Raw genomic sequence first — 57,671 nt, 5'->3', positions numbered from 1 at the left:
ACGAACACGTTCTGTCAAGGTATTGCTATTGTCATCATACCCTACATAACCAGCTGTTGTACCAATCAGCTTAGATACAGCTGTGCGGTCACTGTATTCAGACATATCCAAACGAATGATAGCATCCTTGGTTCCAAACATATCGAGTGCCAATTGCTTAGCCAGCTCGGTCTTACCAACCCCAGTTGGGCCTACAAAGAGGAAGCTACCGATTGGGCGATTGCCTTCATCAAAACCAGCACGGTTACGACGGATAGCACGAGCCACTGCTTCTACTGCCTTATCTTGACCGATAACCTTGTGTTCCAAACGATGAGCCATATCCTTGAGACGTTCGATGTCTGACGCTCCCATTTGTGATACTGGAATACCTGTCATTCGTTCCACAGATTCAGCCACATCATTGACAGTGGCAGTCACTTTCATATCTTCTGTGTGGTTTTCGACTTTTTTCTCCAATTCTGCAATGCGAGTTTTGGCATTGAGAGCTGCTTCAAAGTCTTCTGCCTCAACTGCTTTTTCTTGCTTGTCTTTTTCTGCCTCAATTTCACGTTCAACAGCATGAACATCTGTTACTGGATGTTGAGCCGCCAAGTGAGCCGCTGTTACATCGACAAGGTCGATAGCCTTATCAGGCAAGCTACGTTGAGGAATGTATTGGACAGAATAATCCACTGCTGCCTTCAAGACTTCGTCTGGCAAGATGACATTGTGGTGTTGTTGATAGAGGTCACGAATTCCTTGAAGGATTTTAAAGGTATCCTCTGCTGAAGGAGCATTGACCTTCACTTCGTTGAAACGACGAGCAAGAGCTGCATTTTTCAAGATGGTGTTACGGTATTCATCTTGAGTCGTTGCCCCAATCACTGTCAACTCACCACGAGAGAGAGCTGGCTTGAGAATGTCCGCAAGACCTTTAGAACCACTGTCTCCACCTGTACTACCAGCACCGAGAATTTGGTGAATTTCATCAAAGAAGAGAATAATATTTCCTGCTTTTTTCACTTCGCTAACAAGATTTTGAATGTTTTCTTCAAAACTACCACGGTATTGAGTACCCGCCTCAAGACCTGAAATATCAATCGAAATGATTTCCTTGTTCTTGATGGCAGCCGGAACATCTCCATTCACAATGGCTTGCGCTAAACCTTCGACAACTGCGGTCTTACCAACACCTGCATCTCCGACCAAAACAGGATTGTTTTTGGTACGACGTGAGAGGATTTCAGATGTTTCTTGAATTTCCTTGTTTCGTCCGATAACAGGATCCAGCTTACCCTCACGAGCTTCCGCTGTCAAGTTACGACCTAGTTTAGCAAGGACGCCGTCTTGTTTCATACCTGAAGCATGTGGTTGCATTTGCGCATCAGATTCTGCGCTTCCTGGTAATTGTCCCGTTGCACGATAATGAGCAAATTCCTCAGGTGTCACTTCGCGTCCATTAATCAAGTAGCGACGGTTTTCAGAACTGTATCCTCGCATACCACCCATCAATTGGTTAAACAAGTCATCCATGTTGTTAAAGTTATTAAAGTTGTTGTTCATATTTTTTACCTCGTGTATTATTTATTATTTGCGATCTCTGATATTGACTATCTTTGACCTTTGTTTCAAAAAATTTAGACTAGCTAACTAGCTACCCTACGTATAATTTCTGGTTTTTCTTTTTTAAATAAGCCTTTTATCATCTTCTTTTCAAAGTCTGTTAGATTTAACATAGGCCTCACCCCTTCCTTGGGATTCTATACCTCATTCTCAAAGAATAATTCGTTGAAAATAAGTTTTTTAAGGAATTCATTTTCCTTATGTTTCTACTATATCACATTGGTCAGTAAAAGTCAATAACTTTTTGACCAAATTTGACTATTTTTAAAAAATTTTTTGAAGCACAAAAAAGCCAGTCATATCGACTAGCTTTCTTTCCATTCTAATTGAATCTTAGCTCAATGCGTCATCCATTGAAAGAACTTCGTGGAAGACACGTTGTGTCAATTCAGTTTTTTGTTCTGGTGTAAGATATTTAGTATTTACACAGTATCCAGAGATACGAACGATAACGTCTTCACCTGACATAATCTTTTCGTAAACATCGTTCAAGTCCATAACGTTCAAGTTAACGTGTTGTCCACCGTTTTCGAAGTAACCATCAAGGATTGTTACCAAGTTATCCACTTGTTCGTCACGAGTCTTACCAAGAGCACGTGGAGAAACTTGAGTTGTCAATGAGATACCGTCAGCTGCGTAACCAAAGTCTAGGCTAGCAAGTGAGTTCAAGTTTTGCAACCATCCGCCTTTAGCTTTGTTAGATGGGTTCGCACCTGGTGAGAAGAATTCAAGTTTAGACAAGTTCACTGAACCATCTTCGTTGAGGTATACACCTTTGTGGACTGGTGAGTTACCAGTTTGTTTAGAGTATGCAACGTTAGATGTGATTGTCAAAAGTGATACTGTAGCTTCTGCGTCTTTGTAAAGTTTGTGGCTACGTAGACGAGTTGTGTAAGCTTCGATCAACCATTCTGCCAATTCGTTTGAACGTGGGTCATCTTCACCCCAACGTGGGTATTCACCGATTGTTTCGTAATCGTAGATGTAGCCATCTTCGTCACGGATTGGTTTAACGGTAGCGTATTTAATAGCTGACAATGTATCAACAGTGTTGGCAAATCCACAGATACCGAATCCCATGTTGGCACGTTGTTTAGTTGGCAAGAAGGCCATTTGAACAGCTTCGTAGTTGTACTTATCAGTCATGTAGTGGATGATGTTCAAAGCATCCACGTAAGTGTCAGTCAACCAGTCAAGAGATTTTTCGAAGTTGGCTTTAACTGATTCAAATTCAAGAACTTCGTCACGGATAGGATCAATGTCAAATACCTTGTAGTCTTTGTGAACATCGTCGTAACCACCGTTCAAACCAGTAAGGAGGGCTTTCAATACGTTTACACGAGCACCGAAGTACTGGATGTTGTGGCGTTGATCTTCATTTTCTGGGTCAAGTGGTGACACACAGCATGAGATACAGCTCATTTCTCCGTATCCGTCTTTAGCCATTGTTGTTACACCTTCGTATTGGATAGAAGAGTGTTTGTGGCTCATATGCATACAGTAGCGACGGAAGTTGTATGGCAATTTGTCAGTCCAAAGAACTGTCAAGTTTGGTTCTGGTGAGTTACCGATATTATCAAGAGTGTTCAAGAAACGGTAGTCCATCTTAGTAACACGGTGACGACCATCGTTACCCATACCAGCCATAGAAGTTGTGATGAAAGTTGGGTCACCTGAGTACAATTGGTCATAAGCTTTTGTACGAGCAAATTTAACTGTACGAAGTTTCATAACGAAATCATCAACGAATTCTTGGATTTCTGATTCAGTAAATGTACCACGAGCAAGGTCACGTTCTGCAAAGATGTCCAATACGATTGGTACACGTCCGAGAGATGTAGCAGCACCGTTGATAACACGGCAGACAGCCATGAAGGCGATGTTAACCCATTGGATCGCTTCTTTAACGTTCATCGCTGGTTTGCGAACATCAACTCCGTAAAGGTCACCCAAGCGAACAACTTGTTGCAATGCTTGGTATTGAAGGTTTACTTCTTCACGAAGACGAATTGTTTCTTCATCAATTTCTTTAATTGCATTCCAGTCGTTTACTTTTTCTTGCATCAAGTAGTCTGCACCGTAAAGAGCAAGACGTGCGTAAACACCGATGATACGTCCACGTGAGTAGGCATCTGGAAGACCAGTTACAGTGTGTGCGTGACGAGCACGACGAATATTTGAAGTGTAGGCACGGAAGATACCGTCGTTAACTGTTGTTACATATTTAGTGAAGATTTCGTGAACAGCTGGATCTGGTTCGTATCCATTTTCTTTCAAAGTAGTTTCAGCCATACGGATACCACCTTTTGGCATGAAGTTCAATTTGAAGAGTTCATCATTTTGGATACCGAAGATCAATTCGTTTTCTTTGTCGATAAATCCGGCAGGAATATCAGCAATAGATGTTGGACGAGTGTCCATTGGGAAACGAGTTTCTTCGTAGTGAGCCTTAGTTTCTTCTACAATCTTTTTGATGTGAAGTGAACGTTCTGTTGGGCCAGCAAGGAAACTTTCATCACCATCATAAGGTGTGTAGTTAGCTTGAACGAAGCGAGAAATACTTGCTTTTTCTTTCCAATCTACGCCTTTGAAGCCTTCCCAAGCTTTGTCAAAAATGTCTTGTGCTTCAACAACTGTCTTAACAACCATGTTAATGTCCTCATTTTTCTTTCTAGCAACAGTCATCTGTTACATTCATGAGACCAGTATACCATACAGTAACCGATTTCAACAAGTGATATACGGCTTTTTTGTTGCTTTCTTTTCTAATACAGTCTGTTTTTTTGACACAATCTGTATTATATATTTGAAAGTGAAATTACTCTTTTCCATTTTTTCAGAAAAAAAGGTATAATGAATAAAAAATGACATTAGAAAGGAAGCTAAATGCTCATATTTCCATTGATTAATGATTTGTCAAGAAAAATCATCCATATCGACATGGATGCCTTTTTTGCCGCGGTGGAAATACGAGACAATCCTCAGTTAAAAGAAAAACCTGTCATCATTGGAAGCGACCCTAGACAAACAGGCGGACGGGGAGTTGTTTCTACTTGTAGCTACGAGGCACGGGCCTTTGGTATTCACTCTGCCATGAGTTCTAAAGAAGCTTATGAGCGTTGTCCCCAAGCCGTCTTTATCTCCGGAAATTATGAAAAGTATAAGGCAGTGGGACTTCAGATTCGAGCTATTTTTAAACGTTACACCGATCTGATTGAACCTATGAGCATTGACGAAGCCTATTTGGATGTGACGGAAAATAAACTCGGCATCAAGTCAGCTGTCAAAATAGCCCAATTGATTCAACAAGATATCTGGCAGGAACTACACCTGACTGCTTCTGCTGGCATTTCTTACAATAAATTCCTAGCTAAAATGGCCAGTGATTATCAAAAGCCACATGGTTTGACAGTCATCCTCCCTGACCAAGCCCAAGACTTTCTCAAACAAATGGACATTGCTAAATTTCACGGTGTGGGCAAAAAAACAGTTGAACGCCTTCATGAAATGGGCATTTATACTGGTGCAGACTTATTGGACGTCTCAGAAGTCACTTTAATCGATCGATTTGGTAGACTCGGTTTTGACCTTTATAGAAAGGCTCGTGGTATTCACAACTCCCCAGTCAAGTCCAATCGCATTCGTAAGTCTATTGGCAAGGAAAAAACCTACGGAAAGATTCTGCAAGTAGAAGAAGACATCAAAAAAGAGCTGACTCTTCTCTCTGAAAAAGTAGCTCTCAATCTCAGTAAACAAGACAAAGCTGGAAAAATCATTATCCTAAAGATTCGCTATACTGACTTCTCCACTCTGACTAGACGAAAAAGCCTCCCACAAGCAATACAGGACGCTAGTCAGATTTCTCAAACTGCCCTTCAACTTTACGAAGAGCTAGCTGAAAAAGATAAAGGCATCCGTTTACTAGGAATCACAGTGACAGGATTTTAAACCCTTGAGGGGAGTTTCATTAGTTTGAATCAAATGAGCTTGGAACAACGGTGTTTCAGCCTCATTCTGTTTTAGAAATAATATCAGAGAGTGATAGCTAATCACTAAAATAGTTCGAGGAACTATCTTAAATCGCTGGCCAGCATTCAACAGGCTGTGCCAGCCTTATTCACATTTTAGACTCGAAAAAATCCTAATTCAAGAAAACTTCTTTCTCTTAGTTCCCAGTCTCTCTTGCTAGAAAACTGATTGTTTTTGGGAAATATAGTTTAGTTTGAATTCCTACCGCATTTGTACTAGGATAAATTCTATAATTTTAGAGAAGGAACATTCTCACATACATACTTGGACTATGCTGTTTTTTTACAATTTATTTAATAAAAAAGCGTACTTGATTTTAATTAAGTATTAATTACAGCACTTAAACAAAAACGGTGAGATCGATTTTAAATAGTTCATAGTAAAAAAACTCTTTTTTCCGCAAGTGTTAGAATTTGACACCTTCATTTATATTTGTTAAACTAAAAATACCGTCTGGTCGGTTTTTTTAAAAGAAAGGGCTTAACATGAAAAAATCTATGCTAGAAAAAACAATTGATTATATTGCAAAACAAGATCAACGAGTACATCAACAACAAATACGTCATCACGAAGCCATTAAAAAGCAAAGAATCCAGCAAAAAGAACTGTTTTATCGATTAACACAAGGAGAGAGCGGTATCCGACATTCTCGTTTGGGAGTGAAATGTGGGTTTGCTACAATCACTGGTGGGCTCATCACTACTTTGTTTAGCCCTTGGAATGGGTTAGGAATAATGACCATCGGTGGTATTACAGTTCTTTCAAACTTGTATCACATCAAATGTATAGAAGCAAAGTTAAAAAAGTAGAGTGGGTTTTTTAAGAATGAAACTTGTTCGACTGCTCGAATATTACCTCTTCTTCTTTTTTTGATAAAATAAATTTAATAAAACAGGGAGAAGGAACTTAATGGTCGCAAAAACAGAAAAATCTCAAGCAATGATTGAAAAAATTTTATCAACAGCTTCACAGCTTTTTATTCACAATGGCTATGAAAAAACAAGTGTACAGAACATAGCGCGAACAGCTAGCGTTTCAAAAGGAGCCATTTATCACCATTTTCAATCAAAAGATGAAATTTTTTTTGCAGTTTTAAAACAGCGTTATCAATTGATGGAAAAGGAATTGCTAGACTGGCTTGAATCCACCAGTCATTTAACTGGAAGAGAACAGCTAAAAGAAACCTTTCAGTTTAGTTTAAAAAGTCAGAAAACTAACTACGAAATGTTGAATCACGCGCCTCTTGATGCGGAGTTCATGCTGACTATTATCCGTTACAATCTGCGTATAGGAACTCCCCTTATTGCAGATATTATAAAAAAAGGAATAGAAGATCAGTCCATCCAACCCATCCCCTTCCCTAATGAAGCGGCCGAGACAATCTTGCTTTTGACTAACTTTTGGGTTGAAGGGAGTATTTTTGAAAATTCTTCCGAAAAAATTGTCGATCGGATTTATTTTTTACAATTTATGCTTCAATCTATCGGACTGGATATTTTTGATGAATCTTTAATCCAAGAAATTTTAAGTCAATCAAATTAAATACAATCTTTTAGTTTACTTTTAAAACCCTGGTCAAACAGAGGGCAAGGTGACATAATAACGTAATAAAAAATAAACTAAACAATTATAAAAATAGGATAGTTCCCCCAAATGTTTTTTTGGCGAACTATCCTATTTTATTCTATTTTCAACTTATACAAATAAACGCACAAAACTATAGAGCAACAAGACACTACCAAGTACGATGCGGTATTTCCCGAAGAGTGTGAAGTCGTGTTTCTTCACATAGCTGGTCAAGAAGCGAATAGCAACCATGCTGACCGCAAAGGCTACTCCCATAGCAACCAAGAGCAAGAATAGTTGACCAAGACTCAAAAGCTGACCTGCTTTAATAAATTTGAAAATCTTTAAAGCGCTGGCTCCGAACATAACGGGAATCCCAAGATAGAAGGTAAACTCCGTTACAACAGAGCGGCTTGTACCATTCAACAAACCACCGACAATCGTCGCACCAGAACGGCTTGTGCCTGGGAAGAGGGCGAGGACTTGGAAGAGTCCGATGTAAAGAGCTGTTTTATAAGGCAACTTGTCTAGCTCTGTCACTGTTGGTTCAATAGCTTGCGCCTTATTTCTTTTTTCAAGATAGATAAAGGCAACCCCAAAGATAATCAACATGATTGCAACTGAAACCATGTTGTGGAAGTTGGCATCAAACCAATCATCCAACTTAAAGACCAATAGCAAAGGTAAGGTCGCAACGAAAACTTTTAACCATAATTGCCAAGTTCGACGAACTTCGACCTTGGTTTTACCAGGTTTGAAAGGATTGAGCTTGTTAAAGTAGATTACCACAACTGCTAAAATAGCACCGAGCTGAATGACAACATTAAACATGGACATGAAGGCTTCATTTTGGTCTTTAAACTGGATAAACTCTTGCGCTAGGATTAAGTGGCCAGTACTTGAAATTGGCAACCATTCTGTAATTCCTTCAACAATCCCAAAAAAGATGGACTTCAAAATTTCAATAAAATACATAGATTACTCCTTTTTCTGTCCTCTATTATATCACAATTTCGGATATTGCGATAGATTTTTTAGAAGGCGCCGATGCTACCACCGCCTCCGCCTCCTGAGAATCCTCCACCTGAAGAACCACTTCCAGAAGATACAGAGTAGGTACTTGCTGTGTTTGCAATACTAGCATAGTGGCTCATTTGAGCAGTTGAATGATAAAACAAACTGTGCCAGCCATAAGCTACGTAAAGATTGATATCTGGATTCTCAACTTGAATCTGATAAGATTTCATCAAATGACTCACCTTGTCCGCATAACCAAATAAAGTAGCATAGACAAGGAGGCGATTCCAAAGAACAATACTCTCTAATTCTGCCTTGTCTAGGTGAGCGATATCGCGAAGCATGTTTTCAAAACTAGTCCAGAGATAGTATGCTTCTAGTCCTTCTTCGTTTAAAACACCATCACGAGTATCAAATCGGGTCATCCAATAATAGACGCTAGCTAACATCAAGCTCACAAACCCAAGGATAGGAAGTGGCAGAGAAAGGTACCCGTGAGCATCCAAACTATACAAGAACCAGCCAAAACCAACGAAAGCAGGTAGAAGCGTAGAGACGCCTATCATCAATCGCAAGATTTTTTCTCCATTACTCAGTGGACGATAATAATCTGGAAGTTGCAAAGAGGAAATTCGCTTTCTCACCCCATCCTGCATCTGCTTCAGCGCTTGCTCGAAAGACGACTTAAGCTTACGTCCCGTTTTCTGAATCCGTTTTTCATCAGCTGCTTTTGCACCTTGGTAAAGACTTGTTGACACTTGGTAATCTGCAAACAAATCTGAAACAAGCACTTCTTCTCGTCCTGAAAAGGCCAAATTAAGGCAATCTTTTTCAAAACTTGCCAATCCTTTTTCTTTTACGACTTTTAAACGGACCTCATCTCCATTTGAGATGATTGAAACATTTCCACGGTCAATCACATCCAATAAAGTTGCCTGAATGAGTTGGTCAAAGGTGAACTTCCCTCCTCCCTTGGTTAAGGGGCTGACTTCCTCTAAAGAAGTGGAGTAAACAGCTTCCGATAAAACCATCGGTTCTAAGTCCATTGGCGGTTCATAGAGACGGTGATTTTTAGCATATTTCTTCGATGGGGAGGTTTTTCTTCTGTAAATGCAGTATAAAATAACACTAAAGACTAAAGAAAGCGAGAGTAGCAAAGGGATGATCCACGTAATCAGAGCTTTGCTTTGAGCTTTTTCAGCAATAATGGATTCCTCTATTTTTTCAAATTCTGCTAAACGATTGCCCTTCAATCCCTGATCCGAAGCTGTTCCAAAATCTTTTCTAGGCCAATATGCATGCAATTCAACCCCACGCTGACGAGGTAGGTTCTGTAAATGAACACGATAATCACCATCTATCTTCTCTACTTTGCCCTCTGTAAAGAGTTTCCCTGTATGAAGGAATAATTTTTCTGCTCCATTAAAGCCCGTTACTCGAAACTCAAATTTTTCGATAGGTTCTGAACTATCCGTCAGGGGCTGCCAATTAAGTTCCGCGATATCATCATATAGAAATAGGAGATTTTTTAGTTGCCATGTGATTACCACTTCAACGGTATCCCCCTCTTGGCCTGGATTATATACTTTTACAGTATAACCTTCCGATTCTTCTATCACTTCACTATTGACATTTTCAATGGCAGTAGCATTCTTCCATACCTGAATCTTCGGACTGGAATCTATTTCAAAGCCCTTTGGCATCTTACCAGCATGGCCAAGTCCTACTAGTTGTCCATTAAAGTCTTCATCAAAATAATAGACTACTTTCTCCCTAAATTCTGCTGTATTATCTGCATGAATATACAAATCACCTTGATAAGAGCGAATCTTGAAGTCAACCGCAAAAACAGAAAGTGGTAAAATACAAAACAAGCTAAATAAAAGCAAGAAAAAAGTCTTTTTCACAACACAATCCCCCCTTTTTATCTTTGCTATCATTATATCATTTTTTATAAGTAAAGGCTTACTTGTATTGAAAATCTCACTATTTTTCGATACAATAGAGAGAAGTCATTTTTAGACTAGAAATAGGAGAAAACATGAAAAAATTATGCTTATCTATCCTTGCTAGCCTAGCCCTTACACTAGGACTAGTTAGCCAGGGCCAAGCTGACGAATATTTACGCATCGGGATGGAGGCAGCTTACGCTCCCTTCAATTGGACCCAAGACGATGATAGTAACGGCGCTGTCAAAATTGACGGTACCAATCAATATGCCAATGGCTATGATGTTCAAATCGCTAAAAAGATTGCCAAAGACCTAGGCAAGGAACCTTTGGTCGTTAAAACCAAGTGGGAAGGACTTGTCCCAGCCCTTACTTCTGGCAAAATCGATATGATCATTGCTGGTATGAGCCCAACCGCTGAACGCAAACAAGAAATTGCCTTTTCAAGCAGTTACTATACTAGTGAACCGGTTCTATTGGTCAAAAAGGACTCTGCCTATGCAAATGCCAAATCTTTGGAAGACTTTAACGGAGCAAAAATCACGTCTCAACAAGGTGTTTACCTATATGACTTGATTTCCCAAATTCCTGGTGCCAAAAAAGAAACAGCCATGGGGGATTTTGCTCAGATGCGCCAAGCACTTGAAGCAGGTGTTATCGATGCCTATGTTTCAGAACGCCCTGAAGCCCTGACCGCTGAATCTGCCAACGCTAAGTTCAAAATGATCCAACCCCAACCAGGTTTCAAAACTGGCGAAGAAGATACAGCTATTGCGATTGGTCTTCGCAAGGACGATAGTCGCATCAGTCAAATCAATGCCAGCATCGAAACCATCTCTAAGGACGAACAAGTAGCCCTCATGGATCGGATGATTAAAGAGCAACCAGTGGAGGCGACAACAACGGAGGAAGAAAGTAGCTTCTTTAGCCAAGTCGCTAAAATTCTTTCTGAAAACTGGCAACAACTCCTGCGTGGTGCCGGTATCACACTCTTGATCTCCATTATCGGAACCATCACAGGGCTCATTATCGGACTTGCAATCGGAGTCTTCCGCACAGCCCCTCTATCTGAAAACAAGGCCATCTATGGCTTGCAAAAGCTACTTGGCTGGATCCTCAATGTCTATATTGAAATTTTCCGTGGCACGCCTATGATCGTTCAATCTATGGTTATCTACTATGGTACAGCACAAGCCTTCGGAATCAATCTCGATCGTACACTTGCAGCCATCTTCATCGTTTCAATCAATACAGGTGCCTACATGACGGAAATCGTCCGTGGAGGTATCCTAGCAGTTGACAAGGGACAATTTGAAGCCGCAACTGCTCTTGGTATGACCCATAATCAAACCATGCGTAAGGTTGTCCTCCCTCAGGTCGTTCGTAATATCTTACCTGCTACTGGTAATGAGTTTGTCATCAATATCAAAGATACCTCTGTACTGAATGTTATCTCTGTGGTAGAGCTCTACTTCTCTGGTAATACTGTGGCCACCCAAACTTATCAATACTTCCAGACATTTACAATCATCGCCGTGATTTACTTTGTCCTCACCTTCACAGTGACCCGTATCCTACGCTTCATCGAAAGACGCATGGACATGGATACCTACACTACAGGTGCTAATCAAATGCAAACGGAGGATTTGAAATAATGACACAACCAATCCTTGAAATCAAACACCTCAAAAAATCCTATGGACAAAATGAAGTCTTAAAAGACATCTCTCTGTCAGTCCACAAAGGAGAGGTTATCTCTATCATCGGGAGCTCAGGAAGCGGAAAATCAACCTTCCTACGTTCTATCAACCTACTTGAAACACCTACTGAGGGAGAAATTCTCTACCGAGGAGAAAACGTCCTTGCAAAAGGCTATGACCTTACTCACTATCGTGAAAAGCTCGGTATGGTTTTTCAATCCTTCAACCTCTTTGAAAACCTTGATGTTCTCGAAAACACTATTGTCGCCCAAACGACTGTCCTCAAAAGAGAACGCTCTGAGGCTGAAAAAATTGCCAAAGAAAATCTTGAAAAAGTTGGCATGGGTGAACGCTATTGGCAAGCCAAACCAAAACAACTCTCTGGTGGTCAAAAGCAACGTGTAGCCATCGCTCGCGCCCTCTCCATGAATCCTGATGCCATCCTCTTTGACGAACCAACATCTGCCCTTGACCCTGAAATGGTCGGTGAAGTCCTCAAAATCATGCAAGACCTGGCTCAAGAAGGCCTGACTATGATCGTCGTCACCCACGAAATGGAGTTTGCCCGCGATGTCTCACACCGTGTTATCTTTATGGATAAGGGTATCATTGCTGAAGAAGGCAAGCCAGAAGACCTCTTCACGAACCCTAAAGAAGAACGGACGCGAGAGTTTCTTCAGCGCTATCTCAAATAACAAACAAAGACTGCATAAAATATGTAGTCTTTTTACTAACTCTTTGCCAAACAAAAGGCAGATTCATTTTAAGAATCTGCCTTTAAGCCTAGTTTAATCTTCAAATTTTTCATGATTCTTGTCATAAAAATCAATCAAGCCTAGGGCTGTTTCAAATGAAATATTTTTCACTTTTGCACGACCTTGTGCCAAAGCAATAATTGACATTTCACGTGCATTTGTTTCCTTAGAGATACGGTAACCTGTGATTTTCTTATCACGAACCCAGCCAACAACTGATTCTACTTTTTCAAAATTTGATTTAGCCATGTTTTTCTCCTATTTTGTTCTTTACGATACTGAAATATATCCATTCTTTTAGGATTATCCAAAAAACATCTACTTATTGAAAACAAATAATAAATTGTTATTACTTAGCTTTTAAAGCTGATAATATGCTTGTTCGTATATCTTCAACTCCATCAGGATTTGCTGGTAGGAAGATGGTGTTATTGCCCTTATTGTCTGCGAAATTATTCAAAGTATCCAAATACTGATTTGTTAATAGAATGGACATAATCTGGGCTTCCGTGAGTTCAACATTGGCTCCTTTTAATTCTTGAATAGAATCAGCAAGTCCGTCAACAATAGCCTTACGCTGTTCTGCAATCCCTACACCGTGTAGGCGATCTTTTTCTGCCTCTGCTTCCGCCGCTGTCACGATTTTAATCTTATCTGCTTCTGCAAGTTCTTGCGCAGCGACTCTCTTACGTTGAGCAGCGTTGATTTCATTCATTGATTGTTTCACTTCAGCGTCAGGCTCAACCTTCGTAATCAGTGTTTTTACAATGATGTAACCATATGTAGACATTTCTTCTGCTACTTGTTTTTGAACTTCTAATGCGATTTCATCTTTTTTCTCAAATAGTTCATCCAAGGTCAATTTCGGTACAGACGAACGCAAGGCATCCTCGATATAGGATTTGATTTGAGCTTCTGGTCTCATTAGTTTATAGTAAGCATCTGTGACGTTGTTCTCATTCACTCGATACTGAGTTGCCACATTCATGGTCACAAAGACGTTATCCTGCGTTTTTGTTTCCACGACAATCTCACTTTGCAATAGACGCAACTGCACTCTGGCCGCAATTCTATCAATTCCAAAAGGTGCTCGTACATGAATACCACTATTACTCAACTTTTGGTATTTACCAAAACGCTCGATAATAGCGACAGACTGTTGCCTTACAACATATACGGAGCTGATAATAACCGCCGCTGCAATCAGCACTAGAATAAAGAGAACAAGTAAAACATGTAAAACCATGGGAATCTCCCCCTTTCGTCACCCTCATTATAGCACCATCATATTTATTATGCAAATAATATGATAGCAAATTTATTTTAGACTAGCATATTATATAAAGTCTCATTCCCGTTTAGATTGATATAAGATGGGTCAAACTTCTCCATTCGATGAATCAAACCAGCATAATCATGTTTATCTGCAAGAGCAATTCCAATCAATACTGGGCCTGTCCCCTTGCTTGCTCGTTTGATATATTCAAAACGAGTGATGTCATCATTGGGTCCCAAAATGTCATTTACAAATTCCCGTAGAGCTCCTGGACGCTGTGGGAAGTTCACAACAAAGTAATGCTTGATGCCATCATAAATCAAGGCGCGTTCTTCCATCTCCGGCATGCGGTTGATGTCATTGTTCCCTCCAGAGATGATACAACAAATCGTCTTTCCTTTGATATAGTCTGATAAAACTTCCAAGGCTGCAACACTAGCAGCTCCGGCTGGTTCTGCTACAATGCCTTGCTTGGAATAAAGATCAATCAAAGTTTCAGAAATCAATCCCTCATCCACTGCGATAAGCGTTTCAACATTCTTACGTGTCGCTTCATAGGTCAACTGTCCAACTTTCTGTACAGCTATCCCATCAGCAAACTTATCAATTTCTTTGAGTTTAACTGGTCCTCCAGCTTCAAAGGCTGCCTTCATCGAACGGGCACCATTGGCTTCTACACCAATCACCTCGATAGCAGGTTTGGTTTCTTTGATGTAAGTAGAAACTCCTGCAATCAGTCCGCCACCACCTACTGGCACCAATACTGTATCAAAATCGATTGACTCTTTACGAGCTTCTTCAAGAATTTCGTAGGCCACAGTTCCTTGACCGGCCTGTACATGCGCATCATCAAAAGGATCAATGAAGGTACTGTTTTCTGACAACGTAAACTCTTGCGCTGCCTTAGCAGAAGCATCAAAGGTATCCCCAACCAACTTGATGGTCACGAAATCTCCACCAAAAAAGCGAACTTGCCCAATCTTTTGTTGTGGTGTAGTGATAGGCATAAAGATTGTTGCAGGAATCTTCATCTCATTACAAGTATAGGCAACACCTTGGGCGTGATTTCCCGCAGAGGCACAGACTACCCCACGCTCACGTTCTTCTTTTGTTAGTTGAGAAATGGCATAATAGGCTCCACGAATTTTAAAAGAGCGAACTCGTTGCGCATTCTCCTTTTTTAAATAGATTTTAGCTCCATATTTCTCTGATAAATAATGATCATATTCTAGCGGTGTATTGACTACTACACCACTTAAAACTTTGTGGGCTTTCACCACATCTTTTGCACTTAGCATTGTCTCCTCCTCAAATACTTTTTAAGATAAAAAGCGAGTTAGGTACCCCCAACTCGCCTTCTGTTCTTATTCTCAAGAATTAGTTATAGATTTTGAATGCGTCGTCGTCATTTTTACCAACGAATGGCATTGCTTTACGCAATTCAGCACCAACTTTTTCAATTTCAAGGTTAGCTGCTTGTTCACGGTAAGCAGTCAATTTTGGACGTCCAGCCTTGTAGTCATTTACAAAGTCATTTGCAAATTTACCATTTTGGATATCTGCCAAAACAGCTTTCATATTTTCTTTGACTTGCTCAGTAATCACACGTGGACCTGATACATAGTCACCGTATTCAGCAGTGTTAGAAATTGATTGACGCATTTTCTTGAATCCACCTTCATAGATCAAGTCAACGATCAATTTCATTTCATGAAGAACTTCAAAGTAAGCCAATTCTGGGGCGTATCCTGCTTCTGTCAAGACTTCAAAGCCTGCTTCGATAAGGGCAGTCAAACCACCACAAAGTACGGCTTGTTCACCAAACAAATCTTCTTCAGTTTCTTCTTTATAAGTTGTTTCAAGCAAACCTACACGAGCTGCTCCAACCCCTTTACACCAGTCCATGGCAATATTTTTCGCATTTCCTGTAGCGTCTTGGTAGACTGCATAAAGAGCTGGAACACCAAATCCTTCTTCGTAAGTACGACGTACCAAATGTCCTGGTCCTTTAGGAGCACACATGAAGACATCCACATCTGCAGGTACTTTGATAAATTCAAAGTGGATATTGAAACCATGAGCAAATCCAACTGCATTTCCAGCTTCCAAGTTTGGAGCGATTTCTGCTTCGTACAATTCTTGTTGGATTTCGTCTGGTGCCAAGATCATGATAACGTCAGCCAATTTAGTTGCTTCTGCTACTGTATAAGTGTCAAATCCATCTTCTTTTGCTTTGTCAAAAGATTTACCAGGACGTACACCGATGATGACATCACGACCTGAGTCACGCAAGTTTTGCGCATGCGCATGTCCTTGTGAACCATAACCGATTACGGCGATTTTTTTACCATCAAGCGCTGCTACTTTAACATCTTTTTCGTATTCCATTTGAACTGCCATAGTTTTTCTCTCTTTTCTATTTTTTATTGCCTCATAGGCTGGTTTAACAAATTTAAGTTATTTTTATACTCAATGAAAATCAAAGAGTATTAGTCGCGGGTAAATCCAGTTGCACCCGTACGAGCGATATTTTTAATACCGTATGGTCGAATCACTCGCAATAAAGCTTCACTCTTCTCAGCATTTCCAGTCATCTGAATAGTGATTGAGCTTGGAGCCACATCTACTACCGTTGCACGGAAAGGTTGGATAATGGCCAAGATTTCTGCACGCTTTTCAGCAGGAGCAGATACCTTCACCAAGATAACTTCTCTTTCCAAGTGTGGTTTATCTGTGATATCTCGAATGCGAATCACATCAATCTGACGATTGAGCTGTTTAATGATTTGCTCTACTTCATCATGAGAAGCTACATCAATAATGATGGTGATACGAGATACATTGGGGTTCTCTGTCGCACCAACTGAGATACTCTCAATGTTGACCTGACGACGAGATAGGACACCTGTAAAGCGATTGAGGACTCCCGAACGATTTTGTAGTTTTGCAGTTAACATTCTACGCATGGAACTTCACCCCCAACATCTCATGATTGCTCTTACCAGCTGGTACCATCGGTAAAACCTGTTCCTTACGAGAAATATCCACCTCGATAAACATCGGCACATCCTCCAGAATGACTTCTAGATCCTTCTCTATCGTCTCTGGATTATCAAATTTATAGTTCTTGATGCCGTAAGCCTGTGCCATCAGCTGGAAGTCAGGGAGAGTGTCAAAAACTGACTCTGAAGTTCTACCCTCATAGAAGGATTCTTGCCACTGACGAACCATTCCTAGGGAGTGATTATTCAGCATCACGACCTTAATCGGTACCTTGTAGATGTTTAGGATAGCTAGTTCTTGGTTGGTCATTTGGAAACCACCATCACCGACAAAAAGGATGACCTCTTTTTCTGGATTGGCAATCTTGGCTCCGATAGCCGCAGGAACTCCGAATCCCATGGTCCCCAAGCCACCAGATGTGACCAATTGACGTTCATTCTGATATGGATAATACTGTGCTGTCCACATTTGGTGTTGACCAACGTCTGTGACAACAATGGCATCTCCATTCGTCAACTCACCGATACGTTCAATAACTGCCTGCGGTTGAACCACACGTTCTTTCTTATCATAAGAACGAACACGGTTCTTGTCTTTCGTGACTTTTTCAATCCATTTTTCAGTATTGTTATGAACAGTTGGTTCTTCCAATAGCATCTGCAAAGCTTTCTTAGCATCTCCAACTACTGGAATATCTGCACTGATAATCTTACCAATCTCAGCTGGGTCAATGTCGATATGAGCAACCTTGGCATTTTTAGCAAAAGTCTTAGGATTCCCAGTCAAGCGGTCGTCGAAACGGCAACCAATACTAATCATAAAGTCCGCTTCAGTCATTGCAATGTTGGCTGCGAAAGAACCGTGCATTCCTCCCATCCCTAGGAAGAGTGGATGACTCGTTGCAATGGTACCTTGCCCCAAAAGACTGGTCACTACTGGAATTTGGTAACGTTCAGCAAATTCATTGAGCTCCTTAGAAGCTTCCGCATAGCTGATACCACCGCCTGCTAGCAAAACAGGTTTTTTAGCTTTAGACAATTGCTTCAAGATTTTCTTGATTTGCATGTCATTCGGATCAAGCGTTGGTTGGTAGCTTGGTAAATTTACCTCTGGTGAATAGATGAAGTCTGTCTCTAAGGCAGATACATCCTTTGGCAAGTCGATCACAACTGGCCCTGGACGACCTGTAGTTGCGATATGGACAGCTTCGGTGATGATACGAGGAATGTCAGCTGTCTCACGAACTTGGTAATTGTACTTGGTAATGGGCATGGTAATACCGACAATATCCGCCTCCTGAAAGGCATCCTTCCCAATACCTGCTCGCGCAACCTGACCTGTAAAGACCAAAAGGGGAACGCTATCGCTCATGGCATCTGCAATCCCTGTAATGGCATTTGTTGCTCCTGGTCCACTTGTGACGACTGCGACACCCAACTTTCCAGTTGATTTGGCATAGCCTTCAGCTTCGTGCAAACACCCTTGCTCATGACGACCTAGAATGTGACGAATGCCTTTAAAATTATAAATCGCATCATATAAAGGTAAGACAGCCCCACCAGGATAACCAAATATAGTATCAATCCTTAAATCACGGAGGGTTTCCAAAACCAGGTCCGATCCCGTCTTAGGAGCGTCTAAACTGATTTTCTCCATTGTTCCCCTTTCTCTTCTCTTAAAAATAGCTTGTTACTATCATACCATTTTTTCAAAAATTTTCAAGACAAAAGAATCAATTTTCTGAATTTTCTATCTAAAAGTGTTTTTATGAATGTTTTTCCTATTTTTATAAATATGAATAGGGAATTGACCGATTTTATTACTTCCAAATTTAGTTTAGAGTATATTTTCTAACCTTCTTTGACGTAGAACATAAAAAAGAAGCCACCATAGTGACTTCTTTCTATAGCAAAGATGGATTAGTCTTCACCTTTGTTTTTCTTAATGATCTCTTCTTGTACTGACTTAGGTACATCTTCGTAGTGGTCGAATACCATCATGAAGGTACCACGTCCTTGAGATGCTGAACGAAGAACTGTTGCGTAACCGAACATTTCAGCAAGTGGAACGTAAGCACGAACGATTTGGCTGTTACCATGTGCTTCCATACCATCTACACGTCCACGACGAGCGGTTACGTGACCCATAACATCACCAAGGTTTTCTTCTGGAACAGTGATTGTTACAAGCATCATTGGCTCAAGGATAGCTGGTTGCGCAGTCTTAGCAGCTTCTTTAAGGGCAAGAGATGCAGCGATCTTGAAGGCAGTTTCAGATGAGTCGACATCGTGGTATGAACCATCGTAAAGCTTAGCTTTAACGTCAACCATTGGGTAACCTGCAAGTACACCGTTAGCCATAGATTCTACCAAACCTTTTTCAACCGCTGGGATAAATTCACGAGGAACCACACCACCGACGATTGCGTTTTCGAATTCGAATCCTTTACCTTCTTCGTTTGGAGTAAATTCAATCCATACATCACCAAATTGACCTTTACCACCAGACTGACGTTTGAAGAATCCACGTGCTTGTGTAGAAGCGCGGAATGTTTCACGGTAAGATACTTGAGGAGCACCTACGTTCGCTTCAACTTTGAACTCACGACGCATACGGTCAACAAGGACGTCAAGGTGAAGCTCACCCATACCAGAGATAACTGTTTCACCAGTTTCAACGTTTGTTTCAACGCGGAATGTTGGATCTTCTTCAGCCAATTTTTGAAGGGCGATACCCATCTTGTCTTGGTCTGCTTTAGATTTAGGCTCAACCATCAATTGGATAACTGGTTCTGGAACGTTGATTGACTCAAGGATGATTTTAGCTTTTTCATCTGTCAATGAGTCACCAGTTGTTGTATCTTTCAAACCAACGGCAGCAGCGATATCACCAGAGTAAACAGTGTCGATTTCTTGACGGCTGTTAGCGTGCATTTGAAGGATACGTCCGATACGTTCACGTTTACCTTTAGAAGTGTTCAATACGTAAGAACCTGATTGAAGAACACCTGAGTATACACGGAAGAATGTCAAACGACCTACGAATGGGTCTGTCATGATCTTGAAAGCAAGAGCTGCAAATGGCTCTTCGTCAGATGCTGGACGAGTTTCTTCTTCGTCTGTATCTGGGTTGATACCTTTGATTGCTGGGATATCAAGTGGGCTTGGAAGGTAGTCGATAACCGCATCAAGCATCAATTGAACACCCTTGTTCTTGAAGGCAGAACCACACAATACTGGGAAGAATTCAACGTTGATAGTTGCTTTACGAATAGCAGCTTTCAATTCTTCGTTAGTGATTTCTTCACCCTCAAGGTATTTCATCATCAAGTCTTCATCAGTTTCAGCAACTGCTTCAACCAATTTTTCACGGTATTCTTGAGCTTGGTCAAGGTATTCAGCTGGAATATCTTCTTCAAGGATATCTGTACCAAGGTCGTTAGTATAGATTTCAGCTTTCATCTTGATCAAGTCGATGATACCACGGAAGTCATCTTCAGAACCGATTGGCAATTGGATTGGGTGTGCGTTTGCTTGAAGACGGTCGTGAAGTGTGCTTACTGAGTAAAGGAAGTCAGCACCGATTTTGTCCATTTTGTTGGCAAATACGATACGTGGAACTCCGTACTCAGTTGCTTGACGCCAAACTGTTTCAGTTTGAGGCTCAACACCTGATTGTGAGTCAAGAACAGTAACCGCACCATCCAATACACGAAGAGAACGTTGTACTTCGATTGTGAAGTCCACGTGTCCTGGTGTGTCGATGATGTTTACGCGGTGGTTGTTCCATTGAGCTGTTGTCGCAGCAGATGTGATAGTGATACCACGTTCTTGCTCTTGCTCCATCCAGTCCATTTGTGACGCACCTTCGTGAGTTTCACCGATTTTGTGGATTTTACCAGTGTAGTAAAGAATACGCTCAGTAGTTGTTGTTTTACCAGCATCGACGTGAGCCATGATACCGATATTACGAGTTTTTTCAAGTGAAAATTCGCGTGCCATGAGGTTAGTTTCTCCTATTTATTTTAATTTCTATTCTATTATAACACGATTTTAATAAAAACGGATAGGCAGGACCTACCCGTTCTCAATCTTTTCATGTTTTTGTTGGTTTCAACTTACGAGATGGTAAGTTGAATTGTAGCTAATACTAATCATTTTAGCTAATTTGAACCCGAGCGAGGCTCTGCGCAAAAAAGATAAACTGCTTTGTGTTCTTCGAACACTGCATCAGTTTCCTATTTTTGCCTTGCGCCTTTAGCGCTCTTGGTATCATAATTGAACCCGGGCTAAAAGCTTGGAAAATAGATAAGCTCTCCTAGAATCTTCGATTCTTCGTCAAGCTTACTAATTTTCAGTCGCTTTTCTAACGCCCTTAGTATCTTAATCTTACCAACGGAAGTGTGCGAAGGCACGGTTAGCTTCAGCCATACGGTGAGTGTCTTCACGTTTCTTAACAGCTGCACCAGTGTTGTTCGCAGCATCCAAGATTTCTTTTGCGAGGCGGTCTTGCATTGTGTGTTCACCACGAAGGCGAGCGATTGTTACCAACCAACGAAGGCCAAGTGTTGTACGACGTTCTGGACGAACTTCAACTGGGACTTGGTAGTTAGATCCACCAACACGACGTGCACGTACTTCAAGCACAGGCATGATGTTTTCCATAGCTGTTTCAAATACTTCAAGTGCATCGTTACCAGTAGCTTCTTTGATTTGCTCAAAAGCACCGTAAACGATTGAAGCAGCTGTACCACGTTTACCATCAAGCATAACGCGGTTGATAAGACGAGTAACTAGTTGTGAATTGTAAAGCGGATCTGGCAATACGTCACGTTTTGGAGCTCTATTTTTACGACTCATTTCTCTTTATCCCCTTTCCTTATGCTTTTGGACGTTTAGTACCGTATTTAGAACGGCCTTGTTTACGATCGTTAACACCTGCAGTATCAAGTGCACCACGGACGATATGGTAACGTACCCCTGGAAGGTCTTTTACACGTCCACCGCGAAGAAGCACCACGCTGTGCTCTTGCAAGTTGTGTCCGATACCTGGGATGTAGGCAGTAACTTCGATAAGGTTGCTCAAACGTACACGAGCGAATTTACGAAGGGCAGAGTTAGGTTTCTTAGGTGTCATTGTTCCAACACGAGTTGCAACACCACGTTTTTGTGGTGAAGAAACGTTTGTTTGAACTTTTTTATGACTGTTGTAACCAACGTTCAAAGCTGGTGATTTAGATTTTTCTACTTTTGATTTACGCGGTTTGCGAACCAATTGGTTAATTGTAGGCATCTACATTCTCCTGTGTTTTTTTATTTTTGGTGATGATACACTTGGTGACAGCTACCATCCGTGTGTACTTTTGCAACATTTGTCAGCACGTCCCTGTACACTTTTGAGAGACCAAAAGTAAAAAGTACCGTCTATTATTGTAACACAATTTTTCCTTCATTGTCAAGATATTTTTCATTTTTATTATGATCTTTTAACTCTTTGACACTAGTTTTCACCGCTTTTTTAAACAAAAAACGGAGGCAATCTGCCTCCTACATTCTAGTATAGATTTCCTTCGATTCAAGTTATCGTTTCGGAATTTTTTAACCCTTCTTATCAAAGCCAACCAGATTCTTTTGCAATGTTGGCTGCCTCTGTTCGATTACCAGCATCTAGTTTCGAAAGAATATTGGTGACATAGTTTCGAACGGTTCCATTTGATAGATAAAGCTGGTCTGCGATTTCTTGATTAGACAAACCCTGAGCGATTCCCTTTAGAACAGCGATTTCTTGCTCTGTCAATGGATTGGGATGCGTCATCACCACTTCCATCAATTCAGGCGAATACTCCTTGCGTCCTTCGAGAACCGTGTGCAAGGTTTGCATGAGGTCTGCAATGCTTCTTTCTTTCAAGACATAAGCATCCACTCCAGCCTTGACCGCACGTTCAAAATAACCAGGGCGCTTGAAGGTTGTCACCACAACCACCTTTGTTTCTAGCTTTTCCGCTCGTATCCACTCCAAGACTTCGAGACCTGTCTTAGCAGGCATTTCTACGTCAAGGATAGCAATATCTACAGACTCCTTTTCTAAAAATTGGATTGCTTCTTGCCCATTCTTAGCTTGTAGGACAGACTCCACATCTGGTTGAAAGGCAAGCAACTGGCACATGGCATCTCGCAACATACTTTGATCTTCTGCAACAAGTAGTTTCATCTTAGTTTCTCTCCTTATAAGATAGTCGAACCTGCACTTCAGTCGGCTGCTTCTGACTGTTCACCTTTACCTCTCCCGAAAATGGAAGGACACGATCTCGAACTGTATGGAGCTCATCCCCTTTCATAGAAGCAAAGCCACAGCCATCATCTCTCACTGTTAGAATGAGTTCTTTCTCTGTTCGTTCCAATTTTAAGTAAGCTTTCGACGCTTTGGCATGCTTGATGATATTGGTCGCCAATTCAAGCAAAATCATGGAAGCCGTTGACTCCAATTCCTGAGTTAAACTAGCAGTATCTAATTGGTGATCGATTTGGGCTTCAATTCCTGCAATTTCCAGCATTTTTTTAACAGTCGCAAATTCGGAGGCAAGAGTTCTGGTTTTGAGATTTTCGATAATCGTACGAACTTCATTCATGGATTCCTTACTAATCTGATGAATTTCTTTTAATTCTTTTTCCACTTGAGGATAGGCCTGCATTTGAAGAAGCTGGAGGGCAAGGTCCGTCTTCACACTCAGCATGGCAAAGGTATGACCCAGGCTGTCATGGAGATCCTGACCGATTCGACTGCGTTCATTTTCAGCCAAGAAAAGATTGAGTTTAGCATTTTGCTTTCTCTTTTCTTCTTTTATCTCCTCCGACACTCGAATCCGATAGAGACCAAAGGTAAAAGCATCAGAAAAAACAAAGGTCACCAAGAAAAAGAGTAGCTGCCAGGGACTAACTTGACCAACCATATAGACTCCAGTTAAAATCATCGGTTGTAAGACAATAAAACTGACAAAACGCCAAGAGCGAAAAGAAATCTCATCCAGCTCATAAATGAGGAGATTGGATAAATAAAAGATAAACCATGTGAAGCCCAAATTCAGCCAAACCGATGTATAAAAAATGTAGGCAATCATGACCCACCAAGCTAGCCACTGCACGGTGCGATTCTGACTGATTAAAACCGAATAGAAGGCAAGGACAAATAGCAAGGTCCATAGCAAGGTTAAAAGCGGGTACTCTCCACTTATGACACCCGCTATAGGAAAGATGATAAACACTAATGAAATATGAAACATATAATGAATGTGTTTAATTTTTTCCAACATAGATTTATTTTACCTCGATCCGTTTTTTAAGCTGGATTACCAGTACACTAAAGAACACTGTATAGCCTAGTACAACCAAGGCGGAAAGAACATTCAACTCATGATGCTCCAAATAAGCAGAAACGACTTGCATCAGTTGATAGGTTGGGGTCAGTTTGCCAATAGATTGAAGCCATTCTGGGAAGGAACTCAAGGGGAACCACAGTCCACCTAGGACAGCTAAAGCAATATAGGCAATATTTCCAATAACCGTCATCAGTTGAGCACTGGGAAGCAGGCTCACCAAGACACCCATGCTGATAAAGACCACGCTTCCAATCAGCAAAATAACACCAATCACCAACCAGTCAAGCCAAGGTAGCGTAACCCCACGGACAAAATGACCAACCGAAAAGACAACTATAATTGATAACAAGAAGGTCAGCAGAGTACTGAACAGTTTTGATACATAATATTCTACCATAGAAACTGGAGAATGTTGAATCAATTTTTGCCAGTTGTTTGTCTTGTCAGATTCGAGTGTACTAGGGATACTGAAAAAGGCGCTTGACATGATACTAAAGAGCGTCATAGCAAAAAGATAAGCTTGAAGAGCGATTTCCGGAATGTCTGACCCTGACATCATACCAGAGAAAATAAGGTAAAACACACTTGGAAGTCCGATGGATAGCAAGTAGTAGACGGCTTGCCGTTTCATCAGAATGAGTTCCACTTTCATGAGACTTGTCATATTTTTCATCGTCAATCTCCTTTAGTCTTGAGTCGTTTCGAAGATACTGTCTAAGAGAGTTCGATTGCGAACTTCAATTTCTTCGATCGTGCAAGCCCTGTTCTTGCAAGACTTTCCATACCTGGCTGGCTTCTTTGGTGGTGAAGGAAAGAGCATTTTGCTTGATTTCAATCCCTTGAACCTGCTCCAAAGTGCGGATAAAATCCTGATAGGTTAGAGGAACGGTAAAGTGTTTTTCTTGTTCTTCACCACGCATGGCATAAGGTGTCGTGTCACGAATCAATTCACCCTTGTGGAGCACCAAGATGCGGTCGGCCGTATGTTCCACCTCTTCGATATAATGAGAAGAATAAACAATGGTCACACCATTTTTCTTTAATTGATCGACAATCTCCCAAAAATGCTGACGTGTCGAGGTATCCATAGCCGCAGTTGGTTCATCTAAGAATAGAATTTTCGGACGACCTATTAGTGCCAACACGAAAGAGAACAAACGTTTTTGCCCACCAGATAACTTGCCCGCTAGCTGATTTTTCTGTTTGTCTGAGAATCTCAGCAAATCATCAATTTCTTTGTCTGAAAGACTGTCGGGATAAAGTGACTTGAAAAATGATAGAAGTTCTTTCACTTTCAAGCTTTGGACAACTGCATTTTCTTGAGGCAAGACAGAAATAAGCTGCTTTAATCGAGGATCTATTGGCGCAAATCCTTGAATGGCGACCTGACCTGAGCTCACGAACTTGTCGCCTAAGAGGCAATCAATCAAAGTCGTCTTTCCCGCTCCGTTAGGTCCTATCAAGGCGACACATTCACCATGGTGTATTTCAAAAGAGATGTCTCGCAGGATCTCCTTGTCTTTTATTTTCTTACTCAATTTCTCAACTTTAATCACAGTCATGAGATTCTCCTTTCAACCACTCCATTCCCATAGGGAAAACGACGAAAATCATAAATCCAAAACCCCAAGCACCACGAATAAATTGGCGAAGCAAGGTTTGGTCAAACCAACCTGTAAACATTTCTACTAACCATACCAAGAGTGACAGACTGATAAAGAAATAGATAATTGTTTTTTTCATTCCTCAAACTCCTTTTTCACATCTCTGACTAATTTCAAACCTTCTCTGATAAGCCAAGATATCATTCCAAAGCCAGCAAATAGCTCCCAAGGAAAATGATAGAAACCCTCGTCCAATCCTGAAAACATGAGATAGGTCATAACTCCTGCTGCTACTAAACTCACTGCGACAATCATTTTATTTTTCATTTCTTCTTCCTCCAGCTCCTACTTCAATTATAGTCTTTTGAAGTTAGCTGAGCTAGATGCTTCTGTCACTAGGAAATATGACAAATGTCATATAAAGAGAAACTTCTATATCAAGTATCAATTTCCTAGTTCTAATCACGTGAATATGATTAGAAACCATTTAAAATCTACGAAAGACTTGATCTATCCGTCACCCGCACAAAGGATTCTTACAAATAAAAAGAGGGCAGGATTTATAATCCCTGCCTCTCTCGTTTATTCTTCTTTAAATCCTTGTAATTTTAAACCAGCAATCAGAGCATTCGGCTTCTTAAAGTCTTCTATACTATCCTCAAGTGGTTCAAAGAAATAAGTCTTTTTAACTCTATCCATATCTGCTTTTTCAAGGTCAAGATCGATAACTATTCTCATCTTTTTATTATCGGCGATAAAATATTCAACCTTAACACCTGGTTCGTCCTTGATTTCAAGATACTCTGGAGAGCTTTCCATAACTTCGCGAAAGGCTGCTTGGAATTCTTCCAGAGTAATTTCTGCAGGAATTTCCTCTCCAAATTCTCCCAACATATCCATCTTGTATCGTTTTACAACATCCGTATAAACAACAGTCATGGTGACATCAGATTCGTTCATCTTCCCTTTGAGAACTTTGGTCGTTTCCTTGATTTCTTCTTTTATCTGACGGGACTGACTAGATGAATCAACCGAACTTGCTGTACTACTTGACTCTGTTGTTGCGGTGTTGGTTTGACCACAGCCAGCAAGAGCGAGTAACGCTGCAAAAATCAATCCTAAAACTTTCTTCATAAATCTCCTATTCCACACTGAAAAGATATGGATATACGGGTTGTTGACCTTGGTGAATCTCTACTTCAACATCTTCGAATTCTTCTGCGATTTCTTGGGCAATTTCATTAGCAAGATCTTCGCTTCCGTCTTCGCCGACATAGAAAGTCACGATTTCACTGTCTTCATCCAACATATGCTTCAAAGTTTCAGTCAGAGTTTGGTGCATATCAGGATTTGATACGAGGATCTTACCATCTACCATACCAAGATTGTCATTTTCGTGAATTTCCAAACCATCAATAGTCGTGTCACGAACGGCTGTCGTTACACTACCGCTGACCACATCACCAAGAGCTGCAGTCATGCGTTCTTTGTTTTCTTCGATAGACTTGCTTGGATCAAAGGCTAGAAGACTAGTCAATCCTTGAGGAAGAGTACGAGCTTCTACCACTACTGCTGGTTGTTCCAATACCTCTGCTGCAGACTGAGCCGCCATGAAGATATTTTTGTTATTTGGCAAGAAGATAATGTTGCGAGCATTGACTTGCTCAACAGCCTTGATAAAGTCCTCTGTTGAAGGGTTCATCGTCTGACCACCTTCGATGACATAATCCACACCTTGGGCACGGAAGATATCTGCCAATCCTTGACCTGCTACTACTGCGATAAGGGCATATTCCTTCTCTTCAGCTGGCTTGCTGACTTGTGCTGCTTCTTTTTCAACCTGTGCTTCGTGTTGGTTGCGCATGTTGTCCACTTTAACCTTGACCAAGCTACCATATTTAAGCCCTTCTTGCATAACAAGACCTGGATCTTCTGTATGGACGTGGACTTTGACGATTTCATCATCGTTGACAACAAGTAGAGAATCCCCAAGGTCATTCAAGTAGTTGCGGAATTCATCATAATCAAAATCTTTGGCATAAGTTGGACCTTGTTTGAGAGCAACCATGATCTCCGTACAGTAACCGAAGGTAATATCCTCAGTTGCCACATGTCCAGCAACTGACTTGTGGTGTTCAGCATTGATCATTTCACTCATGTTGGCAGGGGTCGCTACAAAGTCTTCTGAAGCACTGTATTCACCAGTGAGTGCTGAAAGGAAACCTTCATAGATGAATACCAAACCTTGACCACCAGAATCCACGACACCAACCTCTTTCAAGACTGGGAGCATTTCTGGCGTCTTAGCTAGAGCTCTCTTAGCACCTTCCAAGGCCGCACGCATGACCTCAACAGCATCATCTGTCTCCTCAGCTTTTTTCTTGGCACCGATAGCTGCTCCACGAGAAACTGTCAAAATAGTTCCCTCAACTGGTTTCATAACCGCCTTGTAGGCTACTTCGACACCAGATTGGAAAGCAAGAGCCAAGTCTTGACCTGTTAATTCGTCTTTTTCCTTAATAGCTTGGGAAAATCCACGGAAGAGCTGCGAAGTGATAACCCCTGAGTTTCCACGCGCACCCATCAAGAGCCCCTTAGCAAGAATGCTCGCTACTTCTCCAACTGTAGAAGCTGGCTTGTCTGCTACTTCTTTGGCACCATTCTCGATGGTCATTCCCATGTTTGTCCCAGTATCTCCATCTGGAACTGGAAAGACGTTTAATGAATTGACATATTCTGCTTGCTTATTCAAACGAGTTGATGCAGCCTGCACCATCTCTTGAAATAAGCTGGTAGTAATTTTTGACACGATTATTCTCCTACAACTTTGATATTTTGAATGTAGACATTCACAGTCTGAGCAGTGATTCCTAGTTGGTTTTCCAAACTAAAACGAACACGCTCTTGGATGTTTTTTGAGACTTCACTAATCTTTGTTCCGTAGCTCAAGACGGTATAAACATCAACTGCAATGCTGCCATCTTCGGCTGCCTTCACGACAACACCTTTTGCATAATTTTCCTTACCAAGAAGGGCTTGGAAATTATCTTTGAGGGTATTTTTGCTAGCCATACCGACCACACCAAAAATCTCAGTTGCTGCACCGCCTACAACGGTTGCAATCACTTCATCTGTCAGTTCGATTTGACCATCTTTTGTATTAATTTTTACAGTCATTTTTTTTACCTCAACTAGTTGATACTCTATTTTATCATATTTCATTCCAAGTGTAAAAGCAGAATGCTGTATCGGCGGATATTTACTCTATTTTTCAAATGGTTTTATCTATCGAGCAAAAGAAAAAGACCTAAGCGGCCTTTTCATTTTTATTAAACGCGTTCAACTTTACCTGATTTCAAAGCACGAGCTGAAGCCCAAACTTTTTTAGGTTTACCATCGATAAGAACAGTAACTTTTTGAAGGTTTGGTTTTACGGCACGTTTTGTTTGGTTCATCGCGTGTGAACGGTTGTTTCCTGATACAGTCTTACGACCTGTAAAGTAACATACTTTAGCCATTATGTTTTCCTCCTATTAGATCTAATATAGCGGATGTGCTAGCACCACATACCGTACTATGTTATCACACTTTCTTGAATTTATCAAGAGAATTAAAAATTTTTTTATTTGACGTAAACAACACCAAGTTTACCAAAAGCGACTTCTCCACGGATAATCAAGGTTTTGCTTGTTGGCGCTACAGGAGCGTCTGCCTTGGCTGCACCAAAGGATGTTTCTACTTTCAAATCGACACGCCAGTGTTGCGGAACATAGACGGTTGCATTCCCGAAGGCCACTTCAATATTTAAAGTCGCAAAATCACCTAACATCTCTGCGTTATCATAGTAGATTTTGGCATCACCAAAAGCGACTTCCACTTGGTCATCTACGAGATCTTGATCTTGCTTATAGAAGGTCCCACTACCAAAAGCGACTTCCTTATCCGTGATGACTGTTCGCTCACCATTGTACCACCATTTTTTCCCATACCAAAACTTACTTGAGTGAGTGAGATAGCCAACACCTAGCACTGCTAAGATACTAGCCCAAAATAAAGACTGATTTGGGATAGGCAAAATGTTATAAAAATGATTCGCAATCATTAAGGCTACTAGAGCGGTAAAAACTGCTGATGTCAGGTGACGACGAAGCAAAGCTTCAACTGACTGGTAGGCAAAAAAGACAATACCGATCAAAGGCCATATTTTACCATCCAAAGAAGGAATGCCAAAATTCCCTTGCAGCAAGATCCAGGCCGCTAAAACCAATAAAACAATACCAAATGCTTTCTTTTTCATGTTTTTCACCTCATGTTTCTTAGATTTTCTTTTAGGAGGGATTGGTAATGCCGTGAGACATGAACCTCCTTGTGCGTCTGATAAAAGGAAATGGTGCCCGTTCCTGAAAAGGACTTGTCCACTGAGTAAATCTGACGGATATTGGCGATGGTTGACTTGGACACTCGAATAAAATAACGAGGCAAAATGGACTCCAACTCATAAAGTTTGAGACGTACTTCATAGGCTTCCTTCTGGTTATGAGCGTAGATCTTGCTCCCTTCTGTTTCAAAGAAGAGAATTTCTGACAGGTCTAGATAATATTCACCTGTCCCCTTGTAAAAAGTCAATCTCGGAGCCTTCGACTCTTGCAAAAGTCGTTGCAAGTCTGCAATTTCATCTGTCAAAGTGGGTGTCTTGATAACAATTTCAGTTTCTTCTAAATTGCCATCAATCTCAATTCGTAACTTCATCACATCTCCTTTCTGACTCTACTATATCAAAGCTAAGTTAGGAATACAAGGGCAAAAAAGCAAGTGGTCAATCTGAGCCTGTAAGTGGTTGTAGGACTAGCTTAACTTACATATCAGAATAGGAAGAAAAGGAATCCCCACACCAGACCACAAGCATAGCCAACCAAGACATCCTTGGGATAATGAACACCCCCTAAAACCCTCACCAACCCCAGCAAAACTGAAAAGAGCAAGCATGCCAATCCAACAGGTAGACTAGCATGCAGACAAGCCATGGAGATGATAGTTGCCGAAAAGACATGGCGACTGGGCATCGACTGTCCCGAGCTATCTTTTTCAAGCAGGGGACAGATATCCCAAGTTTCGTAGGGGCGTGGGTGATTAATTTTCTTACGAAACAGGGACAAGGTCACAAAACCTGATGCAGGAATAAGCACATAAACCCCAACTTGCTGACCCAGTCCTAGCTGCAGGTAAGTGGTGACTAGCAAGGCCAGATAGACCAGGGGCATAGCTACTGTCATCAACCGATTGAAACTGCGTAATAGAAATAAAAGGATTGGATGACTGGTGAGTCTGGAGCTGATGTTTCGATACCATTCTTGATAATTTTTCATTTACAATTCTCATTAACACTTTATTTTTCCTCTAGGTGAGGCACTTGTCTTCTAGTATAGTGCAGAAAAAGAAGGCCGTCAAGCCTTCTTCTGATTTATTCTTCTGCTTCGTCTTCTGTAAATTGACTGTTGTATAGGTCAGCGTAGAAGCCACCTTGTTCCATCAGTTCCTCGTGATTGCCTTGTTCGATGATATTACCATCTTTCATGACAAGAATCAAATCAGCATTTCGGATGGTTGACAAGCGGTGGGCGATGACAAAGGAAGTTCTTCCTTCCATCAAACGGTCCATAGCTTTTTGGATCAATTCCTCTGTCCGTGTGTCAACAGAAGAAGTCGCCTCATCCAAAATCAAGAGTGGCGCGTCTTTCAACAAAGCACGAGCGATAGTCAAGAGCTGTTTTTGTCCTACAGACAAGGTTACGGTGTCATCCAAAACAGTATCGTAACCGTCTGGTAAGGTCATGATAAAGTGATGGATTCCCACAGCCTTACTAGCTTCCATCATTCGCTCATCACTAATGCCAGTTTGATTATAGATGAGATTCTCTCGAATCGTTCCTTCAAAGAGCCAAGTATCCTGCAAGACCATTGAAAAGGCATCATGAACTTCCAAACGCTTCATGTCCTTAGTGTCCACACCATCGATACGGATACTTCCCTTATCTATCTCATAAAATTTCATCAAAAGATTGACAATAGTTGTCTTACCAGCTCCAGTCGGTCCAACAATGGCGACCTTTTGACCAGCATGAGCTGTCGCAGAGAAGTCATGGATGATGGTGCGCTCTGGTGTATAGCCAAATGAGACATGATCAAAGACTACTTCCCCTTTCATATGGGCCAATTGTCTTTCCTTATGAGATTCATCCTGCATCTCTGCTTCAGCTAGAAATTCTAATACACGAGTCATGGCTGCACTGGCTTGTTGCAAGCTGGTAATCCCTTGGGCAATTTGAGACAAGGGTTGTGAGAAGGTACGAACATAGACCATAAAGGCTACGATAATCCCGATACTGATATGTCCCTCTAGCGCTAATGCGGCTCCAACAATAATGACTAGGACATAACTAAAGTTCCCAACAAAGATCATGGCTGGCATCATAATACCAGAGATAAACTGAGATTTCCAGATACTGTCGTGCAAATTTTGGTTTAAACCTGCGAATGTTTCTTTCGTCGCATCAACGGCATTGTAGCTAGTCACAACATTATGACCAGAGTACATCTCTTCCACATAACCATTGACAGCTGCTAGATTATTTTGTTGGGCTTCAAAGTAGCCCTGCGACTTAGCCATGATTACGGAAACTGCAGCAAAACCAACAAGAGTAGAAACAACCGTTACTAGCGCCAAAATCCAGTTCATCCCAAACATGGTAACCAAGACAGCGATCAACAAGAAACTAGCTGAGAGCACTGTCCCTAGACTTTGGTTGAGAGATTGCGCTGCTGTATCCACATCATTGGTCACGCGCGAAAGGGTATCTCCTTGTGAATGACGGTCAAAGTAGCCAAGTGGTAAACGATTGATTTTTTCAGCGATTGCTGTCCGCAAGCGTTTTGAAAAATGTTGGATACTCGTTGAAAAAATATAGGCCTGTGTATAATTAAGGATAGCTCCAAATACATACAGAACAACCAAAAATCCAGCAATGTTTGACACAGCTACCAAGTCGATTTCTGTAGCCAAACCATCTGAAATCAAGTTTGTAATTTCTTTAATCTTAGTTGGCCCATAAACGGTAATGATACTTGAAATGACTGCAGCCACAACTGCTATTAGGAGAGGGAGTTGGAGGCCTGCCATATAAGGTTTGCACTGTTTCCAGACCGAAACTTTTTTATTTTCCATGTTCCAATTCCTCCTTCGATAGTTGTGAGTAGGCAATTTCTTGGTAAACTTCGTTGCTAGCTAGAAGTTCCTTGTGGGTGCCTTGTCCCACGACTTTTCCTTGATCCAATACTAAGATCAGGTCAGCATCCATGATGGTAGAAATCCGTTGCGCTACGATGAGCTTGGTCATGGATTTTGTTTTCTCAGCTAGCTCTTGGCGAAGGACACGATCTGTCTTGTAGTCCAAGGCTGAGAAAGAGTCATCAAAGATGAGAATCTCTGGTTTACGAGCCAAGGCACGCGCAATGGCCAAACGCTGTCTTTGACCTCCTGAGAAGTTGGTCCCACCTTGAGCCACTTCTGATGCAAGTCCTGCTTCCTTGTCCTCGATAAATGCTTTAGACTGGGCCAATTCAAGAGCTTGCCACATAGCAGACTCGCTCAGAGGAGTTTCTTTGCTCTTACCAAAGTCCAAGTTCCCCTTGACATCTCCAGAAAAGAGTACAGCTTTTTGTGGAATATAGCCGACCTTATTGCGCAAATCTTCCAAATCGTAATCTTGCACATTAACTCCGTCCACTAGGATTTGTCCATCTGAAACGTCGTAAAAACGAGGCAAGAGGTTGACTAGGGTGGACTTACCTGATCCAGTCGATCCGATGAAGGCTACGGTTTGACCCGCTTCTGCTTTGAAAGTGACATGTTCCACGACTGCTTCTGAGTTTTTAGAGTAGCGGAAAGTCACATCACGGAATTCCACTTGTCCTTGAACTGAAGGGTCCGCTGTCTGTGCTTGACTAGGATTTTCAATAGAAGAATGCAAATCCAATACTTGATTGATACGTCCTGCCGAAACCAAGGTACGTGGAAGAACGATAAAGAGTGCTCCCATGAGAAGGAAGCCCATCACGACCTGCATAGCATAGGACATGAAGACCACCATATCACTAAAGAGTGGCAGACGTTCTGCCAAACTTGCATCGTTGATGATATAGGCACCAATCCAGTAAATGGCTAAACTTAGTCCACTGGAAATCCCCATCATAATGGGGTTCATAATAGCCATCAATCGATTGACAAAGAGATTAAGACGTGTTACCTCATCGTTGGCTGCTTCAAATTTTTCATCTTGGTAATCCTCAGCATTATAAGCACGAACAACTCGAATCCCAGTCAAACTTTCACGAGTGATACTATTGAGTTTATCTGTCAATTTTTGGATGACAGATTGTTTTGGAAAGGCCAGAGTCATGAGAACGGTGGTCATCAAGACATTCACAATAACAGCTACAACGACCGCCCAAAGCCAGTATTCTGATTTTCCAAGGATTTTCCCAATGGCCCAGATAGCCATAATTGGCCCACGAGTAACCACCTGTAACCCCATGGTAAAGAGCATCTGTACCTGGGTAATATCATTGGTCGTTCGAGTCAAAAGACTTGGGATTGAAAATCGTTTAATCTCTGTCTGTGAAAAATCCAAAACCTGATGAAACACGTCACTACGTAAGTGGGTTGTATAAGATGCTGCAACGCGAGCGGCAAAGAAACCAACCATAACAGATGAAAAGAAAGCTAATAAAGACAATCCAATCATCTTCGCAGCTGGTGACCAGAGTTCGCCCAACTGCGTTCCAGACGTTCCCAGTAATTCTGTAATTTGCGAAATGTAAGTCGGTACCTCTAACTCGAGATAGACCGAGAAACAAGTGAAAAGAATCGTAAGGACAATCATCCCCCACTCTTTTCCTGTAATACGTTTAGCGAGTTTCTTCATTCTCTCCTCCTATCTTCTCAACATTTTCCTGCAACTGACTGAGGACCTTTTCAAAGATTGCCAAGTCTGACTTTGAAACACCCTCTAGCAGACTCTGATCAATCCGATCAAAAAAGGCCTTAACTTCCTGCATCTGCGAACGCGATTTATCCGTCAAGCGAACAAATTTTGCCCGCTTGTCACTCGGGCTCGCCTCTAACTCGACCAAACCATTTTGTACCATGCGCTTGACTAGATTACTCGCAACAGATTTAGTAATATTGAGTTCCTGCTCAATATCCTTAATCAGGACCAGTTCCTCTTTTTGTTCACAATGATCTAAAAATCGCAGAACCTGCCCTTGCGGTCCACCCATAAATTCAATGCCACATCGCTTGGCTTCTTTCTGTACCATCAGATGAACCTGGTGCCCAAAACGTTTAAACATCAACATCGGCTTGTCCATGATTGCTCCTTTCTTATTTTTTAAATAGTTCTCAAGAGAACTATTTTATCACTTTTAGAGGAGATGTCAAGAAAAAAGTTTCCTAGAGAACTATTTTAGTTTAAATTGACATTAGGCAATATTTTTTCTATAATAAGCACTAACTACCATGGATAGAAATCCATTCACTCGATGAAGGGAGAAAACTTTCAAATGAAACCAGAAGAACAAAAAGTTTTAGGGATTTTAGCAACTATTTTTGGAGCCATCGCACTTTTAGGATCTTGGATCCCATTTATTAACTATCTGTCATTTTTCATCGCCATTGTCGCATTTATCTTGGGAATTATCGGCCTTATCGTCAACCTCAAAAAACGAAAAACAATGGCCATTATCGGAACATCCCTTGCAATTGCTTCAGTTGTACTTTTCTTTACGACCCAGATACTGTACGCTGATGTCTACAAAGAGTTTGTCAGGGAGTTTAACCGTTCCTATAAAGAGGCAAGTGCCTCAATGGAACGCGAAGAAGAAAGCGACTTGACAGATGATAGCACCTATTCTATCCCTGAGGAGGAAGAAGATACTTTCTCCTGGACCCAAGAACAGTTCGACGCCTTAATCGAAGGTGACCTTGATAACAAAGGAAAAGGTGGTACCAATTACAAGGATATTATCAGAAAACATGGACTACCAGATTCCGAATTTGATTCAATCATTGAGGGCTATGACACCAAGAAAATTACCTATATTGGCATTGATGATAAAATCAAGACCGTTACTCTAACCTTTGTAAAACAGGATAATGGTCAGCTCTTACTAGTTCATAAAATAGCTGTAGGCCTAGGAGAAAACCAGCAACAAAGAGATTCTGGAACCAGAGTCTAGGTTAAAGTATTAAAAAAACGAACAGTTAATAAAACTGTTCGTTTTTCTATTAGAATCCATCTACGTTAGTATAGATCTTTTGTACATCTTCGTCATCTTCAAGGACGCTGTAAAGTTTTTCAAAAGTTTCAAGGTCATCCCCTGACAATTCCACTTCAGACTGAGGAATCATTTCCAATTCAGTCACTTGGAATTCTTGGATACCTGACTCACGAAGGGCAACGATAGCCTTGTGAAGGTCAGTTGGAGCTGTGTAAACAGTGACTGTTCCATCTTCTGCTTCGACATCATCCACATCCACATCAGCTTCGAGCAACAGTTCAAAAATGGCATCCGCATCTTCACCAGCAAATACGATAACTCCCTTGTTGTCGAAGAGGTAAGAAACTGAACCAGAAGCACCCATGTTTCCACCGTTTTTACCAAAAGCTGCACGGACATTGGCTGCAGTACGGTTAACGTTTGATGTCAAGGTGTCTACGATCAGCATCGAACCATTTGGTCCAAAACCTTCATAACGTCCTTCTGTAAAGGTTTCATCTGTGTTTCCTTTTGCTTTATCAATCGCTTTATCGATAACGTGTTTTGGCACTTGGGCTTGTTTAGCACGATCGATAACGAATTTCAAAGCGGTGTTTGATTCTGGGTCTGGATCACCTTTTTTAGCTGCTACATAGATTTCTACACCAAATTTTGCATATACTTTAGAGTTAGCTCCATCTTTAGCCGTTTTCTTGGCTACGATATTGGCCCATTTACGTCCCATTAGGAATCTCCTTTTTTCACATTTTAATCTTTCTTATTATAACACAAGTTTTTTCGATTTTCACTAGAGGAAATGGATTTTATTCAGCAAATCCAGCTAGGATTGTCCTTTGGCTGCCAAGATTGCCTTGCCTTCTTTTATCAGGGGATGACGGAAAAGTGAAAAGTACAGTTGGGTGGTCATGGCAACCCAGATAAGGGGTTCACAAAGGATAACTCCCCTATAGCCTGCCCAAGGGATAATCAAGACCACAAAAACGATTTTGCCGATTAGTTCGATAAAACTAGATACCAGAGGCAGGATTTTTTGGCCCAAGCCCTGCAAGCAATTGCGATAAATCAACAAGAGGCTCAGAATCGGATAAAAGGCTGAACTAATTTGCAGGTAGAGGCTACCATTTTCAACCAAGTAACCATCCGTTGAACTGGCCAAGAAGGAAATCAAGGTCGGACTAGCAAAAAAGAGAAAGATACAGATAAAGCCTGCCCAGGACATACTCAGGCGACTGCCAATTCGAAGACCTTGAACAATGCGGTCTGGTCGCTTAGCCCCAAGATTCTGAGAGGCAAAGGTCGTCATGGCAGAAGAAATAGCCGTCATGGGAAGAAGAGCAAAAGCCATAATGCGTCGCGCCGCTGTTTGCGCACTAATAATCACTGCGCCAAAGGTATTGACAGAAGACTGTAAAATCACACTACCAATGGACACAATTGAACTCATCAATCCCATAGCCAAACCTTGCTCCAAGAGATCTGCATACAGGGCCTTGTTCCATTTAAAATGCTTGAGTTGAGGGAGCAGTTCTGGAACGCTCTTACGGATATAATAAAAGCAGAGAACCGCTGATAATCCTTGTGAGATAATAGTAGCAAGTCCCGCAGATTGAACTCCCAAATGCAGTTGCGTAATAAAATAGAGATCCAGAATCACATTGACAAGAGCAGAGAAAATCAGAAAACCAAGCGCAGCCAGACTATCACCAATAGACCGCAACAAGCCTGCAAAGAGATTATAAGCGAAGCTGACGCCAACACAGGTCACAATCATGGAAATATATTGATAGGACTGGGGAAGGATTTCTGCAGGAGTATCTAAGTACTGCAAGAGTGGATACAGGCCGACGAATCCCATCAGCATAACCAGAATACTCAAAAGAGCACCTAATATCCAAGTTGCTGCTACTGCTTCTTTGATTTTAGTGAAATTACGAGCCCCATAATAGCGAGCAATGACAATCCCCATACCATTTCCAACACCAAGAGTAAAACCTATAATCAAGTCAAAAATGGCCGTTGTCGCTCCTACTGCTGCCAAGGATTCTTGACCAAGAAATCGCCCAACAATCATAATATCAGCTGTGTTATAAAGCTGTTGAAAGATATTAGACAGCAAGATTGGAAAGGCAAAGCTTAAAAGCGAAGGAAGGATTGGACCATGTATTAGGTCCACTGTTCGTTTTTTATTCATAAGGCTATTATATCAGCTTTCTAGAGGAGCGACAAGAATTGCTTGGATTTCTTGAAATCAATTGCCTACCGAGAGACAATTTGCTATAATCAAGAAAAGGAGGCCTTTTATGAGTTTGACCAGTCAATTAATAACCGATGCATTTCCAGATCTTGATAAGGTTGAAAAGCTAAACAAGGAAGCTTTCCCCGAGGAAGAACGCGTTCCTCTGTCTGAGTTTTTACGCTATCAGGACCGAGATGACGCTCACTTTTTTGCCTTTTATAATCAGGAAGAGTTTGTCGGCTTTGCTTTTGCCATCTCCAATCAAAAAGCCTTTTATATCAGCTTTTTTGCCATCATGCCCCACCTAAGAAGTCACGGGTACGGAAAGGAAATTATCGAAAAGCTGACTGATTTTTACCAGCGAACCATGTTGCTGGAAGTCGAGCGATTGGATGAAGAATGCGATAATCTGGAGCAAAGGAAGGCTAGAATGGACTTCTATCGACAAAATGGCTTTAAAACAGCCAATGCCTTTTTAGAGTACGATGGTCTAAGTTTTGAAATCCTCTATCGTGGCGACTACTTTGACGAAGAAGCCTATCGTGACATCTTTCAGAAATTGCAAGATGAACATTATTTTGACTTTCATATCGAGTATCGTCGTTTCAGTGACCATTAGTTCTTTCATCCTAAATAAACATAAAAAGTAGCAGTTCCTATCTGCTACTTTTTATGTTATTCTTCAATTTCGATTCCAAGTTCATCGCCAAGATCAAGTGTTACTTCTTGGTTAGAAGTCGTCTCTGCTACTGGACTAACATCTGAGGTTTCTTCATCTTCAACCAAACCATATTGAACACGGACTTGGTGGTCAATGGCATCAAAGATTTCTGGATGATCTGCCAAGTATTTCTTAGCATTTTCAGATCCTTGCCCGATTTTTTCGCCCTTGTAAGAGTACCAAGCTCCGGCTTTTTGGATGATGTCGAGATCACTTGCAATCTTCAAGAGCTCACCGGTCTTAGAAATTCCTTCTCCGTACATGATTTCTACGAAGGCTTCCTTAAACGGTGGAGCTATCTTATTTTTAACAACCTTGATCTTGGTTTCCTTACCGACATTGGTATCTTTTTGGTCACCAGTTCCCTTGATTTGTGTACTTCCACGAACATCCAAACGCACTGAAGCGTAGAATTTTAGAGCACGTCCACCTGGAGTTGTTTCTGGATTTCCAAACATGACTCCAACTTTTTCACGCAATTGGTTGATAAAGATAGCAATTGTTTTGGTCTTATTGATCGAAGCACCAAGTTTACGCATGGCTTGACTCATCATACGAGCCTGCAAACCAACGTGGCTGTCTCCAATGTCCCCATCAATTTCTGCACGAGGCACAAGGGCCGCAACTGAGTCAATAACGACAAGGTCAACTGCACCTGAGTCAATCAATTTCCCTGCAATTTCAAGACCTTGCTCCCCTGAGTCTGGTTGTGATAAAAGCAATTCGTCAATGTTCACCCCAAGTGCTGCTGCATAGGCTGGATCAAGGGCATGCTCCGCATCGATAAAGGCTGCGATACCACCTTCTTTTTGCGCTTGCGCGACAGCGTGAAGGGCAACTGTTGTTTTACCAGAAGACTCTGGTCCATAGATTTCGATGATACGTCCCTTAGGATAACCACCTGAACCAAGGGCAATGTCAAGAGCCAAGGAACCTGAACTCATCACTTGCACTTTTTGTTCTGCACGCTCGCCCAAACGCATGATTGAGCCTTTACCAAAGTCTTTCTCAATCAATTTAAGAGCATCGTTCAAGGCTTTTTCACGATCTGCTCCGAATTTTTTTGAAATTTCATCTAATTTTTTTGGTTTTTTCGCCATTCTATTCTCCTGTATTCTAATAGTCCTAAGACCTATCTACTATTATATCAAAAGTTAGTCACTTAATAAAGCCTTGCGAACTAGGTTAAAGGCATGCATAACCGCAATCTGACGAACATCTGCTCGGCTCCGTCCTGCGATATTAGCCTTGATAACCTCTGTCCCTTTTGCATGTGCCAAACCGATAAAGACCGTCCCAGCTGGATGCCCCTCTAAGCTATCTGGTCCAGCAACCCCCGTCAAACTGACTCCGTAGTCAGACTGAGTTTTAAACCGCGCCTGCTCTGCCATCTTTTGAGCCGTAAACTCAGAAACAACACCGTGTTTTTTCAACTCTTGCTCGGAAATATCCAGCATCTTGGACTTTTCTTCTAAACTGTAGGTGACAAAACCGCCATTAAATATGGCAGAAACGCCTGAAAAGTCTGCTAATGTCGCTTGAAAGAGGCCTGCCGTCAAACTCTCTGCTGCTGTAATGCTTTTCTTTCTCTTCTTAAGCTCTTCTACAACGACACTTGCTAGGCTGGTCTCCTCCCCATATCCATAACAAATTTCTCGCAGAGAAAGTCCCTCGAATGTTTGACGATCCAAGATCTGGTTTTCTAATATATCCAGTGCTTGATCAGCCTTTTCTTGACTGACTGCTTTTGTAGACAAGCGCAAGGTCACCTCTCCTGTTTTTGCATAAGGTGCCAAGGTCGGATCAGTTTGCTGGTCAATCAAATCAGCTAAAATGGTCACCAACTGACTCTCCCCAATTCCAAAGAAACGGAGCACTCGTGAGTATAACTTGGTACCTGTCATTAGCTTTGGTAAGAGTTGATTTAAGACCATGGGTTTCAGCTCACTTGGCGGTCCTGGAAGGACCACGTAGGTCACGCCATCTACTTCCGACACTCCTCCGACTGCTAAGCCTGTCTCATTTGGCAGTGGAGTTGCCCCTTCTACAATTTGTGCTTGCCTCTCGTTATTGGGTGTCCGAGCATAGTCTGGCCTTTGAGCAAAAAAGTGATCAAGTTTTTCCTGAGCTTGAGGATCAAACACCAAGGCTTTTCCCAAAAATTTCGCCAACGTTTGTTTGGTTAAATCATCCTCAGTTGGCCCCAAGCCCCCTGTCAAAATGACTAGACTGCTACGCGAGCTCGCAATCTCTAGCAAGGACATGAGACGCGCTTCATTATCTCCCACAGCCGTTTGGAAATAAACATCTACTCCAATTTCTGCTAGCTTTTCTGACAAAAACTGGGCATTGGTATTGACAATCTGCCCTGTCAAAATTTCCGTTCCTACAGCAATAATTTCTGCTTTCATCTTTCCTCCTACCTATCTATTCGGATTCTCTTTGAAAAAATCGCAGGAAAGTCCCACGATTTGATTTTTCTTTTTATTCTATTTCCTCACTTGAAGCATTTGTTGAAGGCGCTGTTCGACCATAAAGATGCTCATACAGAACAGCGTTGGTCTCCAACTCTGCGACGTCCTCTCTCCCTAAGGAACGACGCAAAAGATTTTGCATTTCCAGCATATGCTCCGTTGTTACGATTTGATAAGAGATTCCTTGCAACTCGGCATCTTCACCACGAAGTTGATGAGTTTCGATATTTTTAAAGGAATCTTGGTAACCAAGTAATTGTGGAATACTGGAGGCAGACAAATCAACATTTGTCTGCATATTATCACTAAGTGCTTTTAAGATAGCTTGATAATGACTGATACTATTGAGGCTCAAGACCTTTTCCATAATCTTTTGAATGACTTCACGTTGACGTTTTTGACGACCATAGTCTCCCTCAGGATCCTGATAACGCATCCGTGAATAAACCAGAGCTTCCTCACCATTCAAAGTTTGTTCACCGACTCCAATAGAGATTTTATTAAATTCCTCCTGGTCAGCAATCGAAATCGGGAAACCGAGCGTATTGTTGACTGTGATGCCTCCAACTGCATCCACCAATTGTTGGAGTCCTTGCATGTTGACCATCACATAACGATCGATATGGATGTTCATCATTTTTTGAATGGTTGAAATAGCCAGCTCTGCACCGCCGTTGGCATAAGCCGCATTGAGTTTCGCCTCCTGAACTTGGCCATTTCCAGTTTCAATCTTGGTCAAAATATCCCGTTCTAAACTCATCATAGTGGTTTTCTTGGTTTTTGGATTGACTGTCAAAAGAATCATGGAATCACTATTCCCCGCCCAAGGGTCTGTACGTTCTACATTTCCCGTATCCACCCCCATCAGAAGAATAGTCAAAGGCTCTGTTGCCTCGATAACGTTGGTTTCTTCACCAATTTTCTTATAAGTTTTTTTACTTAGAGTTTCAGTTCCCTGATAATAAATAGTATAGGCATAAACACCCACACCTAAAACTGTTACTGCTAGAAAAGCTAATAGCATTCCGATTATTTTTTTTACCATCTTATCATTTATCTATCAGTCTACCCATCAGGCAAACGTCTAAAAATATCCCTTCTTTTAAATAGGCTCCTCTTTCTTGTAAGCCTTCTGTAACAAATCCAAGTTTTGAATAGAGGTGGATAGCTGCCTCGTTGCGCTTTTGTACACTAAGCTGCAAACGACGCAGAACTCCACTGGTTTTGGCCCACTCAATTCCCTCTTCAAGGAGTATGCTTCCTAAGCCATGATTCCAAAACTTCCTTTGGATGACCAAAAAGATATCTCCAATGTGGCGAATCCGTATACGCTGCTCTGCCGTGATGTTCAAAACACCTGCAATTTCATCATTCAGGAGGGCTAGGAGAGTGATTTGGTTATCTGAAGTCGCTTGCTTTTCAATAAAAAGCGCCATTTCAGATTCTGTCATCAGGATACCATTTTCATCCAGACTGGTGAAATCTGTCTCCTGTCCAACTAAATCCAAGAATGCAATCAAAGCAGCTGCATCATGAGCTTCAGCCTCACGAATACAAAGTTCATACTCCATCTTGAAGCTCCTTAATCAATTGCTCAGCACGAGGTCCTTGAGCGGAAAAATAGAGGCAACGACCGTCAGCTTCTTTCAAAATTTCCAACTCCAAGTAGGAATCTGGTAAATCCTCACCCAAAAGATGTCCCCACTCGATAACGGTCACACCACCACCAAAGAGAAACTCATCCAAGTCAATCGAATCAGCATCCCCCTCAATCCGATAGACATCCAAATGGTAGAGCGGAAGGCGACCCTCATACTCTCTCACGATAGTATAAGTTGGACTTTTGATCATCTGACGAATATCCAAGCCCTTGGCAAGACCCTTGGTAAAGGTTGTTTTACCAGCGCCCAGTTCTCCAGACAGGATCAAAACATCGTTTTTTTGGAGCAAGGTTCCTAGGCGTTCTCCTAGATTGATCAGCTCTTCTTCATTTTTTGTGTACATGCTACTATTATACCAAAAAGTTTTCTTTTATGTAAATTTTCTTTACAAACTTACTATAACAACTTTGGTAAAATAAGAGATTTTTATTGATAGAAAAGTATTTTTAAAAGAATATACACATGGCGCTAACAAGTAAAATATCTCGGATCACATGACCGTAAAAAGAAAATTCTCTTCTCATGGATTTTGGAAATAAAAACCGAGCAAAAATGAATCCCAAACCAACATAAAAAACAATGGATAAAACTGTCATTGGATTTCTCAAGAACAGCAAGGTTGCCAGAACTGTCAGGACAACTGTTTTTTTCTTATTGAGAGTTGCTCCCAAATCTCGGCTGTATTTTTCAAACGGCAAAAAGACAAGTAAATCAATGCCAAACAAGAAAAAGAAGGAGGGCAAGAAAAGATCTACCAGTTCTTGCTGAAAAGCCGTCTGTGTTAAAATAGTCTCCGACAACACCAGACAGACACCTGCTAGGTTTAAGAACAACAAGGTACTATAAAATAGTTTCACTTTTTTCTGACTGTTTATAATGCTATGAACATCCTGATCTCGAGTATAAAAGAAATTCATCCCCGCGCACAGACCTGATGCCAATACGATAAACACTAGAAAATAAGCGCTTGATTGCTTTAAGGTTAAGATGGTTCCCTTCCACAGCAAGCAGCTACTCAGACTAATCTGGAGCAAAGCTAGTAACAATAAGATGCGAATTGATTTTATCATTTTCAGTTCTCCCTTCGTATACATGATTATACTCTGCAAGAAAGATAAAATCCCTCCCCTCTTCTCAAGTGTCCTATTTAAACGCTCAACTGACAAAAATGGAAAATTATTGGTGAAGATTATTTTTAAGTTCTGACAGACTCCTATCCGATATTTTTTACTTTTTGAAAATGAACTATAAAAAATGGTTAAAGCGATTTGAGAGATACTGCGTCGTGCTCACCTAACCCCAATAGACAGAAGAGTAAAAAAAAAAGAGAACCCGAAGGCTCTCTTATTTACTTTTTATTCTACTGTTTCTTCAACTTGGATTTCCACAGCTTCCTCTACTGGAGCATTTTCTGTCTCTTCTTGTTCTGGAGCCAGATAGGCTGCTTCGTTGATTGCTTGTGGTTCAAGGTTACGGTAGCGAGCCATACCAGTACCTGCTGGGATGATCTTACCGATGATAACATTTTCCTTGAGTCCAAGGAGATGGTCTTTCTTACCACGGATAGCTGCGTCTGTAAGAACACGAGTTGTTTCCTGGAAGGAAGCCGCTGACAAGAAACTGTTGGTTTCAAGTGAAGCTTTGGTAATTCCCATAAGAACTGGGCGACCTGTCGCTGGAACTCCACCTGCGATAAGGACATCTTTGTTAGCGTCTGTAAAGTCGTTGATATCCATGAGAGTACCCATGAGAAGGTCTGTGTCACCTGGATCCATGACACGAACTTTACGGATCATTTGACGAACCATCACCTCGATGTGTTTGTCACCGATTTCTACCCCTTGGCTACGGTAAACTTTTTGTACTTCACCGAGAAGGTAGGTTTCAACTGACAAGACATCACGAACAGCAAGGAGACGTTTCGGTTGGATAGAACCTTCTGTAAGAGCTACACCGCGAGAGACTTGGTCTCCAACTTCGACACGCATACGGGCTGTAAATGGCACCACGTATTCGCCTTCGCCAGTTTCACCCTTAACAAAGACTTTCTTAGTACGAGTTGATGCGTCTTCTTCGATGGCTGTAACCTCACCCTTGACTTCAGTGATAACCGCTTCCCCTTTCGGATTGCGGGCTTCAAAGATTTCTTGGACACGAGGAAGACCCTGAGTGATATCGGTATTTGAGGCAACCCCACCCGTGTGGAAGGTACGCATGGTAAGCTGTGTACCAGGTTCCCCGATAGATTGGGCAGCGATTGTACCAACTGCTTCACCAACTTCAACCGCATCACCAGTCGCCAAGTTGATACCATAACAGTGACGGCAGACACCATGACGAGTGTTACATGTAAATACGGAACGGATAGTAACTTCTTCCACACCAGCATCGACAATTTCACGCGCCTTGTCTTCTGTAATCAACTCATTTGGACCAATGATCACTGCACCAGTTTCTGGATGTTTAACAGTTTTCTTAGTATAACGACCATTGAGACGTTCTTCGAGAGACTCGATCATCTCTTTTCCTTCTGCGATAGAACGGATCAAGAGACCACGGTCTGTTCCACAGTCGTCCTCACGGATGATAACGTCTTGGGCAACGTCAACCAAACGACGAGTCAAATAACCTGAGTCGGCTGTCTTAAGGGCCGTATCGGTCATACCTTTACGGGCACCGTGAGTTGAGAAGAACATTTCGAGTACTGACAGACCTTCGCGGAAGTTTGAAAGGATTGGCAATTCCATGATACGTCCGTTCGGAGCGGCCATCAGACCACGCATACCGGCAAGCTGTGAGAAGTTTGAGATGTTACCACGGGCTCCAGAGTCCATCATCATAACGATTGGGTTCTTAGGATCTTGGTTGGCAACCAAACGTTTCTCTAATTTTTCACGGGCTGCACGCCATTCAGCTGTAACAGCGTTGTAGCGCTCGTCGTCTGTGATCATACCACGACGGAATTGTTTGGTGATTTGTTCTACACGTTTGTGTGATTCTTCGATGATTTCAGCCTTGTCTTCAACGACTGGGATATCGGCAATACCCACTGTCAAACCTGCAAGAGTTGAGTGGTGGTATCCGAGGTTCTTCATGCGGTCAAGTAGGGCAGAAGTTTCTGTCGTACGGAAACGTTTGAAGATTTCAGCGATGATATTCCCAAGATTTTTCTTCTTGAATGGAGGATTGAGTTCAAGGTTGCGAATAGCTTCCTTGATATCACCACCTAGTGGCAAGAAGTACTTAGCTGGAACACCTTCTGTTAAGTTAGCATTTGTTGGTTCTTGCAAGTAAGGTAGACCCTCTGGCATGATATCGTTGAAGAGGATTTTACCAACCGTTGTCAGCAAGACCTTGTGTTTTTGCTCTTCTGTCCATGGTTTGTTGAGGCTGTCTGTTGCGATACCTACACGTGAATGGAGGTGAACATAGCCATTGCGATAAGCCATAACTGCTTCGTCACGGTCCTTAAAGACCATTCCTTCACCTTCGCGACCAGCTTCTTCCATGGTCAAGTAGTAGTTACCCAAAACCATGTCCTGAGATGGAGTAACAACTGGTTTACCATCTTTCGGGTTCAAGATGTGTTCAGCAGCTAGCATCAAGATACGAGCTTCTGCTTGGGCTTCTTCTGAAAGTGGTACGTGGATGGCCATTTGGTCCCCGTCAAAGTCGGCATTGTAGGCTTCACAGACAAGCGGGTGCAAGCGAAGGGCCTTACCGTCAATCAAGACTGGCTCGAAGGCTTGGATCCCCAAACGGTGAAGGGTAGGTGCGCGGTTCAAAAGAACTGGGTGTTCTTTAATAACTTCTTCGAGGATATCCCAGATACGTTCATCTCCGCGTTCTACCAAGCGTTTAGCCGCTTTCACGTTTTGCACGATGTCACGAGCGACAATTTCACGCATAACAAATGGTTTAAAGAGCTCGATCGCCATTTCACGTGGCACACCACATTGGTACATCTTAAGAGTTGGACCAACGGCGATAACGGAACGCCCTGAGAAGTCAACACGTTTACCAAGCAAGTTTTGACGGAAGCGACCTTGTTTCCCTTTGAGCATATGGCTCAAAGATTTAAGTGGACGGCTACCTGGACCTGTGATCGGACGACCACGACGACCATTGTCAATCAAAGCGTCAACCGCTTCTTGAAGCATACGCTTCTCATTTTGAACGATGATACCAGGTGCATTCAACTCAAGCAAACGAGCCAAACGGTTGTTACGGTTGATAACACGACGGTAAAGGTCGTTCAAGTCAGATGAGGCAAAACGGCCACCATCCAACTGCAACATTGGACGAAGATCTGGTGGAATAACCGGAAGGATGTTGAGAATCATCCATTCAGGTTTGTTTCCAGACTTGTAAAAGGCATCCAAGACATCCAAACGACGGATAGCTTTGACACGTTTTTGTCCAGTAGCTGTTTTCAACTCTTCTTTGAGTTCCGCAATTTCTTTTTCAAGATCTACTTGTTTCAAGAGGTCTTGGATAGCTTCGGCACCCATCTTGGCAACGAATGATCCATAACCATACTCACGCAAGCGCTCACGGTATTCGCGCTCTGTCATGATAGACTTGTGCTCAAGCGGTGTATCCTTCGGATCAATCACCACATAAGCCGCAAAGTAGATAACTTCCTCGAGGGCACGAGGGCTCATATCAAGGGTCAAGCCCATACGACTTGGAATCCCCTTGAAATACCAGATGTGAGATACAGGAGCCTTCAACTCGATGTGCCCCATACGCTCACGACGAACTTTCGTACGCGTTACTTCAACCCCACAGCGGTCACAAACAATCCCTCTGTAGCGAATGCGTTTGTACTTACCACAAGCACATTCCCAGTCTTTTGTAGGACCAAAGATCACTTCGTCAAAGAGTCCTTCACGTTCTGGTTTCAAGGTACGGTAATTGATTGTTTCAGGTTTTTTGACTTCTCCATAAGACCATGAACGGACTTTGCTTGGAGAAGCTAGGGTGATTTGCATACTTTTAAAACGATTTACATCAACCACTATTTCTTCCCTTTCTATTTTAAGTGAACTGCTTATTCTTGTTCAGCAGCTTCTTCTGTTGCTTCCGCTTTTGTTGCTTTCTCAGCTTCTTCAGCTTCAAAGGCTGCTTTAGCCTCTTGGGCTGCTTTTTCGCGGGCTTTTTCAAGGTCATCTACGTGGATGACATCTTCGTCCATTCCTTCATCCAAGTCGCGAAGTTCCACTTCTTGGTCATCTTCGTCAAGGACACGCATGTCAAGACCAAGAGATTGCAATTCTTTGACAAGAACTCGGAAGGATTCTGGAACACCTGGTTTTGGAATTGGTTTTCCTTTTGTAATAGCTTCATAGGCTTTCAAACGTCCGTTGATATCGTCAGACTTGTAAGTCAAGATTTCTTGAAGGACATTTGACGCACCGTAGGCTTCAAGAGCCCAAACCTCCATCTCACCGAAACGTTGTCCACCAAACTGAGCTTTACCTCCGAGTGGTTGTTGGGTAACGGTTGAGTATGGTCCGACTGAACGCGCGTGCAATTTGTCATCAACCATGTGGTGGAGTTTGATCATGTACATGACACCAACTGATACACGGTTGTCAAACGGCTCACCAGTACGTCCATCGTAAAGGATTGTCTTAGCATCGCTGTCCATACCTGCTTCTTTAACAGTGTCCCAAAGGTCTTCCGAACTTGCTCCGTCAAAGACTGGTGTTGCGATATGGATACCAAGAGTACGGGCTGCCATCCCAAGGTGGAGTTCCATAACCTGACCGATATTCATACGTGATGGCACCCCAAGTGGGTTCAACATGATATCGACTGGAGTTCCGTCTGGAAGATAAGGCATGTCTTCTACAGGAACGATACGAGAGACAACCCCTTTGTTTCCGTGACGTCCGGCCATCTTATCTCCGACCTTGATCTTACGTTTTTGAGCGATGTAGACGCGAACCAGCATGTTAACACCTGATTGCAACTCATCTCCATTTGCACGTGTAAAGATTTTAACATCACGAACGACACCATCGGCACCGTGTGGTACACGAAGAGAAGTGTCACGAACTTCACGAGATTTGTCACCGAAGATAGCGTGCAAGAGACGTTCTTCAGCTGAAAGGTCTTTTTCACCCTTAGGTGTTACTTTACCTACAAGGATATCACCTTCTTTAACCTCAGCACCGATACGGATAATTCCCATCTCGTCAAGGTCTTTAAGGGCATCTTCACCAACGTTTGGAATTTCACGAGTAATTTCTTCAGGCCCAAGCTTTGTATCACGCGTTTCTGATTCGTATTCTTCGAGGTGGACAGATGTGTAGACATCGTCTTTGACCAAACGTTCACTCATGATAACGGCATCCTCGAAGTTGTAACCTTCCCAAGTCATGTAGGCAACGATTGGGTTTTGTCCAAGCGCCATTTCCCCTTTTTCCATAGAAGGTCCATCCGCGATAAAGTCGCCTTTTTCAACGACATCGCCAACTTTAACAAGTGTACGTTGGTTGTAGGCAGTACCTGAGTTTGAACGACGGAATTTTTGGATGTGGTAAACATCCAATGAACCATCTTCACGACGAACTTCTACCTTGTCAGCATCTGCGTAAGTAACTTTACCACTATACTGAGCAATCACAGCCGCTCCCGAATCATGAGCTGCTTGGTATTCCATACCAGTACCAACGTAAGGTGCTTTTGGATCAATCAATGGCACAGCCTGACGTTGCATGTTAGCACCCATGAGGGCACGGTTGGAGTCATCGTTTTCCAAGAAAGGAATACATGCGGTCGCAACGGCAACTACCTGTTTTGGTGACACGTCCATGTAGTCAACCACTTCTGCTGGATATTCTTGGTTGACCCCTTGGTGACGTCCCATGACAACCTTCTCAGCAAAAGTACCATCTTCGTTGAGGCGAGAGTTGGCCTGTGCTACAGTATATTCATCTTCTTCATCGGCTGTCAACCAAACGATCTCGTTGGTAACAACACCTGTTTCACGGTCAACCTTACGGTATGGTGTTTGAACAAAACCATACTTGTTCAAGTGTCCGTAAGATGACAAGTTATTGATCAAACCGATGTTAGGTCCTTCAGGTGTCTCGATTGGGCACATACGACCATAGTGAGTGTAGTGCACGTCACGTACCTCATATCCAGCACGGTCACGAGTCAAGCCACCAGGTCCTAAGGCTGACAAACGGCGTTTATGAGACAACTCAGAAAGTGGGTTGTGTTGGTCCATGAACTGTGACAACTGTGATGAACCAAAGAATTCTTTGACTGCAGCTGTTACAGGACGGATATTAATGATTTGTTGTGGTGTCAAGACTTCGTTATCTTGAACAGACATACGTTCACGGACATTACGTTCCATACGAGAAAGTCCAAGACGTACTTGATTGGCAAGCAATTCACCAACTGCACGGATACGACGGTTCCCAAGGTGGTCAATATCATCCACACGTCCGATACCCTCTGCCAAATTAAGGAAGTAGCTCATCTCTGCAAGGATATCTGCAGGAGTTACAACACGAACCTTGTCGTCTGGATTGGCATTTCCGATGATGGTTACAACACGGTCTGGATCCGTTGGCGCAACAACCTTGAATTTTTGAAGGACAACCGGTTCTGTCAAAACAGCTGCATCGTTTGGAATATAAACGATCTTGTTCAAGTCGCCATCCAAGTGGTGCTCGATGCTTTCAATCACGCTACGAGTCATAACGGTTCCAGCTTCTACCAAGATTTCACCAGTTTCTGGATCTACCAATGGCTCAGCGATGGTTTGGTTGAGCAAGCGTGTTTTGATGTTGAGTTTTTTATTGATTTTGTAGCGACCAACGGCTGCCAAATCGTATCGACGTGGATCAAAGAAACGAGCCACAAGCAAGCTACGTGAGCTTTCAGCAGTCTTAGGTTCACCTGGACGAAGGCGTTCGTAGATTTCTTTCAAGGCTTCGTCTGTACGAGAGTCCATTGGATTCTTGTGAATATCTTTTTCAACGGTATTGCGAACCAATTCGCTGTCACCAAAGATATCAAAGATTTCATCATCACCTGAGAAACCGAGAGCACGAACCAAGGTCGTAAATGGAATCTTACGAGTACGGTCGATACGAGTGTAGGCGATATCTTTTGAGTCGCTTTCAAGTTCCAACCAAGCTCCACGGTTAGGGATGACAGTTGAGCCGTAGCCCACTTTTCCGTTTTTATCTACCTTGTCATTAAAGTAAACACCTGGTGAGCGGACCAACTGAGATACGATAATACGTTCACCACCGTTGATGATGAAGGTGCCCATCTCTGTCATGATTGGGAAATCACCAAAGAAGACTTCTTGGGTCTTGATTTCGCCAGTTTCCTTGTTGATCAAGCGGAAGGTTACAAAAATTGGTGCTGAGTAGCTAGCATCGTGGATACGAGCTTCTTCTAGCGTGTATTTGGGTTCCTTGATCTCATAGCCAACAAATTCCAACTCCATTGTGTCTGTGAAGTTTGAAATTGGCAATACATCTTCAAACACTTCCTTCAGACCGTGGTCTAGGAAAGCTTTGAATGAATCCGTTTGAATTTCAATCAAATTTGGTAAGTCAAGAACTTCTTTGATTCTTGAAAAACTACGACGGGTACGATGTTTCCCGTATTGAACGTCATGTCCTGCCAAGATGATTCTCCTTTGTAAATAAAGTTCCAAGCCTTATCAATCAGGCTATTGATTATCGTCAAATGGTTGTAAAAACCCTATCACCACGTCCTTCTGATGAATTTTCAGAATCTTTAAATCTTCGTTACAAAGACACAAAAAACCGAAAAAAAGCACAAAAAGAGCAGCTAAATCCGACTTTTTCAGGAGATTTAACTGCTGTGAGTCTTGTCTGGACAATATTTCAGACAAAACCTACGACAAATGATTATTCTTATTATACCTTATTGGGCAAGATTTTTCAAGGTTTTTTTACCATTTTTCAAACAATCTTTTCCTATAAAATGGTTTAATTTTCAAGATAATTAAGTATCATATTTTTTTTCAAAAATTAGGAAAACGCTTGCACAAATGTTTACCTCATGCTATACTGATAAGGAATAACTACACAAGGAGAATTGTAATGAAAAAGAACCCATCTCGAACTGAGAAAAAAATGGTTTATGGTATCCGTTCCTTGAAAAATGGAACTGGTTCTGTCCTTATCGGTGCCAGCATTGTCTTGCTTTCTGCTACAATGCCAACTATTTCAGCTAATGAAAACCTTCCTCAAACTCAGGAAAATACTAGTGCTGTGACCAAGGCTCCTACCGAAACTGAAGCAAGTCAAACACAAGAACAAAGTCCAGTTTATGAGCAAAATAATGCAAACGCTTCCCTTGGCGCTAAAAAGGAAAACCCAACAACAAACGCTGTTCTAGCTGCTGAAACACCTAAAAAAGAAGACGCTACTACAAGCCAACCTAACAGCAAGGAAGAGAAAGTAGATACTAGCACTTCCACACTAAGTTCTGAACAAAAACCACAAGCTGACACATCTTCCGAAGAACCAATCGAAGACAACTACTTCCGCATCCATGTAAAAAAACTCCCTGAAGAAAACAAGGATTCTCAAGGTCTTTGGACTTGGGACGATGTTGAAAAGCCATCTGAAAACTGGCCAAATGGAGCCAAGTCCTTCAAGGATGCCAAGCAAGATGACTATGGCTATTACCTGGACGTCAAACTCAAGAATGATCAAGCCAAGAAGATCAGCTTCCTCATAAACAACACCAAAGGAGATAACCTTACTGGAGACCGTTCAGTAGAGCGCCTTTCTCCAAAAATGAATGAGGCTTGGCTAGATGAAAACTACAAGGTATACAACTACCGTCCTCAGCCAGCGGGAACTGTCCGTGTCAACTACTACCGCACCGATGGCAACTATGACAAAAAATCTCTTTGGTATTGGGGCGATGTCAAAAAACCAAGCAGTGGAGAATGGCCTGACGGTACTGACTTTACCGCAACTGGAAAATATGGTCGTTACATTGATATCCCACTCAATGAAGCTGCAAGAGAATTCGGATTTTTATTACTAGACGAAAGCAAGAAAGGCGATGATGTGAAAATCAGAAAAGAAGATTATAAATTCACAGATCTAAAAAATCACAGTCAAATCTTCCTCAAAGATGATGACGAAACCATCTACACCAACCCCTATTACGTGCACGACATCCGCATGACTGGTGCTCAACACGTAGCTAAATCTCGTATCGAAAGCAGCTTTTCTACCCTAGTCGGAGCCAAGAAAGAAGACATTCTTAAACACTCCAGCATCACTGATCATCAAGGGAATAAAGTAGCCATCACAGACGTGGAAGTAGATGAAGCTGGTAAGAAAGTGACCTACATTGGCGACTTCTCTGATACCCAACACCCTTACACTGTCAGCTACAATTCAGACCGTTTTACCACACGTTCAAGCTGGCGCCTCAAGGATGAGACCTACAGTTACGATGGCCCTCTCGGCGCAACCCTAAAAGAAGATGGCAAGCGTGTCGACCTTACCCTCTGGTCTCCAAGTGCTGATAAGGTTTCAGTTGTCGTCTATGACAAGAAAGACCCTGAAAAAGTGGTCGGAACTGTCGCTCTTGAAAAAGGAGAAAAAGGAACCTGGAAACAAACTTTGGACGCAAACTCTGGTCTAGGTATCAGCAACTACACTGGCTACTACTACCACTACCAAATCGAGCGCCAAGGTAAAACCGTTCTCGTTCTTGACCCTTATGCCAAATCGCTAGCAGCTTGGAACAGTGATCTAGCAAAAACAGATGCAGCTCATAAGGTAGCTAAAGCCGCCTTTGTCGATCCATCCAAACTAGGCCCACAAGACTTGACCTACGGTAAGATTCGTAACTTCAAATCGCGCGAAGATGCTGTCATCTATGAAGCCCACGTTCGGGATTTCACCTCAGATCCTGCCATCGCAAAAGACTTGACCAAACCATTTGGTACCTTTGAAGCCTTTATCGAAAAATTAGACTATCTCAAAGACTTGGGTGTGACCCACATCCAGCTCCTTCCAGTCTTGTCTTACTACTTTGTCAATGAATTGAAGAACAAAGAACGCTTGTCTGCCTATGCTTCAAGCAACAGCAACTACAACTGGGGATATGACCCTCAAAACTACTTCTCCTTGACTGGTATGTACTCTAGCAATCCCAAGGATTCAGAAAAACGTATCGCCGAATTCAAAAATCTCATAAACGAAATCCATAAACGTGGGATGGGAGCTATCTTGGACGTGGTCTACAACCATACTGCCAATGTTGATATTTTTGAAGATATTGAGCCAAACTACTACCACTTTATGGACGCAGACGGAACTCCACGTACTAGCTTTGGAGGCGGTCGTTTAGGAACAACCCACTACATGTCTAAACGTGTCTTGGTAGACTCTATCAAGTATTTGGTTGAAACTTACAAAGTGGATGGCTTCCGTTTCGATATGATGGGAGACCACGATGCGGCTTCGATCGAAGAAGCTTACAAGGCTGCACGCGCCCTCAATCCAAATCTGATCATGCTAGGTGAAGGTTGGAAAACCTATGCTGGTGATGAAAATATGCCTGTACAACCTGCTGATCAGTCTTGGATGAAGAAAACAGATACTGTTGCAGTCTTTTCAGACGATATCCGTAACAACCTCAAGTCTGGCTATCCAAACGAAGGTCAACCTGCCTTTATCACAGGTGGAAAACGCGATATCAATACCATCTTCAAAAATCTGATTGCTCAACCAACTAACTTTGAAGCAGACAGTCCTGGAGATGTTATCCAGTATATCGCAGCCCATGATAATTTGACCCTCTTTGATATCATCGCTCAGTCTATCAAAAAAGACCCTAGTAAAGCTGAGAACTATGCTGAGATTCATCGTCGTTTGCGACTTGGAAACCTCATGGTCTTGACTGCTCAAGGAACACCATTTATCCACTCTGGTCAGGAATATGGACGTACCAAACAATTCCTTGATCCAGCCTACAAGACTCCTGTTCCAGACGATAAGGTTCCAAACAAGTCTCACTTGTTGCGTGATAAGGACGGCAAGCCATTTGTATATCCTTACTTTATCCATGACTCTTACGACTCTAGTGATGCTGTCAACAAGTTTGACTGGACTAAGGCTACAGATGGTAAAACTTTCCCTGAAAATGTCAAGAGTCGTGACTACATGAAAGGTCTGATCGCTCTTCGTCAATCTACAGATGCTTTCCGACTCAAGAGTCTGCAAGACATCAAAGAGCGCGTCCAGCTCATTACAGTCCCAGGACAAAATGGCGTTGAAAAAGAGGATGTAGTGATTGGCTACCAAATCACTGCTCCAAACGGTGATATCTACGCTGTCTTTGTCAATGCAGATGATAAGGCTCGTGAATTCAACTTAGGAACTGCCTTTGCTCACTTGAGAAAGGCTGAAGTCCTGGCAGATGAAAATCAAGCAGGACCAGTAGGAATCGCTAAACCTCAAGGTCTCGAATGGACTGAAAAAGGCTTGAAATTGAACGCTCTCACCGCCGTTGTTCTCCGCTTGTCTCAAGGTGGTGCCATCGTTTCCCCAGCTGTGGAAGAAAAGCCAGAATTTGATCTTTCTAGCTTGGAAATTGAACAAGAACCGAGCCAAGCCCAAAACCTAGCAACAAATCCTGAAATTCAAGAAACTGCTGCAGAGGCTCTTTCTCAGAAAGTCCTTCCAAACACAGGAACTGAGAACAAATCCCTTCTTGCCCTTGCTGGATTCAGCATCCTTGCCCTTCTCGGATTTGGATGGTTGATGAAAAACAAGAAAAAGAACTAATACTCAATGAAAATCAAAGAGTAAACTAGGAAGCTAGCCGCAGGCTGCTCAAAACACTGTTTTGAGGTTGTGGATAGAACTGACAGAGTTCAGTATCATATACCTACGGCAAAGCGAAGCTGACGTGGTTTAAAGAGATTTTCGAAGAGTATAACCTAGCCCTCCTATAGAAAAACACCCCATGGTCAGAAGACTCCTCTAGCCAATGGGGTGTTGTTTGCAGGCTCTATAATATTTGTAGTGGATCAATCCCCTATGAATATTATGGAGCCTCTTTTGTTGTAGAAAAAAAGTCCCATATAATCTATAATGAAAAGCGACCAAACCATCATTAGAAAGAATCATATGGAACCCTTACATTTTATCACAAAATTACTAGACATTAAAGACCCTAATATCCAAATTATAGATGTTGTTAATAGAGATACACACAAGGAAATCATCGCTAAACTGGATTATGAAGCCCGATCTTGTCCTAATCACAGAAACCAAATGGAGAAATATGATTTTCAAAAGACTTCTATGACCGATATTGCTCATCAGCTGACCATTTCAACTTCAACTGTCATTCGCAAGCTCAATGACTTCCGGTTTAAGCATGATTTTTCTCATCTTTCTGAGATTATATCCTGGGATGTTGAAACAGTCAGGGGAGTGACTGTTTCAATCGGGAGATGAAGATAAGTTTCATTGTGCAAGACTTTGACAGGCTTAATATCATCACTGTTCTTGAAGGCAGAACACAAGCTATCATAAGAAGTCATTTTCTGCGCTACAATCGTGCTGTTCGTTGTCAGGTGAAAATCATTACTATGGATATGTTTAGTCCTTATTATGACTTGGCTAAACAGCTTTTTCTATGTGCTAAAATCGTTTTAGATCGCTTTCACCCTTCGTTATTATATTTTCTAAACTCAGGCTAAAACAGTCCACTGGACTGTTTTACTCCAACATCTTGGCCGTACTATGAGTCGTATTCGCGTGCAAATCATGAATTAATTTGACCGAAAATCTCATGAATATAGAACCATCAAGCGCTGCTAGAAATTCGTCCAACAAGATAGTCGGAAGCTAAGCGATAAACGCTTTTATCACCAGACCTAAAGAAACACTATAATTTCTATTAGCACTTGCTTTTTCACTTTCAGAATAAGGAGACAGAAAAATTTTTCGAACTCATTGAAAATAATCTCAAGATGGTCCACCCTCGCTTTCAGGCTGTCTTTCAAACCTTTCTAAAGAACAAAGAGAAAATCATTAACACCCTTCAATTACCTTATTCCATCGCCAAATTAGAAGCAACCAATCATCTCATTAAACTCATCAAACGCAATATCTTTGGCTTTCGAAACTTTGATAACTTCAAAACTAGAATCCTCATCGCTTTGAATATCAAAATGGGGAGAACCAATTTGATCCTCTCTAGGATATGACTTTTTGGTAATCCACTACAATTGACAAAGAGCCAAAAAAAGATACTCACTTAAGTATCTTAGTCAATAAATCGAATCGGGAAGACAGGATTCGAACCTGCGACACCT

47 protein-coding genes and 2 pseudogenes (1 of these 49 running past the window's edge) are annotated in these 57,671 nt (G+C 41.9%); 10 read left to right on the top strand and 39 right to left on the bottom strand.

Annotated features, from left to right (window positions below; all coding sequences use genetic code 11):
- Both HMPREF9184_RS01930 and pflB read right to left on the bottom strand, forming a co-directional pair.
- A protein-coding gene (locus HMPREF9184_RS01930; RefSeq protein ID WP_001063428.1) for an ATP-dependent Clp protease ATP-binding subunit crosses the window boundary here: on the bottom strand, positions 1–1,545 show its 5' portion. It extends 561 nt beyond the left edge of the window; the window shows 1,545 of its 2,106 coding nt (coding positions 1–1,545); it begins with the start codon at positions 1,543–1,545; its stop codon lies beyond the left edge, outside the window.
- Between the two features lie 393 nt (positions 1,546–1,938).
- Complete coding sequence (gene pflB, locus HMPREF9184_RS01925; RefSeq protein ID WP_000260614.1) at positions 1,939–4,254, bottom strand: formate C-acetyltransferase; 2,316 nt, start codon at positions 4,252–4,254, stop codon at positions 1,939–1,941.
- A 237-nt stretch (positions 4,255–4,491) separates the two neighbouring features.
- Between pflB and dinB the strand changes: the two genes are divergently transcribed.
- From dinB to HMPREF9184_RS01910, 3 genes are all read left to right on the top strand, one after another.
- Positions 4,492–5,553 (top strand): DNA polymerase IV, encoded by a 1,062-nt coding sequence (gene dinB, locus HMPREF9184_RS01920; protein ID WP_000904554.1) that lies wholly within the window; start codon positions 4,492–4,494, stop codon positions 5,551–5,553.
- A gap of 566 nt (positions 5,554–6,119) precedes the next feature.
- Positions 6,120–6,443: a hypothetical protein gene (locus tag HMPREF9184_RS01915; protein WP_000749428.1), complete on the top strand. Its 324-nt coding sequence runs from the start codon at positions 6,120–6,122 to the stop codon at positions 6,441–6,443.
- Positions 6,444–6,543: 100 nt separating this feature from the next.
- On the top strand, positions 6,544–7,176 hold the full coding sequence (locus HMPREF9184_RS01910; protein ID WP_000226068.1) for a TetR/AcrR family transcriptional regulator: 633 nt from the start codon (positions 6,544–6,546) through the stop codon (positions 7,174–7,176).
- A gap of 153 nt (positions 7,177–7,329) precedes the next feature.
- Here the strand turns inward: HMPREF9184_RS01910 and HMPREF9184_RS01905 are convergent, their stop codons facing one another.
- Complete coding sequence (locus HMPREF9184_RS01905) at positions 7,330–8,175, bottom strand: undecaprenyl-diphosphate phosphatase (RefSeq protein WP_000273563.1); 846 nt, start codon at positions 8,173–8,175, stop codon at positions 7,330–7,332.
- A 59-nt stretch (positions 8,176–8,234) separates the two neighbouring features.
- Positions 8,235–10,124, bottom strand: a complete 1,890-nt coding sequence (locus tag HMPREF9184_RS01900; RefSeq protein ID WP_000750616.1) for a DUF2207 domain-containing protein — start codon at positions 10,122–10,124, stop codon at positions 8,235–8,237.
- Between the two features lie 134 nt (positions 10,125–10,258).
- Here HMPREF9184_RS01900 and HMPREF9184_RS01895 point away from each other — a divergent pair, with 134 nt between their 5' ends.
- Both HMPREF9184_RS01895 and HMPREF9184_RS01890 read left to right on the top strand, forming a co-directional pair.
- The gene (locus HMPREF9184_RS01895) at positions 10,259–11,821 is read left to right on the top strand and encodes an ABC transporter substrate-binding protein/permease (RefSeq protein ID WP_000732040.1); all 1,563 of its coding nucleotides are present in this window, start codon (positions 10,259–10,261) and stop codon (positions 11,819–11,821) included.
- On the top strand, positions 11,821–12,561 hold the full coding sequence (locus HMPREF9184_RS01890; RefSeq protein ID WP_000193350.1) for an amino acid ABC transporter ATP-binding protein: 741 nt from the start codon (positions 11,821–11,823) through the stop codon (positions 12,559–12,561). The genes HMPREF9184_RS01895 and HMPREF9184_RS01890 overlap by 1 nt, the downstream gene beginning before the upstream one ends.
- A gap of 93 nt (positions 12,562–12,654) precedes the next feature.
- On the opposite strand, the gene HMPREF9184_RS01885 is transcribed toward HMPREF9184_RS01890, so the two are convergent.
- The 25 genes and pseudogenes from HMPREF9184_RS01885 to HMPREF9184_RS01765 all read right to left on the bottom strand — a co-directional run bounded on the left by HMPREF9184_RS01885 (position 12,655) and on the right by HMPREF9184_RS01765 (position 35,305).
- On the bottom strand, positions 12,655–12,870 hold the full coding sequence (locus tag HMPREF9184_RS01885) for a capsule biosynthesis transcriptional regulator (protein ID WP_001130035.1): 216 nt from the start codon (positions 12,868–12,870) through the stop codon (positions 12,655–12,657).
- Between the two features lie 100 nt (positions 12,871–12,970).
- Entirely contained in the window at positions 12,971–13,867 is an 897-nt protein-coding gene (locus tag HMPREF9184_RS01880; RefSeq protein WP_000242873.1) for an SPFH domain-containing protein, read from the bottom strand.
- Positions 13,868–13,944: 77 nt separating this feature from the next.
- Positions 13,945–15,195, bottom strand: coding sequence for a threonine ammonia-lyase IlvA (gene ilvA / locus HMPREF9184_RS01875; protein WP_000947309.1), 1,251 nt, complete (start codon positions 15,193–15,195; stop codon positions 13,945–13,947).
- A gap of 79 nt (positions 15,196–15,274) precedes the next feature.
- Entirely contained in the window at positions 15,275–16,297 is a 1,023-nt protein-coding gene (gene ilvC, locus HMPREF9184_RS01870) for a ketol-acid reductoisomerase (protein ID WP_000290683.1), read from the bottom strand.
- Between the two features lie 89 nt (positions 16,298–16,386).
- Positions 16,387–16,863 carry an acetolactate synthase small subunit gene (gene ilvN, locus HMPREF9184_RS01865; RefSeq protein WP_001253808.1) on the bottom strand — a complete coding sequence of 159 codons (477 nt, stop codon included), beginning with the start codon at positions 16,861–16,863 and terminating at the stop codon, positions 16,387–16,389.
- Entirely contained in the window at positions 16,856–18,556 is a 1,701-nt protein-coding gene (locus tag HMPREF9184_RS01860; RefSeq protein WP_000411732.1) for an acetolactate synthase large subunit, read from the bottom strand. Before HMPREF9184_RS01860 ends, ilvN begins: the two co-directional genes overlap by 8 nt.
- 263 nt (positions 18,557–18,819) lie before the next feature.
- On the bottom strand, positions 18,820–20,901 hold the full coding sequence (gene fusA, locus HMPREF9184_RS01855; RefSeq protein ID WP_000090352.1) for an elongation factor G: 2,082 nt from the start codon (positions 20,899–20,901) through the stop codon (positions 18,820–18,822).
- A 387-nt stretch (positions 20,902–21,288) separates the two neighbouring features.
- Positions 21,289–21,759, bottom strand: coding sequence for a 30S ribosomal protein S7 (gene rpsG, locus HMPREF9184_RS01850; RefSeq protein WP_000087873.1), 471 nt, complete (start codon positions 21,757–21,759; stop codon positions 21,289–21,291).
- 19 nt (positions 21,760–21,778) lie between these two features.
- Positions 21,779–22,192: a 30S ribosomal protein S12 gene (rpsL, locus tag HMPREF9184_RS01845; protein WP_001142332.1), complete on the bottom strand. Its 414-nt coding sequence runs from the start codon at positions 22,190–22,192 to the stop codon at positions 21,779–21,781.
- Between the two features lie 318 nt (positions 22,193–22,510).
- Positions 22,511–23,110 carry a response regulator transcription factor gene (locus HMPREF9184_RS01840; protein ID WP_000772040.1) on the bottom strand — a complete coding sequence of 200 codons (600 nt, stop codon included), beginning with the start codon at positions 23,108–23,110 and terminating at the stop codon, positions 22,511–22,513.
- A gap of 1 nt (position 23,111) precedes the next feature.
- Positions 23,112–24,209, bottom strand: a complete 1,098-nt coding sequence (locus HMPREF9184_RS01835) for a sensor histidine kinase (protein ID WP_000890351.1) — start codon at positions 24,207–24,209, stop codon at positions 23,112–23,114.
- Positions 24,210–24,213: 4 nt separating this feature from the next.
- Complete coding sequence (locus HMPREF9184_RS01830; RefSeq protein WP_000794231.1) at positions 24,214–24,948, bottom strand: ABC transporter permease; 735 nt, start codon at positions 24,946–24,948, stop codon at positions 24,214–24,216.
- A gap of 12 nt (positions 24,949–24,960) precedes the next feature.
- Positions 24,961–25,837: pseudogene (locus HMPREF9184_RS01825) on the bottom strand (ABC transporter ATP-binding protein).
- A complete protein-coding gene (locus tag HMPREF9184_RS01820) occupies positions 25,824–26,018 on the bottom strand; it encodes a hypothetical protein (RefSeq protein WP_000750982.1) in 195 nt (64 codons plus the stop codon). The pseudogene HMPREF9184_RS01825 and the gene HMPREF9184_RS01820 overlap by 14 nt, the downstream one beginning before the upstream one ends.
- Complete coding sequence (locus HMPREF9184_RS01815) at positions 26,015–26,221, bottom strand: hypothetical protein (protein ID WP_033585906.1); 207 nt, start codon at positions 26,219–26,221, stop codon at positions 26,015–26,017. Before HMPREF9184_RS01815 ends, HMPREF9184_RS01820 begins: the two co-directional genes overlap by 4 nt.
- A 240-nt stretch (positions 26,222–26,461) precedes the next feature.
- Entirely contained in the window at positions 26,462–27,013 is a 552-nt protein-coding gene (locus tag HMPREF9184_RS01810; RefSeq protein ID WP_000756545.1) for an SP0191 family lipoprotein, read from the bottom strand.
- A 7-nt stretch (positions 27,014–27,020) separates the two neighbouring features.
- The gene (locus HMPREF9184_RS01805; protein ID WP_000036687.1) at positions 27,021–28,688 is read right to left on the bottom strand and encodes a DAK2 domain-containing protein; all 1,668 of its coding nucleotides are present in this window, start codon (positions 28,686–28,688) and stop codon (positions 27,021–27,023) included.
- Between the two features lie 2 nt (positions 28,689–28,690).
- Positions 28,691–29,056 carry an Asp23/Gls24 family envelope stress response protein gene (locus tag HMPREF9184_RS01800; RefSeq protein WP_000216441.1) on the bottom strand — a complete coding sequence of 122 codons (366 nt, stop codon included), beginning with the start codon at positions 29,054–29,056 and terminating at the stop codon, positions 28,691–28,693.
- A 152-nt stretch (positions 29,057–29,208) separates the two neighbouring features.
- Entirely contained in the window at positions 29,209–29,397 is a 189-nt protein-coding gene (gene rpmB / locus HMPREF9184_RS01795) for a 50S ribosomal protein L28 (RefSeq protein WP_001140948.1), read from the bottom strand.
- A gap of 104 nt (positions 29,398–29,501) precedes the next feature.
- The gene (locus HMPREF9184_RS01790; RefSeq protein WP_000725738.1) at positions 29,502–30,176 is read right to left on the bottom strand and encodes a LiaF transmembrane domain-containing protein; all 675 of its coding nucleotides are present in this window, start codon (positions 30,174–30,176) and stop codon (positions 29,502–29,504) included.
- Between the two features lie 5 nt (positions 30,177–30,181).
- Positions 30,182–30,628, bottom strand: coding sequence for a LytTR family DNA-binding domain-containing protein (locus HMPREF9184_RS01785; RefSeq protein WP_000776588.1), 447 nt, complete (start codon positions 30,626–30,628; stop codon positions 30,182–30,184).
- 113 nt (positions 30,629–30,741) lie between these two features.
- Positions 30,742–31,245 carry a phosphatase PAP2 family protein gene (locus tag HMPREF9184_RS01780; RefSeq protein ID WP_000800932.1) on the bottom strand — a complete coding sequence of 168 codons (504 nt, stop codon included), beginning with the start codon at positions 31,243–31,245 and terminating at the stop codon, positions 30,742–30,744.
- Between the two features lie 95 nt (positions 31,246–31,340).
- Entirely contained in the window at positions 31,341–33,101 is a 1,761-nt protein-coding gene (locus tag HMPREF9184_RS01775; protein WP_000428383.1) for an ABC transporter ATP-binding protein, read from the bottom strand.
- Positions 33,091–34,860, bottom strand: coding sequence for an ABC transporter ATP-binding protein (locus HMPREF9184_RS01770; RefSeq protein WP_000731806.1), 1,770 nt, complete (start codon positions 34,858–34,860; stop codon positions 33,091–33,093). The genes HMPREF9184_RS01775 and HMPREF9184_RS01770 overlap by 11 nt, the downstream gene beginning before the upstream one ends.
- Positions 34,844–35,305: a MarR family winged helix-turn-helix transcriptional regulator gene (locus tag HMPREF9184_RS01765; protein WP_000360524.1), complete on the bottom strand. Its 462-nt coding sequence runs from the start codon at positions 35,303–35,305 to the stop codon at positions 34,844–34,846. Before HMPREF9184_RS01765 ends, HMPREF9184_RS01770 begins: the two co-directional genes overlap by 17 nt.
- A 171-nt stretch (positions 35,306–35,476) precedes the next feature.
- Between HMPREF9184_RS01765 and HMPREF9184_RS01760 the strand changes: the two genes are divergently transcribed.
- Entirely contained in the window at positions 35,477–36,172 is a 696-nt protein-coding gene (locus HMPREF9184_RS01760; protein ID WP_009444142.1) for a DUF308 domain-containing protein, read from the top strand.
- Between the two features lie 49 nt (positions 36,173–36,221).
- Here the strand turns inward: HMPREF9184_RS01760 and HMPREF9184_RS01755 are convergent, their stop codons facing one another.
- Both HMPREF9184_RS01755 and HMPREF9184_RS01750 read right to left on the bottom strand, forming a co-directional pair.
- Positions 36,222–36,938, bottom strand: coding sequence for a YebC/PmpR family DNA-binding transcriptional regulator (locus HMPREF9184_RS01755; RefSeq protein WP_000532889.1), 717 nt, complete (start codon positions 36,936–36,938; stop codon positions 36,222–36,224).
- A 96-nt stretch (positions 36,939–37,034) separates the two neighbouring features.
- Entirely contained in the window at positions 37,035–38,405 is a 1,371-nt protein-coding gene (locus tag HMPREF9184_RS01750; RefSeq protein ID WP_001036244.1) for an MATE family efflux transporter, read from the bottom strand.
- Positions 38,406–38,514: 109 nt separating this feature from the next.
- On the opposite strand from HMPREF9184_RS01750, the gene HMPREF9184_RS01745 reads away from it, so the two are divergent.
- The gene (locus HMPREF9184_RS01745) at positions 38,515–39,069 is read left to right on the top strand and encodes a GNAT family N-acetyltransferase (RefSeq protein WP_000060278.1); all 555 of its coding nucleotides are present in this window, start codon (positions 38,515–38,517) and stop codon (positions 39,067–39,069) included.
- A 56-nt stretch (positions 39,070–39,125) separates the two neighbouring features.
- Here HMPREF9184_RS01745 and recA read toward each other — a convergent pair whose 3' ends face one another.
- The 8 genes from recA to rpoB all read right to left on the bottom strand — a co-directional run bounded on the left by recA (position 39,126) and on the right by rpoB (position 51,971).
- Positions 39,126–40,271 carry a recombinase RecA gene (gene recA / locus HMPREF9184_RS01740; protein WP_001085441.1) on the bottom strand — a complete coding sequence of 382 codons (1,146 nt, stop codon included), beginning with the start codon at positions 40,269–40,271 and terminating at the stop codon, positions 39,126–39,128.
- Positions 40,272–40,325: 54 nt separating this feature from the next.
- Positions 40,326–41,582 (bottom strand): competence/damage-inducible protein A, encoded by a 1,257-nt coding sequence (locus HMPREF9184_RS01735; protein ID WP_000642697.1) that lies wholly within the window; start codon positions 41,580–41,582, stop codon positions 40,326–40,328.
- A 73-nt stretch (positions 41,583–41,655) separates the two neighbouring features.
- On the bottom strand, positions 41,656–42,690 hold the full coding sequence (gene lytR / locus HMPREF9184_RS01730; RefSeq protein WP_009444141.1) for a glycopolymer--peptidoglycan transferase LytR: 1,035 nt from the start codon (positions 42,688–42,690) through the stop codon (positions 41,656–41,658).
- A gap of 4 nt (positions 42,691–42,694) precedes the next feature.
- A complete protein-coding gene (locus tag HMPREF9184_RS01725; protein WP_000455506.1) occupies positions 42,695–43,216 on the bottom strand; it encodes a GNAT family N-acetyltransferase in 522 nt (173 codons plus the stop codon).
- A complete protein-coding gene (tsaE, locus tag HMPREF9184_RS01720; RefSeq protein ID WP_000288224.1) occupies positions 43,206–43,649 on the bottom strand; it encodes a tRNA (adenosine(37)-N6)-threonylcarbamoyltransferase complex ATPase subunit type 1 TsaE in 444 nt (147 codons plus the stop codon). The genes HMPREF9184_RS01725 and tsaE overlap by 11 nt, the downstream gene beginning before the upstream one ends.
- Positions 43,650–43,752: 103 nt before the next feature.
- On the bottom strand, positions 43,753–44,376 hold the full coding sequence (locus HMPREF9184_RS01715; RefSeq protein ID WP_083822903.1) for a hypothetical protein: 624 nt from the start codon (positions 44,374–44,376) through the stop codon (positions 43,753–43,755).
- 285 nt (positions 44,377–44,661) lie between these two features.
- Complete coding sequence (rpoC, locus tag HMPREF9184_RS01710) at positions 44,662–48,327, bottom strand: DNA-directed RNA polymerase subunit beta' (RefSeq protein WP_000228748.1); 3,666 nt, start codon at positions 48,325–48,327, stop codon at positions 44,662–44,664.
- A gap of 32 nt (positions 48,328–48,359) precedes the next feature.
- Positions 48,360–51,971: a DNA-directed RNA polymerase subunit beta gene (gene rpoB / locus HMPREF9184_RS01705; RefSeq protein WP_000907126.1), complete on the bottom strand. Its 3,612-nt coding sequence runs from the start codon at positions 51,969–51,971 to the stop codon at positions 48,360–48,362.
- 62 nt (positions 51,972–52,033) lie between these two features.
- Between rpoB and HMPREF9184_RS01700 the strand changes: the two genes are divergently transcribed.
- The 3 genes and pseudogenes from HMPREF9184_RS01700 to HMPREF9184_RS09390 all read left to right on the top strand — a co-directional run bounded on the left by HMPREF9184_RS01700 (position 52,034) and on the right by HMPREF9184_RS09390 (position 57,563).
- Positions 52,034–52,303 (top strand): hypothetical protein, encoded by a 270-nt coding sequence (locus HMPREF9184_RS01700; RefSeq protein ID WP_000260597.1) that lies wholly within the window; start codon positions 52,034–52,036, stop codon positions 52,301–52,303.
- A gap of 110 nt (positions 52,304–52,413) precedes the next feature.
- Positions 52,414–56,130 (top strand): pullulanase, encoded by a 3,717-nt coding sequence (locus HMPREF9184_RS01695; protein ID WP_000740044.1) that lies wholly within the window; start codon positions 52,414–52,416, stop codon positions 56,128–56,130.
- Positions 56,131–56,475: 345 nt separating this feature from the next.
- Positions 56,476–57,563 (top strand): annotated as a pseudogene (locus HMPREF9184_RS09390) (transposase).
- Positions 57,564–57,671: the final 108 nt, after the last annotated feature.

The sequence above is a fragment of the Streptococcus sp. oral taxon 058 str. F0407 genome, from assembly GCF_000235485.1.
In the GTDB taxonomy this organism is placed as follows: domain Bacteria; phylum Bacillota; class Bacilli; order Lactobacillales; family Streptococcaceae; genus Streptococcus.
Note: the sequence above shows the minus strand (reverse complement) of the source record. Positions and strands in the feature narration are given on the sequence as shown.

Bases quoted from the DNA above. Each gene is read 5' to 3' on its own strand.
- pflB (WP_000260614.1), bottom strand. From the start codon at position 4,254: ATGGTTGTTAAGACAGTTGTTGAAGCACAAGACATTTTTGACAAAGCT.
- dinB (WP_000904554.1), top strand. From the start codon at position 4,492: ATGCTCATATTTCCATTGATTAATGATTTGTCAAGAAAAATCATCCAT.
- HMPREF9184_RS01915 (WP_000749428.1), top strand. From the start codon at position 6,120: ATGAAAAAATCTATGCTAGAAAAAACAATTGATTATATTGCAAAACAA.
- HMPREF9184_RS01910 (WP_000226068.1), top strand. From the start codon at position 6,544: ATGGTCGCAAAAACAGAAAAATCTCAAGCAATGATTGAAAAAATTTTA.
- HMPREF9184_RS01905 (WP_000273563.1), bottom strand. From the start codon at position 8,175: ATGTATTTTATTGAAATTTTGAAGTCCATCTTTTTTGGGATTGTTGAA.
- HMPREF9184_RS01895 (WP_000732040.1), top strand. From the start codon at position 10,259: ATGAAAAAATTATGCTTATCTATCCTTGCTAGCCTAGCCCTTACACTA.
- HMPREF9184_RS01890 (WP_000193350.1), top strand. From the start codon at position 11,821: ATGACACAACCAATCCTTGAAATCAAACACCTCAAAAAATCCTATGGA.
- HMPREF9184_RS01885 (WP_001130035.1), bottom strand. From the start codon at position 12,870: ATGGCTAAATCAAATTTTGAAAAAGTAGAATCAGTTGTTGGCTGGGTT.
- HMPREF9184_RS01880 (WP_000242873.1), bottom strand. From the start codon at position 13,867: ATGGTTTTACATGTTTTACTTGTTCTCTTTATTCTAGTGCTGATTGCA.
- ilvA (WP_000947309.1), bottom strand. From the start codon at position 15,195: ATGCTAAGTGCAAAAGATGTGGTGAAAGCCCACAAAGTTTTAAGTGGT.
- ilvC (WP_000290683.1), bottom strand. From the start codon at position 16,297: ATGGCAGTTCAAATGGAATACGAAAAAGATGTTAAAGTAGCAGCGCTT.
- ilvN (WP_001253808.1), bottom strand. From the start codon at position 16,863: ATGCGTAGAATGTTAACTGCAAAACTACAAAATCGTTCGGGAGTCCTC.
- HMPREF9184_RS01860 (WP_000411732.1), bottom strand. From the start codon at position 18,556: ATGGAGAAAATCAGTTTAGACGCTCCTAAGACGGGATCGGACCTGGTT.
- fusA (WP_000090352.1), bottom strand. From the start codon at position 20,901: ATGGCACGCGAATTTTCACTTGAAAAAACTCGTAATATCGGTATCATG.
- rpsG (WP_000087873.1), bottom strand. From the start codon at position 21,759: ATGAGTCGTAAAAATAGAGCTCCAAAACGTGACGTATTGCCAGATCCG.
- rpsL (WP_001142332.1), bottom strand. From the start codon at position 22,192: ATGCCTACAATTAACCAATTGGTTCGCAAACCGCGTAAATCAAAAGTA.
- HMPREF9184_RS01840 (WP_000772040.1), bottom strand. From the start codon at position 23,110: ATGAAACTACTTGTTGCAGAAGATCAAAGTATGTTGCGAGATGCCATG.
- HMPREF9184_RS01835 (WP_000890351.1), bottom strand. From the start codon at position 24,209: ATGTTGGAAAAAATTAAACACATTCATTATATGTTTCATATTTCATTA.
- HMPREF9184_RS01830 (WP_000794231.1), bottom strand. From the start codon at position 24,948: ATGAAAAATATGACAAGTCTCATGAAAGTGGAACTCATTCTGATGAAA.
- HMPREF9184_RS01820 (WP_000750982.1), bottom strand. From the start codon at position 26,018: ATGAAAAAAACAATTATCTATTTCTTTATCAGTCTGTCACTCTTGGTA.
- HMPREF9184_RS01810 (WP_000756545.1), bottom strand. From the start codon at position 27,013: ATGAAGAAAGTTTTAGGATTGATTTTTGCAGCGTTACTCGCTCTTGCT.
- HMPREF9184_RS01800 (WP_000216441.1), bottom strand. From the start codon at position 29,056: ATGACTGTAAAAATTAATACAAAAGATGGTCAAATCGAACTGACAGAT.
- rpmB (WP_001140948.1), bottom strand. From the start codon at position 29,397: ATGGCTAAAGTATGTTACTTTACAGGTCGTAAGACTGTATCAGGAAAC.
- HMPREF9184_RS01790 (WP_000725738.1), bottom strand. From the start codon at position 30,176: ATGAAAAAGAAAGCATTTGGTATTGTTTTATTGGTTTTAGCGGCCTGG.
- HMPREF9184_RS01785 (WP_000776588.1), bottom strand. From the start codon at position 30,628: ATGAAGTTACGAATTGAGATTGATGGCAATTTAGAAGAAACTGAAATT.
- HMPREF9184_RS01780 (WP_000800932.1), bottom strand. From the start codon at position 31,245: ATGAAAAATTATCAAGAATGGTATCGAAACATCAGCTCCAGACTCACC.
- HMPREF9184_RS01775 (WP_000428383.1), bottom strand. From the start codon at position 33,101: ATGGAAAATAAAAAAGTTTCGGTCTGGAAACAGTGCAAACCTTATATG.
- HMPREF9184_RS01770 (WP_000731806.1), bottom strand. From the start codon at position 34,860: ATGAAGAAACTCGCTAAACGTATTACAGGAAAAGAGTGGGGGATGATT.
- HMPREF9184_RS01765 (WP_000360524.1), bottom strand. From the start codon at position 35,305: ATGGACAAGCCGATGTTGATGTTTAAACGTTTTGGGCACCAGGTTCAT.
- HMPREF9184_RS01760 (WP_009444142.1), top strand. From the start codon at position 35,477: ATGAAGGGAGAAAACTTTCAAATGAAACCAGAAGAACAAAAAGTTTTA.
- HMPREF9184_RS01755 (WP_000532889.1), bottom strand. From the start codon at position 36,938: ATGGGACGTAAATGGGCCAATATCGTAGCCAAGAAAACGGCTAAAGAT.
- HMPREF9184_RS01750 (WP_001036244.1), bottom strand. From the start codon at position 38,405: ATGAATAAAAAACGAACAGTGGACCTAATACATGGTCCAATCCTTCCT.
- HMPREF9184_RS01745 (WP_000060278.1), top strand. From the start codon at position 38,515: ATGAGTTTGACCAGTCAATTAATAACCGATGCATTTCCAGATCTTGAT.
- recA (WP_001085441.1), bottom strand. From the start codon at position 40,271: ATGGCGAAAAAACCAAAAAAATTAGATGAAATTTCAAAAAAATTCGGA.
- HMPREF9184_RS01735 (WP_000642697.1), bottom strand. From the start codon at position 41,582: ATGAAAGCAGAAATTATTGCTGTAGGAACGGAAATTTTGACAGGGCAG.
- lytR (WP_009444141.1), bottom strand. From the start codon at position 42,690: ATGGTAAAAAAAATAATCGGAATGCTATTAGCTTTTCTAGCAGTAACA.
- HMPREF9184_RS01725 (WP_000455506.1), bottom strand. From the start codon at position 43,216: ATGGAGTATGAACTTTGTATTCGTGAGGCTGAAGCTCATGATGCAGCT.
- tsaE (WP_000288224.1), bottom strand. From the start codon at position 43,649: ATGTACACAAAAAATGAAGAAGAGCTGATCAATCTAGGAGAACGCCTA.
- HMPREF9184_RS01715 (WP_083822903.1), bottom strand. From the start codon at position 44,376: ATGATAAAATCAATTCGCATCTTATTGTTACTAGCTTTGCTCCAGATT.
- HMPREF9184_RS01700 (WP_000260597.1), top strand. From the start codon at position 52,034: ATGGTTGTAAAAACCCTATCACCACGTCCTTCTGATGAATTTTCAGAA.
- HMPREF9184_RS01695 (WP_000740044.1), top strand. From the start codon at position 52,414: ATGAAAAAGAACCCATCTCGAACTGAGAAAAAAATGGTTTATGGTATC.